Source organism: Salinicoccus sp. Bachu38, assembly GCF_038561955.2.
Lineage (GTDB): Bacteria > Bacillota > Bacilli > Staphylococcales > Salinicoccaceae > Salinicoccus > Salinicoccus bachuensis.
The window spans coordinates 517,802-575,472 of record NZ_CP138333.2 but is presented as its reverse complement, the minus strand read 5'-3'; the positions used below and the strand labels follow the sequence as shown (position 1 = coordinate 575,472).

General features: G+C 52.1%; 49 protein-coding genes and 1 other annotated feature (2 of these 50 running past the window's edge). Of the genes, 10 read left to right on the top strand and 39 right to left on the bottom strand.

Annotated features, from left to right (window positions below):
- The 6 genes from RQP18_RS02950 to spxA all read right to left on the bottom strand — a co-directional run.
- Window positions 1-257, bottom strand: partial view of a cytochrome c oxidase subunit II gene (locus RQP18_RS02950; RefSeq protein ID WP_342388668.1) — the 5' portion only. It extends 214 nt beyond the left edge of the window; the window shows 257 of its 471 coding nt (coding positions 1-257); the start codon lies at window positions 255-257; the stop codon falls past the left edge of the window.
- A gap of 16 nt (window positions 258-273) precedes the next feature.
- The gene (locus tag RQP18_RS02945) at window positions 274-438 is read right to left on the bottom strand and encodes a hypothetical protein (protein ID WP_342388667.1); all 165 of its coding nucleotides are present in this window, start codon (window positions 436-438) and stop codon (window positions 274-276) included.
- 577 nt (window positions 439-1,015) lie between these two features.
- Complete coding sequence (gene pepF / locus RQP18_RS02940; RefSeq protein WP_342388666.1) at window positions 1,016-2,815, bottom strand: oligoendopeptidase F; 1,800 nt, start codon at window positions 2,813-2,815, stop codon at window positions 1,016-1,018.
- A gap of 68 nt (window positions 2,816-2,883) precedes the next feature.
- Entirely contained in the window at window positions 2,884-3,840 is a 957-nt protein-coding gene (locus tag RQP18_RS02935) for a competence protein CoiA (protein ID WP_342388665.1), read from the bottom strand.
- A gap of 66 nt (window positions 3,841-3,906) precedes the next feature.
- A complete protein-coding gene (locus RQP18_RS02930) occupies window positions 3,907-4,557 on the bottom strand; it encodes an adaptor protein MecA (protein WP_342388664.1) in 651 nt (216 codons plus the stop codon).
- A gap of 176 nt (window positions 4,558-4,733) precedes the next feature.
- Entirely contained in the window at window positions 4,734-5,132 is a 399-nt protein-coding gene (spxA, locus tag RQP18_RS02925) for a transcriptional regulator SpxA (protein ID WP_031547789.1), read from the bottom strand.
- Between the two features lie 287 nt (window positions 5,133-5,419).
- Between spxA and trpS the strand changes: the two genes are divergently transcribed.
- On the top strand, window positions 5,420-6,418 hold the full coding sequence (gene trpS / locus RQP18_RS02920) for a tryptophan--tRNA ligase (protein ID WP_342388663.1): 999 nt from the start codon (window positions 5,420-5,422) through the stop codon (window positions 6,416-6,418).
- Window positions 6,419-6,664: 246 nt separating this feature from the next.
- Here trpS and fabF read toward each other — a convergent pair whose 3' ends face one another.
- From fabF to RQP18_RS02885, 7 genes are all read right to left on the bottom strand, one after another.
- A complete protein-coding gene (gene fabF, locus RQP18_RS02915; RefSeq protein WP_342388662.1) occupies window positions 6,665-7,906 on the bottom strand; it encodes a beta-ketoacyl-ACP synthase II in 1,242 nt (413 codons plus the stop codon).
- Window positions 7,899-8,861 carry a beta-ketoacyl-ACP synthase III gene (locus tag RQP18_RS02910; protein ID WP_342388661.1) on the bottom strand — a complete coding sequence of 321 codons (963 nt, stop codon included), beginning with the start codon at window positions 8,859-8,861 and terminating at the stop codon, window positions 7,899-7,901. Before RQP18_RS02910 ends, fabF begins: the two co-directional genes overlap by 8 nt.
- Before the next feature lie 113 nt (window positions 8,862-8,974).
- Complete coding sequence (locus RQP18_RS02905; protein ID WP_342388660.1) at window positions 8,975-10,843, bottom strand: oligopeptide ABC transporter substrate-binding protein; 1,869 nt, start codon at window positions 10,841-10,843, stop codon at window positions 8,975-8,977.
- Window positions 10,844-11,139: 296 nt separating this feature from the next.
- Window positions 11,140-12,264 (bottom strand): ABC transporter permease, encoded by a 1,125-nt coding sequence (locus RQP18_RS02900; protein WP_342388659.1) that lies wholly within the window; start codon window positions 12,262-12,264, stop codon window positions 11,140-11,142.
- 15 nt (window positions 12,265-12,279) lie between these two features.
- Window positions 12,280-13,242, bottom strand: a complete 963-nt coding sequence (locus RQP18_RS02895; protein WP_342388658.1) for an ABC transporter permease — start codon at window positions 13,240-13,242, stop codon at window positions 12,280-12,282.
- Between the two features lie 7 nt (window positions 13,243-13,249).
- Window positions 13,250-14,179 (bottom strand): ATP-binding cassette domain-containing protein, encoded by a 930-nt coding sequence (locus RQP18_RS02890; protein WP_342388657.1) that lies wholly within the window; start codon window positions 14,177-14,179, stop codon window positions 13,250-13,252.
- Window positions 14,176-15,225: an ABC transporter ATP-binding protein gene (locus RQP18_RS02885; protein ID WP_342388656.1), complete on the bottom strand. Its 1,050-nt coding sequence runs from the start codon at window positions 15,223-15,225 to the stop codon at window positions 14,176-14,178. The genes RQP18_RS02890 and RQP18_RS02885 overlap by 4 nt, the downstream gene beginning before the upstream one ends.
- A 498-nt stretch (window positions 15,226-15,723) precedes the next feature.
- On the opposite strand from RQP18_RS02885, the gene RQP18_RS02880 reads away from it, so the two are divergent.
- Window positions 15,724-15,921 (top strand): YjzD family protein, encoded by a 198-nt coding sequence (locus RQP18_RS02880; RefSeq protein ID WP_342388655.1) that lies wholly within the window; start codon window positions 15,724-15,726, stop codon window positions 15,919-15,921.
- 126 nt (window positions 15,922-16,047) lie between these two features.
- On the opposite strand, the gene RQP18_RS02875 is transcribed toward RQP18_RS02880, so the two are convergent.
- Entirely contained in the window at window positions 16,048-17,136 is a 1,089-nt protein-coding gene (locus RQP18_RS02875; protein WP_342388654.1) for an NAD(P)H-dependent flavin oxidoreductase, read from the bottom strand.
- Window positions 17,137-17,337: 201 nt separating this feature from the next.
- Between RQP18_RS02875 and RQP18_RS02870 the strand changes: the two genes are divergently transcribed.
- From RQP18_RS02870 to RQP18_RS02855, 4 genes are all read left to right on the top strand, one after another.
- Window positions 17,338-17,889, top strand: coding sequence for a glycerol-3-phosphate responsive antiterminator (locus RQP18_RS02870; RefSeq protein ID WP_373446111.1), 552 nt, complete (start codon window positions 17,338-17,340; stop codon window positions 17,887-17,889).
- Window positions 17,890-18,050: 161 nt separating this feature from the next.
- Window positions 18,051-18,869 (top strand): MIP/aquaporin family protein, encoded by an 819-nt coding sequence (locus RQP18_RS02865; protein WP_342388653.1) that lies wholly within the window; start codon window positions 18,051-18,053, stop codon window positions 18,867-18,869.
- Window positions 18,870-18,916: 47 nt separating this feature from the next.
- Window positions 18,917-20,440: a glycerol kinase GlpK gene (gene glpK / locus RQP18_RS02860; RefSeq protein ID WP_342388652.1), complete on the top strand. Its 1,524-nt coding sequence runs from the start codon at window positions 18,917-18,919 to the stop codon at window positions 20,438-20,440.
- A 51-nt stretch (window positions 20,441-20,491) separates the two neighbouring features.
- Entirely contained in the window at window positions 20,492-22,165 is a 1,674-nt protein-coding gene (locus tag RQP18_RS02855) for a glycerol-3-phosphate dehydrogenase/oxidase (RefSeq protein WP_342388651.1), read from the top strand.
- Window positions 22,166-22,351: 186 nt separating this feature from the next.
- Here RQP18_RS02855 and RQP18_RS02850 read toward each other — a convergent pair whose 3' ends face one another.
- From RQP18_RS02850 to clpB, 5 genes are all read right to left on the bottom strand, one after another.
- Window positions 22,352-23,131 carry an amino acid ABC transporter ATP-binding protein gene (locus RQP18_RS02850; RefSeq protein WP_342389360.1) on the bottom strand — a complete coding sequence of 260 codons (780 nt, stop codon included), beginning with the start codon at window positions 23,129-23,131 and terminating at the stop codon, window positions 22,352-22,354.
- Window positions 23,128-23,835, bottom strand: a complete 708-nt coding sequence (ehuD, locus tag RQP18_RS02845; protein WP_342388650.1) for an ectoine/hydroxyectoine ABC transporter permease subunit EhuD — start codon at window positions 23,833-23,835, stop codon at window positions 23,128-23,130. Before ehuD ends, RQP18_RS02850 begins: the two co-directional genes overlap by 4 nt.
- A complete protein-coding gene (ehuC, locus tag RQP18_RS02840; protein WP_342388649.1) occupies window positions 23,835-24,497 on the bottom strand; it encodes an ectoine/hydroxyectoine ABC transporter permease subunit EhuC in 663 nt (220 codons plus the stop codon). The genes ehuD and ehuC overlap by 1 nt, the downstream gene beginning before the upstream one ends.
- 68 nt (window positions 24,498-24,565) lie before the next feature.
- The gene (gene ehuB / locus RQP18_RS02835; RefSeq protein WP_342388648.1) at window positions 24,566-25,501 is read right to left on the bottom strand and encodes an ectoine/hydroxyectoine ABC transporter substrate-binding protein EhuB; all 936 of its coding nucleotides are present in this window, start codon (window positions 25,499-25,501) and stop codon (window positions 24,566-24,568) included.
- A 304-nt stretch (window positions 25,502-25,805) separates the two neighbouring features.
- Window positions 25,806-28,394 carry an ATP-dependent chaperone ClpB gene (gene clpB, locus RQP18_RS02830; RefSeq protein WP_342388647.1) on the bottom strand — a complete coding sequence of 863 codons (2,589 nt, stop codon included), beginning with the start codon at window positions 28,392-28,394 and terminating at the stop codon, window positions 25,806-25,808.
- A 182-nt stretch (window positions 28,395-28,576) separates the two neighbouring features.
- Between clpB and RQP18_RS02825 the strand changes: the two genes are divergently transcribed.
- A complete protein-coding gene (locus RQP18_RS02825) occupies window positions 28,577-29,401 on the top strand; it encodes an undecaprenyl-diphosphate phosphatase (protein ID WP_342388646.1) in 825 nt (274 codons plus the stop codon).
- Window positions 29,402-29,523: 122 nt separating this feature from the next.
- On the opposite strand, the gene RQP18_RS02820 is transcribed toward RQP18_RS02825, so the two are convergent.
- Complete coding sequence (locus RQP18_RS02820; RefSeq protein ID WP_031547756.1) at window positions 29,524-29,832, bottom strand: metal-sulfur cluster assembly factor; 309 nt, start codon at window positions 29,830-29,832, stop codon at window positions 29,524-29,526.
- A 119-nt stretch (window positions 29,833-29,951) separates the two neighbouring features.
- Here RQP18_RS02820 and RQP18_RS02815 point away from each other — a divergent pair, with 119 nt between their 5' ends.
- The 3 genes from RQP18_RS02815 to RQP18_RS02805 are packed head-to-tail and all read left to right on the top strand — an operon-like array spanning window position 29,952 to window position 32,972.
- A complete protein-coding gene (locus RQP18_RS02815; RefSeq protein ID WP_342388645.1) occupies window positions 29,952-30,764 on the top strand; it encodes a Cof-type HAD-IIB family hydrolase in 813 nt (270 codons plus the stop codon).
- A 19-nt stretch (window positions 30,765-30,783) separates the two neighbouring features.
- Window positions 30,784-31,626 (top strand): DegV family protein, encoded by an 843-nt coding sequence (locus RQP18_RS02810; RefSeq protein WP_342388644.1) that lies wholly within the window; start codon window positions 30,784-30,786, stop codon window positions 31,624-31,626.
- A 2-nt stretch (window positions 31,627-31,628) separates the two neighbouring features.
- The gene (locus tag RQP18_RS02805; protein WP_342388643.1) at window positions 31,629-32,972 is read left to right on the top strand and encodes a CoA-disulfide reductase; all 1,344 of its coding nucleotides are present in this window, start codon (window positions 31,629-31,631) and stop codon (window positions 32,970-32,972) included.
- 43 nt (window positions 32,973-33,015) lie between these two features.
- Here the strand turns inward: RQP18_RS02805 and RQP18_RS02800 are convergent, their stop codons facing one another.
- The 19 genes from RQP18_RS02800 to RQP18_RS02710 form a co-directional block, all read right to left on the bottom strand.
- Entirely contained in the window at window positions 33,016-34,521 is a 1,506-nt protein-coding gene (locus tag RQP18_RS02800; RefSeq protein WP_342388642.1) for an alanine/glycine:cation symporter family protein, read from the bottom strand.
- Between the two features lie 279 nt (window positions 34,522-34,800).
- Window positions 34,801-36,282 (bottom strand): alanine/glycine:cation symporter family protein, encoded by a 1,482-nt coding sequence (locus tag RQP18_RS02795; RefSeq protein WP_342388641.1) that lies wholly within the window; start codon window positions 36,280-36,282, stop codon window positions 34,801-34,803.
- A gap of 116 nt (window positions 36,283-36,398) precedes the next feature.
- Window positions 36,399-37,085, bottom strand: coding sequence for an SDR family oxidoreductase (locus RQP18_RS02790; RefSeq protein ID WP_342388640.1), 687 nt, complete (start codon window positions 37,083-37,085; stop codon window positions 36,399-36,401).
- 249 nt (window positions 37,086-37,334) lie between these two features.
- A complete protein-coding gene (locus RQP18_RS02785) occupies window positions 37,335-38,747 on the bottom strand; it encodes an alpha-amylase family glycosyl hydrolase (protein WP_342388639.1) in 1,413 nt (470 codons plus the stop codon).
- Between the two features lie 131 nt (window positions 38,748-38,878).
- On the bottom strand, window positions 38,879-39,253 hold the full coding sequence (locus RQP18_RS02780) for a YisL family protein (RefSeq protein WP_031547342.1): 375 nt from the start codon (window positions 39,251-39,253) through the stop codon (window positions 38,879-38,881).
- Window positions 39,254-39,307: 54 nt separating this feature from the next.
- Window positions 39,308-40,210: a fumarylacetoacetate hydrolase family protein gene (locus tag RQP18_RS02775; protein ID WP_342388638.1), complete on the bottom strand. Its 903-nt coding sequence runs from the start codon at window positions 40,208-40,210 to the stop codon at window positions 39,308-39,310.
- A 48-nt stretch (window positions 40,211-40,258) separates the two neighbouring features.
- Window positions 40,259-41,368, bottom strand: coding sequence for a DUF418 domain-containing protein (locus RQP18_RS02770; protein WP_342388637.1), 1,110 nt, complete (start codon window positions 41,366-41,368; stop codon window positions 40,259-40,261).
- Window positions 41,358-44,801: a helicase-exonuclease AddAB subunit AddA gene (addA, locus tag RQP18_RS02765; RefSeq protein WP_342388636.1), complete on the bottom strand. Its 3,444-nt coding sequence runs from the start codon at window positions 44,799-44,801 to the stop codon at window positions 41,358-41,360. The genes RQP18_RS02770 and addA overlap by 11 nt, the downstream gene beginning before the upstream one ends.
- Entirely contained in the window at window positions 44,782-48,291 is a 3,510-nt protein-coding gene (locus RQP18_RS02760) for a PD-(D/E)XK nuclease family protein (protein WP_342388635.1), read from the bottom strand. The genes addA and RQP18_RS02760 overlap by 20 nt, the downstream gene beginning before the upstream one ends.
- Before the next feature lie 51 nt (window positions 48,292-48,342).
- Window positions 48,343-48,876, bottom strand: coding sequence for a signal peptidase I (gene lepB / locus RQP18_RS02755; RefSeq protein WP_342388634.1), 534 nt, complete (start codon window positions 48,874-48,876; stop codon window positions 48,343-48,345).
- Window positions 48,877-48,882: 6 nt separating this feature from the next.
- Window positions 48,883-49,500 (bottom strand): TVP38/TMEM64 family protein, encoded by a 618-nt coding sequence (locus tag RQP18_RS02750; protein ID WP_342388633.1) that lies wholly within the window; start codon window positions 49,498-49,500, stop codon window positions 48,883-48,885.
- 69 nt (window positions 49,501-49,569) lie between these two features.
- Window positions 49,570-50,892: a glucose-6-phosphate isomerase gene (locus tag RQP18_RS02745; protein WP_342388632.1), complete on the bottom strand. Its 1,323-nt coding sequence runs from the start codon at window positions 50,890-50,892 to the stop codon at window positions 49,570-49,572.
- Between the two features lie 63 nt (window positions 50,893-50,955).
- Entirely contained in the window at window positions 50,956-51,753 is a 798-nt protein-coding gene (gene trpA, locus RQP18_RS02740) for a tryptophan synthase subunit alpha (protein ID WP_342388631.1), read from the bottom strand.
- The gene (gene trpB / locus RQP18_RS02735) at window positions 51,750-52,955 is read right to left on the bottom strand and encodes a tryptophan synthase subunit beta (RefSeq protein WP_342388630.1); all 1,206 of its coding nucleotides are present in this window, start codon (window positions 52,953-52,955) and stop codon (window positions 51,750-51,752) included. The genes trpA and trpB overlap by 4 nt, the downstream gene beginning before the upstream one ends.
- Complete coding sequence (locus RQP18_RS02730) at window positions 52,927-53,562, bottom strand: phosphoribosylanthranilate isomerase (RefSeq protein ID WP_342388629.1); 636 nt, start codon at window positions 53,560-53,562, stop codon at window positions 52,927-52,929. The genes trpB and RQP18_RS02730 overlap by 29 nt, the downstream gene beginning before the upstream one ends.
- Window positions 53,559-54,326, bottom strand: a complete 768-nt coding sequence (gene trpC / locus RQP18_RS02725; RefSeq protein WP_342388628.1) for an indole-3-glycerol phosphate synthase TrpC — start codon at window positions 54,324-54,326, stop codon at window positions 53,559-53,561. Before trpC ends, RQP18_RS02730 begins: the two co-directional genes overlap by 4 nt.
- 2 nt (window positions 54,327-54,328) lie before the next feature.
- Window positions 54,329-55,348 (bottom strand): anthranilate phosphoribosyltransferase, encoded by a 1,020-nt coding sequence (trpD, locus tag RQP18_RS02720; RefSeq protein ID WP_342389359.1) that lies wholly within the window; start codon window positions 55,346-55,348, stop codon window positions 54,329-54,331.
- A 315-nt stretch (window positions 55,349-55,663) separates the two neighbouring features.
- Window positions 55,664-55,901: a binding site (T-box leader), on the bottom strand.
- Between the two features lie 102 nt (window positions 55,902-56,003).
- Window positions 56,004-57,197, bottom strand: a complete 1,194-nt coding sequence (locus RQP18_RS02715; RefSeq protein ID WP_342388627.1) for a MalY/PatB family protein — start codon at window positions 57,195-57,197, stop codon at window positions 56,004-56,006.
- A 98-nt stretch (window positions 57,198-57,295) separates the two neighbouring features.
- Window positions 57,296-57,671 carry the 3' portion of a TetR/AcrR family transcriptional regulator gene (locus RQP18_RS02710; RefSeq protein ID WP_342388626.1) on the bottom strand. 212 nt of this gene lie beyond the right edge of the window, so only the last 376 of its 588 coding nucleotides appear in the window; its start codon lies off the right edge, out of view; the stop codon is at window positions 57,296-57,298.

Below are 57,671 nucleotides of genomic sequence, written 5' to 3'. Positions count from 1 at the left end.
GGGACGGTGATTTCACTGGGCTCAAAGCTGAACGCCTGAAGCGCCATCACCACTTCATATTCATTCTCCCCGGTCTGGTAGACTCCCGGGTTGTCGAACGGTGCCGTGTTTTCCACCTGGGTCGGGTCGATCGTCTCCTTGTGGCTTGGAGGCCCCATTCCCTGCGCAAATGCCTGGTATCCTGTAATCGCCATCGAAATGACCAGGACAGCCACTCCAAATATGAGCCATATCTCTTCAAATCTGTGCATTTTCATTTCTTGTCTCTCCCATCTAGAATCTCATCATGTAGAACATCAATAGCAACAGTACGAATAAAATGATCGTTCCGCCTACAAAGACGACTGTGGAAAACAGAGTTCCCTTCAGGGAGTCCAATTCCTCCTGTGAAGGTTCATATACTGTAGTGTAGGGCGGTTTCGTATATTTCCGTTTCATGCCGCTCTCCCCTTTCTCCTTTATCGGTTGATCCCGTAAATTTATCTTGATTTAATTATATATTTTAAATACATCTTTTAACGTGATGCATATCACGGTTGGTCAAGTCGAATTTGTGACAATGGGGTATTTGAAGAGGAGATTAATATTCTGGAGGAATTTGGGGACATCATATGTTCCATGTGTCTGGTGGAAAGTACAGTTGGGTTCCACTGCACAAAAAAAGCGCGGGAATCCAATGAGGATCACCGCGCCATAAATGTATGCAGATTAAACTAATGCAAATAAAAAAGCAGCACACCTTCTATAGTGTGCTGCTCAAACAAAGGGGATGGGAGAAATTTTTCACTGTTTTAACAAAGGGGTATGTTTCAGTGATAAAAATTTCATGTCTAAAATATACCATGGTTTAAGGCTCTAGACAACATTTTGAATGGCTTTTCACAATATGGACATAATGAAAACGCATTCACTGTATAACTTGTATGTAAAAATAGTACATGTATAGTTTATTGCTCAAACTAAAAAACACCCCGACCATCGAAAAAGATCAAAGGTCGGGAGTTTCTTCCAATTTCTATACTTCTTCGAGCAATGCCTCGAACTGGTCGAGCTGTGATTCGAATACCTTCATGGCGTTCTCGATCGGTTCTGATGTCGTCATGTCGACACCGGCATTTTTCAGTACGTTGATCGGGTAGTCGGACGATCCCTTTTTCAGGAATTCATTGATGTAGCGCTCCGCCGTCGCATCGCCTTCCTCGAGCACCTGTTTGGACAGGCTCGCGGCCGCCGCGTAGCCGGTGGAGTACTGATATACATAATAGTTCATATAGAAGTGCGGGATGCGTGCCCACTCGACTTCGATATGGTCATCATAGTCGACCGCGTCACCGAAGTACTTGCGGTTGAGCTCCCCGTACACTTCATTCAGCCTGCCGGCTGTGAGCGGTTCCCCCGCCTCCTTCATGGAGTGGATCTTGTGCTCGAATTCGGCGAACATCGTCTGCCTGAAGACGGAGCCCCTGAATCCTTCGAGCTGTTCATTCAGCAGATAGAGCTTCTTCTTCGTATCTTCAAGATTTTTGAACATGTAGTCTGCAAGCAGTGCTTCGTTGAAGTTGCTGGCGACCTCGGCGACGAAGATGGAGTAGCCGGAGGTGTTGGAAGGCTGGTTCTGCCTGCTGTAGTAGCTGTGGACACTGTGTCCGAATTCATGTGTCAGCGTAAAGAGATTGTTTACGTTATCCTGCCAGTTCATGAGGATGAACGGATTCGTGCCGTATGTGCCGGAGGAATAGGCGCCGCTCCGCTTCCCTTTATTCTCATACACATCGACCCAGCGGCTCTCGAGGCCTTCCTTGATGATGTTCACATACGTCTCACCCATCGGCTCGAGTGATGCGAGCATCCAGTCCTTCGCTTCCTCATAGCTCATCTCGAAATCGACATCCTTGACCATCGGTGTATAGACATCATACATTTTGAGCTTGTCGAGGCCGAGCATCTGCCTGCGGAGCTCCGTATAGCGGTGCATCAGGTGCAGGTGATCATTCACCGTCTTCACAAGGTTGTCGTAGACTTCTTCCGGAATGAAGTTGTTGGACAGCGCCTGATGCCTTGCGGAATCATAGCCGCGTGCCTGGGCCTGGAATACATGTGTGCTGACGACACCCTGGAGCGTCTGGCTGAGCGTATTCCTGTAGGCGCCGTATGTCCTGTACAGGTTTTCATAGGCCGATTTTCTCAATTCACGGTCGCTTGATTTGAGCAGATCGATGTACGTGCCCTGTGTCAGCGCATGTGTGTTGCCTTCGGAATCGACCGCATCCGGGAATTCGAGATCAGCATTGTTGAACATGCCGAATGTGGAAGTCGGATTCGACATGACTTCCCCTGCCTGTGCCAGAAGCTTCTCCTCCTTGTCGCTGAGTACGTATGCGCGCTTCCTGTTGAGCTTCTCAAGGTCGAAGGAAAACTCGCTGAGGCGCGGGTCATTGCGCCACTCTTCCAGCGTCTCCTCATCGACCTTCATGATCTCCGGTACGAGGAAACTCCAGGCGGTATTGAACTTGACGACGAGCGTACGTGCCTTTGATTCCAGCGCACTGTATGTGTCGTCGGATGTATCCTGGTCATGCTTCAAGTGTGCATAGACGAACAGCCTGCCGATCTCTTCACTCAGCTCCCGCTCCGTCTCCAGCGCGTCGGCGAGTGTATCCAGTGAATCGATTTGGCCCTTGAACCGTTCCTCTTCCCCCAGGCGGCCTTCCAATTCTTTATATTTCTCTTCGAATGCTGCATCGGATTCGAAGATGGTTTCAAGATTCCAAGTATTTTTTTCTTCCTGTTCCTGACGTGTAATGACTTTTGACATAATTACCCCTCCATTTGTCTGATGATATAATTTTCTCAATATTCATCAGAAATTTCAAGTACCGAAGTTTATTGTGAAATATATAACATTTTATAGGCGGCCAGGAGTGCCCTCAGCACCTCCTCTTTCGGAGGCGCAGCCTGTATTTCACGCATATGGATGAAGCGGCTGAACTGTTGCCAGTCGAATGTCCCCTTCTCCAGACCATACATGATATACAGCTTCCATTCCAGCGGCGGGTTCAGTATCCAGCGCTCCGGCTCGACACTCATGCACAGGTGTGGTGGCAGACTCCGGGAATCCAGGGAGAGCTGATAGAGGAATGTAAGTGTCGGATTCAGGCGATTCTTCTGCTGGCGTTCCCGCTGGATCATGCGTCTGATGTCCCCCTGTTTGAGCGCAAGCGGCCGGACAGGTTCCCTGGGGTGGAGGCCGAGCAGGTCATGCGGAGCGATTTCTGAAGCATGGAAAGTCCAGCGATTGCCTCCCCTGTGATGCCTGAGCCCCCATTTCATCAGCCGCTTATGATGGTTCGAATAGGTGAAGAGTGAAGTATTATAGAGCGTGGACAGCTGGAAGTGCGTGGGAATGATGCAGCCGTCCGCCTTTTTGATGGCCGCCTCATCAAGGAGCCAGATGACATCCATGCCGAGGGAATGGTATCCTTTCGACCGCTCGGTGATGAGTTCCGGGGAAATGGCGGAATACTGGATTTCAAGCGCCCTTTTGCCGACCAGCAGATCGGGAATCTGTTCGATTTCGGGAAGATAGTACTCCATCGAGACCCTGTGCTGACTGTCCAATGCCTGATATAGATCGTGCTTCGCTTCAAGATGCTGGAGCGACTCCTTTTTGTAAAGGTAGCGGGTGCAGTCGACGATCCTGTGATGGGAAAAGTGGGCCGTCTTGATATTGCCCGCCTTGAAAGTGACGGGTGCTTCGCATACCGGGCAGAAATATCCCGCCCCTTTTTGTGCCTCGTTCGCTGTAATTCTTGTACCATTGCTGTCGTTTGCTATGAACATAAAAAAACCTCCTCTTCTATATATGGTAGAAAAGGGGGTTTTTGATTTATTTTCGATTCAAGTAAATTATTTTTCTTTAAAAAATCTTCTTACTCGAGCTCTCACGTTGATGCTCATGATGATTTCACCGTACTCCTCGACCACCATGCTGGATACTTCTGCAGGAGAACTGTATTCGAGAAGCTTCGCTTCAATACGCTCCATGTCCATGTAGTCCATGCGATAGTCGAAGAAAATCTGATAGTAGTAGCTGCCTTCGTGTACGATGAGCAGGTCTTCATACTGCGTTTCATCGACTTCAACTTCGTGTGCATACTTGATAAGGTCCTCAAAGTCATTGAATTTCACCATGACCGGCTCTTTCGTCACTGGTGCAATTTCTTCCTTGTCTCCGGAAATGCTTTCAAGGAACTGTTCAACATCATTATTATTTATATCCATAGGCGTCTGCTCCGTTGAGAATGGTTTATCATCCTGAGATTTGGAAACCACCACTTCAATCCCCTTGTCATAGGCATGCACTTGGATCCATAGCGGCCCTTCCATTGAGAAATCTTCTTCATGCTCGTGGTTCACTTCGTCCATTATGGACCAGAAGAACTCTTCGCCACGTTTACGGTTCATCCATAGGTCTTCTCTATCAAATCCGCGATTCTCGATGTCCTGGTAGGTAATGAAAAATTTGATCGTCGAGTCATCAATTCTTTCAATCCTCATACTTCTCACTCCTCTCCTTCAAGTATGATTCTTATTTATATTATACCTTATTCTTATGAGGTAAAACCACTTTTGGAATTGTCATGTCATTATACGCCAAAATACCCACAGATATCAAGTAATCTGCGGGCATCTCAAACGTAAGTATTATATCAGTTGTTGGGGGGGAAATATGCTTATAGTTCAGCGAGACGCTTGGCTTCCATCAAGTGGAAAGTTCTCACTGTACGGGGCAGGAAACGGCGGATTTCGTCTTCGTTGTAACCAACCTGAAGACGCTTTTCATCCATGATGATCGGTCTTCTGAGAAGGCCTGGATTCTCCATGATCAATGTGTAAAGTTCCTGCATTGGCAAGCTGTCGATATCTACATTAAGTTTTTGGAAAGTCTTGGATCTTGTAGAAATAATTTCATCTGTGCCATCTTCAGTCATTCTGAGAATGGACTTCACTTCGTCCAATGTAAGTGGTTCAGAGAATATATTTCTTTCATTATAAGGAATTTCATGTTCTTGTAACCATGCTTTCGCTTTACGGCATGATGTGCAGCTTGGAGAAGTAAAAAGTGTTACCATACAACTCACACTCCAATTTTAAAAAGATTTGTAACAATAGTCTATACCCGGTTCATCTGTATTATAAACATGATTCATATAACTTGGATGGATTGATGTATAAACTTTATTTACACTTTGTACTATACAGCGTGAACATTAAAATAAAATGAGAATTATGTAATAATCTCACAAATTTTTAGAAAAATTATGGTTATATTAAATATCAGCATCGGTGTGTCCATATTGCAAGCAGGCCGGAAGTTTATTATCATATATATAATGACTAACTTAAAGGTGATTACGACATGAAAACATTATTCTCAGGAGTACAACCCAGCGGCATCCCCACTATCGGAAATTATATCGGGGCCTACAAGCAGTTTGTGGAAATGCAGGAGGAATACGATTCCTATTTCTGCATTGTGGACCAGCATGCGATAACCGTCCCCCAGGACCGGCTCAAACTCAGGGACAATACGAAGAAGCTCGCAGCCATCTATCTTGCCTCCGGCCTCGATCCGGAAAAGATCACCCTCTTCATCCAGAGTGAGGTGGCGGCACATGCCAAAGCTGCATGGATGATGCAGTGCGTGGGCTATATCGGGGAGCTCGAGCGCATGACCCAATATAAGGACAAGGCACGCAAACAGAACCAGCGCGACGGCATCAGTGTCGGGCTGCTGACATACCCGTCCCTGATGGCAGCGGATATTCTGATCTACGGCACCGATGTGGTACCTGTAGGCGAAGACCAGGGACAGCACCTCGAATTGACACGCGACCTGGCAGAGCGTTTCAACACCAAGTACAACAATATTCTGACGGTGCCTGAAGTCAAGCATCCCGAAGTCGGGGGACGCATCATGAGTCTGAATGATCCGACGAAGAAGATGTCGAAGAGTGACGACAATCAGAAGGGCTTCATTTCCCTCCTGGATGATCCGAAAGCTGCTGCCAAGAAAATCCGCAGTGCGGTGACGGACTCCGGCAGCGAAATCAGGTACGACAAGGAAGAGAAGCCCGGTATATCGAATCTGCTGACAATCTACTCCTCCCTGACTTCAAAAAGCATCGATGACCTCGAAACGGAATATGAAGACAGCAGCTACGGCACATTCAAGTCCGACCTCGGGGAAGTCGTGGAGAACTTCCTCGTCGACTTCCAAAATAAAGTGAACCACTACCTCGAGAGTGGCGAGCTGGATGACATTTTGGATGAAGGTGCCATGAAAGCATCGCGCAAGGCCGACAAAATGGTCGAAAAGATGGAGCGTGCGATGGGACTTGGCAGAAAACGCAGGTAGATTTCATATTGAGGCGAGCAGGGCTACCCTTGCTCGCATTTTTGTTGCATGAAAAGAATTTGTGACATCCAATTCACAGCGGCAGACGCTACGACTGCAAGTTAGGCCTCCAATTCGCAGTGGCAGGCGTTGCGACTGCAAGTTAGGCCCCCAATTCGCAGTGGCAGGCGCTACGACTGCAAGAGGGATGCACAAGGGTGCAAAAAAGCCTGTTTTCCACACTGGAAAACAGGCTTCATCTATATATTATGCTTCGTATTTTTTGAATACCAGGCTCGCATTGTGCCCACCGAAACCGAAGCTGTTGGAAATCGCGTAGCGGAGATCCGCTTCCACTGCACCTTCTGTTACATAATTCAAGTCGAGTTCCGGGTCCGGATTGTCCAGATTGATCGTCGGGTGCACCTTGCCGTCCCTCAGACTGAGTACGGTGATGATGGCTTCCATTCCGCCGGTACCACCGAGCAGGTGCCCTGTCATTGATTTTGTGGAGTTGACGAGCAGATTGTAGGCATGGTCCTTGAATACATTGCGGATGGCCATCGTTTCGAACAGGTCATTGTACTGTGTACTTGTACCGTGTCCGTTGATGTAGCCGATCTCATCAGGATTGATGCCAGCATCCTTCATCGCTTCAATCATTGCACGGGCACCGCCTTCACCTTCTTCAGCCGGAGCCGTGATATGGTGTGCATCGCCTGTTGTGCCATAGCCGACCACTTCACCATATATTTTTGCACCGCGTGCTTTCGCATGCTCGAGTTCTTCCAGCATGACGATTCCTGCGCCTTCACCAATGACGAATCCATCCCTGTCCTCGGAGTATGGACGGGAGGCCTTGTTTGGATCCTCTGCAGTCGTCAGGGCTTTGTTGGCCTGGAAACCTGCCAGCCCCATCCGGGTGATTGGCGCTTCGGTTCCTCCTGTTACCATGGCATCCGCCTGGCCGCGTTCGATGAATTTGAATGCTTCACCGATGGAGTTTGTACCTGTGGCGCAGGCAGTAACTGTGGCACCATTCGGGCCCTTCAGTCCGTGCTTGATGGAAACCTGGCCGCTTGCCATGTCCGGAATCATCATCGGTACGAAGAATGGACTCACTCTGCGTGGTCCACGCTCATGCATTACTCTGAACCCTTCTTCGAGCGCCTGAAGGCCACCGATGCCGGAACCGATCCATACACCGATGCGCTCGCGGTTGTCATCCGTGATTTCAAGACCGCTGTCCTTGACCGCCTCGTCGGATGCTACCATCGCATATTGGGTAAAGCGGTCCATGCGGCGCGCTTCCTTCTTCTCCATATAGTCTTCAATATTGAAATCCTTAAGCTCCCCCGCAACGTGAACGTTATATTCACTGTTGTCGATGCGGGTAATCTTATCGATACCATTTACTCCCTTGAGGGCATTCTCCCAGGTTTCAGGCGCAGAATTGCCGATTGGCGTCAACGCACCGATACCTGTAATTACTACTCTTCTCTTATCCATGAGTTTCCTCCTTATTGTCTCCCCATGTCAGGCAAATTGCCCCCCATGTCAGTCCGCCACCAAAGCCGACCAGAACGAGGGTGTCTCCTGACTTTATTCTACCATTTTTAACTTCATGATGGATACTTAACGGTATTGACGCAGCCGAAGTATTTCCATATCTGTCAACGGTTATACTCATGCGGTCCTCGGGCAGGCCCATGCGTTCGCGTGCTGCATTCATGATCCGGATGTTCGCCTGGTGCGGCACCAGCATATCGATGTCTTCTTTGGACAGGCCCGCCTTCTCCGTCACATTGACGCTGGACTCCCCCATCTGCCTGACGGCAAACTTATAGACTTCCCGGCCGTTCATCCTGATGTTGCCATTCTCTTCATCGTCGTACAGGTACGGACCGCCATGCCCGTTGCTACCGAGTTCGAAGGAATGCATGCCGTAGCCCTCCGCCACTTCGCCCATGACGACAGCGCCGGCGCCATCACCGAACAGGACTGCTGTGGAACGGTCATTGAAGTCGGTGATTTTGGACAGCTTGTCCGCCCCGATCACCAGCACATGATCATATGTCCCCGTCTGGATGAACTGCTGGGCTGTGACCATCGCGTAGATGAAGCCTGTGCAGGCTGCCAGCTGGTCCATTGACGGTACCGGCCTCAATCCAAGCCGCTTCTGCAGCGTAGTCGCAACGGTCGGAAACTGGTGGTCCCCTGTCGAAGTCGCAACGATGACCAGATCGATTTCTTCAGCCTTGACGCCTGAATTCTCTATCGCTTCCTTGGCCGCTTCATAGGCCATGTCGCTTGTATCCAAATCTTCGGCATAACGGCGTTCTTTGATTCCTGTCATTTCTGTTATCCATTCGTCGGACGTATCAAGTATCTTTTCAAAGTCATGGTTGGTAAATACCTTTTCCGGTACATAGTTTCCCAGACCCAAAACTCCTACATTTTTCATTTGACCACACCTTATAATCTCATATTATCACTAGGTACTAATTTATCACATTTAAGAATTGCATACAACAAAAAAAGCACCCATGCCAAGCATGAGTGCTTCAGTGCTGCAATTTATTCCGTTTCCGTTACACCCCAGTTGTAAGGTGCATTTTCTTCATTGAAGCCGAGCTCGATGCTGTAGTTGACGACTCTGTCGTTTACAGGGACCATGAATGCTCTGTAAAGCGTCGGTATTACAGGCATTTCCTCAACCATCAGCGCCTGCCACTCGTTGTAGATTTCCTGTCTTGTCTCTACATCGAATGCTTCCGGAGAGTTGCCCTCTTCCATCAGCTGTGTGCTCTCTTCAGTTGCATAGCGTGGGTAGTTGAATGGTACATCCGGACCATAGAGGCCATAAGGATCCACATCGGAACCGACACCCCATGCGCCCTGATAGATGTCCACTTCAGGATCGTCATTTTCGACCATGTCATAGAATGTGTTGAATTCGATCAGACGGCCGTTTGTCAATTGTACATTCAGGCCGATATCCTTCCAGGACTGGATGTAGTAGTTTGCAAGCGGTTCTGCAGTGTCGCCACCGGACATTGAAGCAAAGTTGATTTCAAGCGGTTCGCCATCCGGAGTTTCACGGAAGCCGTCGCCGTCCGTATCTTCATATCCTGCTTCGTCAAGGATCTGGTTCGCCTGTTCAGGGTCGTACTCAGGAACCTCGATGCTGTCATCATGCCAGTTCGCATGGTATGGCGTAATCAGGGTCGTCGCCTTCCAGCGGAGACCATTGTAGAAACGCTCACCTACAGCAGTGTTGTCCATCGCGTGCCACATCGCACGACGGAGTTCAGGATCGCCCATCTTCATTTCTTCAGGCTTGTAGTCTACACGTCCTTCTTCCTCATTCCACTCACCGAGTTTGAAGCCGATGTAAGTGTACGCACCTTCAATATTCGCCAACCATTCCACGCCTTCCATTTCTGAAACATCCGGGAACTGGTCAGTCGGGAAGTTGATCGCAAGATCGATCTCGCCTGTTTCCATCGCATTCGCCACAGAAGATGGAGATACGACGCTGAGTTCTATACCGTCAAGGTTCGGTTCACCTCTCCAGTAGTCTTCGAATTTGGACATTACAACCGCTTCCCCCGGAGTGATGGAGTCGACTTTGTATGGTCCGATACCGAGCGGGTTTTCACGTGTCTGTGGCGCTTCGGCCATGTCTGCAATCTCGACACCTTCATAATGGTGTTCAGGCATCAGATAGTACCAGAAGCCACCAGCTGTCAGGGATGGTGCAAGCTCAGTGTAAGTGAATACTGCTGTTTGCTCATCGATGACTTCGATGCCGGAGATTTCATCCGCCTCTCCTGCTTTGTATTCGTTATACCCCTCGAGCAGAGTGAAGCCGTCCGTCGCCCCACGGATGCCCGGGTAGTCCGGGTGCCCGATGACTTCATAGGCGTAGACATAATCCTCGATTGTGGCCGGTTCACCGTCGTGCCATGTCACATCTTCATTGAGAGTGAACGTTACAGTGTTATCATCTTCATTGACTTCGAAAGTCATTGCTCCATCGTTCGTGAACTGGAAGTCCTCGTCCATTGTCAGCAATGGTTCATCGAAAAGGCTGATGACTTCAAAGTCAGGGTTCCCCTGGTAGAGGTTGAAGTTGAGTGTACCTTCGAACGGTGTATCCGATGTCAGACCCACGTTGAGGGTGCCTCCCCCTGTCGCTTCACCGTCATTGGATGCTGTCTTGTTGAAGTCCTCATAATTATATACGTCACCTGAAGCGGAATCACCGGAACCTTCTTCCGTCTCCTCTTCAGAACCTTCTTCTGTAGATTCATCAGAACCTGTGTCACCCGATCCTTCTTCTTCAGATGTTTCCTCTGATGAGCCCCCGCCACATGCAGCCAACGCCAATACCATGATCAGCATCGTAAGAAACATCAGTTTGGACCACGAATATTTCCCCATCTTATTTCCTCCCTGTAATAAAAATATAAACTGATATATATACTCAAGTTCAGTTTAAGGCTGAAACTTAGTACCAAAATATGGTAATACACTTGATTCCTTTTAAGCCGTATGTAGCTCTGTCTATACATAATGTTATCACAATTGTCTGAAATATCAATATCGCGTTAAGCATTTTTTTCAATTTATGTGTATTATAACACTCAATTGTTAATTTTTTGAAAATAACTAATTTCATTGAAAGCGTTTACATTTCATTTCATTTATAAGGTTCCATTTCACTGGAACCCTATAAATTATGCCTGACGCTGCCTGGCATCCCCAGCGCGTCTCATCGCTTCGCCAATGTTGCGTACACACAGCATGAGGACAAGGATCATGATTGCCGCCGGCACCCATATCCACGGTCTGTGCTGCAGTGTCTGCGAATTCGTCGCATAGGCCATCAGTGTACCGAGGGAAGGATAGTCTTCCGGGAAACCGAAGCCGATGAATGACAGCCCCGATTCGATACCGATATTCGCCGCAAGCGACAATGTGCCGTTGACGATGATGATTCCGACCAGGTTCGGCATGAGCTGGGTGAACACGATCTTGCCATGCGAGCTGCCCAGTGTCTTCGATGCACTGATATAGTCGAGCTCACGCTCCTGGATGGCAAGTGACCGCACCAGCCGTGCGGTGCCTGTCCACAGGAAGGCCGCCATCATGAATGAGAAGGTGAAGATGTCATAGGAAGGTGAGATTGTAACAAATACGATGACGATCATCAGGAATGGCAGAACCATGAAGAAGTCGACGATACGCATCATAATATTGTCTATCTGGCCACCGAAATATCCGGACACCACACCATAGACGACGCCGAAACCGACACTCATGAGTGTGACGAGTATGCCGATCGCAAGGGAGTTCCTCGTACCGATGATCAGCTGGCCGAAGATGTCACGGCCGCCATAGTCCGTACCGAGCCTGAATGTCTCGTCAGGCGGCTGATTGATGGCAAACAGGTCCACCATGACGATTTCCTCCCTGTCGAGGAACATCGTCAGTCCGAATACGTAGGCTGTAATGATCGTGAAAATGATCAGCGAGAACAGTGCGAGCTTGTCTGCAATCACCTCCCGGATGATGATCTTCCAACCGGGTGTACTGCGGGGCAGGTTCTTCGAATCAAGGGCGCCATGACCCGATGCCCCGTGGGGCAGGTCTGCTTTCACGCTCATGTCCATGTCGCCCTTTTCATAAGTATGGTCATCATCCGTATGTGATTCGAATGGATCTCCATTTCTCGGCCTGTCATCACTTTCCGTACTGCGCCGATCCAGTTCCTGCTGGCGGAGACGCGCTTTGTCCTTATTTGCATCTTCTTCCCGGCGCCCGGCGCCGGAATTCTGATTGAAATCATTTCTATTGCTCACTTTATACGCTCCCTCCTATTTGATGCGGATCCTTGGATCTACGATACTCAGAATGATGTCGGATATCAGTGCACCGAGGATGGCCAGGAATCCATAGAACAGGATGAGCACATTCGCAACACTGAAATCGCGTGTTGAAATGGAGTCCAGGAACAGGCGCCCCATGCCAGGGTAGCTGTAGATCATTTCTATGAAAATGGAACCCCCAAGCAGTGCAGTGATCTCATAGCCGAAGAATGCTGCAATCGGCAGTATGGAGTTCCTGAAGACGTGCCTGTTGTAGACGGCGGACTCCTTGACCCCTTTCGCACGTGCCAGGATGACGAAGTCCTTCTGCTTCGTCTCGATGATGCCGCTTCTCAAGTACTGCACCGTGCCGACCAGCCCGATCAGCGCGATTGCGAAACTTGGCAGGACAAGGTGATTTATTTTGCTCAGTATATAATCGATACTGCCCGGTTCAAGACCTGGTGCCACGGAGCCCCCTGTCGGGAACCAGCCCAGGTTATAGCCGAAGACCCATAGTATGACGAGACCGAAAATGAACTGCGGCGTTGCAAAACCGAGATATGTATATCCAGTAATTGCATTGTCGAGCAGGGAGTCGTTGTAACGGCCGGATACAAGTCCGAGCGGCAGTCCGAGCAGGTAGATCAGCACTGTGGAGAACAGTGACAGCCATACCGTGTTCATCAGACGGTCGCCGATCACATCCATCACCGGACGCTGGTGGAAGATCGAAGTTCCGAAATCACCCTGGAACATCGCGAACAGCCAGTCCCTGTACTGGATGTACCATGGATTGTCGAGACCGAGTGCTTCCCTTCTTGCCTGAATCGCTTCAGCCGGGATCGTCGGATCGATCAGCCCGGACAGTGCGTCACCGGGCATGAGGGAGCCCATTATGAATACAAGGACACTCAGAACGACAAGCTGCGGAAATGTAATCAACAGTCTTCGAATCGTAAATTTCAGCATATGTTCATCAACCTTTCACCGGCAACGCCACTTTGTGCGTCTCCGTAATGGATTGCAGTGGGAAAGCTCTGCCCTCTTCATCAAGGTGATCGGCAAAATTCCGATCATATTCTTCCTTGACCATCTGTCTGAATGCGAGATTGTTTTCGATTTCATCCACATCCGTATCCGGAATCGCTGCAATCAGCCGCTTCGTATAGATGTGCTGCGGATTTTTGAAAATCTCTTCGGTCCTGCCCTCTTCCACGAGACGGCCCTGATACATGATGCCGATATGCCGGCACATGTGACGGACAACCCCGAGGTCGTGGGCGATGAACATCATCGTCAGATTCATATCCTGCTGGATGTCCTGCATGAAGTTGAGCACCTGCGCCTGCACCGACACGTCGAGTGCCGATACCGGTTCGTCTGCGATGATCAGCTTCGGATTCAGGGCGATCGCCCTTGCCACCCCGATCCTCTGGCGCTGTCCGCCCGAGAATTCATGCGGATACTTGTAGAGGGAACCTGGCGGCAGACCCACACGCTGGAGCAGTCCCAGTACTTCCGGAACCAGGTCGCTCCTCGATTTCTTATGGTAGTTCCTGATCGGTTCGGCGACGATGTCGAATACGCGCTTCCGCGGATTGAGCGAAGAATAGGGATCCTGGAAGATCATCTGGATATCATCCCTGACATCCACCTTCTTGCCCTTGCTGTTGAGCTTCTGGCCATCGAAAAAGATTTCCCCACTGGTCACATGGTTGAGACCCATGACAGCCTTTCCTGTCGTCGTCTTCCCCGAACCGGATTCTCCGACAAGGCCATAGGTCGTCCCTTCGGGAATGCTGATGCTGACGCCATCCACTGCCTTGACATGGTCTTTGACCGTATTGAAGAAGCCGCCCTTAATCGGATAGTGGACTTTAAGATCTTTTATTTCCAATAGATTCATCGTACGCTTCCTCCCCGGGCACCTGTTTCGAGCTGGTATTCCTCTGCATCGATGTTTTGGGGAGCTTCGCTACCTAGAGAAAAGTTCTTGTAGCAGGTGCAGCGCACATAATGATCATCTGCAATTTCCCTGAGCTTTGGATTCTTCTCATGTGTAAAAGCGGGTACCCACGGAATACGTGGAGCGAAGCGGCACCCTGTACGGTCCATCTTGTTCAGTGCCGGCACCACGCCCTGGATGACATGCAGCTTGCTGCCCAGCATGGCTTCTGTCGGCAATGAATTCAGAAGTGAGCGTGTATATGGATGCTGTGGGTTCTTGAAGAGCTCCCGGACCGGTGCCACTTCGACGATCTGGCCGGCATACATGACCGCTACACGGTCCGCCATTTCGGCCACGACGCCAAGATCGTGCGTAATCAGGAGGACGCCTGAGTTCAGGTCATCCTGCAGTTCGCGGATCAGGTCGAGAATCTGGGCCTGGATTGTTACATCGAGCGCCGTCGTGGGCTCGTCAGCGATGAGCAGCTTCGGACGGTTGGCGATCGCGATTGCGATGACGACACGCTGGCGCATGCCGCCCGACAGTTCATGCGGGTATGCCTCGGCCACCCGATCCGGACGCGGAATGCCAACGCGATCCAGCAGTTCGACAGCATAGGATTCCCTCTCGTTTTTCGCTTTCGTGTTATGTATCTTGAGTGTTTCGATAATCTGCTGCTTTATCTTCATCAGTGGATTGAGCGCCGTCATCGGATCCTGAAAGATCATCGCCAGGTCGCCCCCACGTATCTTGTTCATCTTGCCTTCGTTCAGTTTCAGAAGGTTCTGCCCCTGGAAATTAACCTCCCCTTCGATGCGGGTTTTCCTATGCAGTCCCATCAATGAGAATGCTGTGGCACTTTTTCCCGAGCCTGACTCGCCTACGAGTGCAAGCACTTCATTCGGCTGGATGCTGAGTGAGACATCATCCACCGCCGGGAAGTACTCACTGCCGATTTTGAAGGAAGTCTTCAGGTTATTCACTTCTAAAAGCTTTTCAGTCATTTATTTTCACCTATTCTTTCCCCTCGTTCTTGATCGATTGTGCCTTGTCTTGTGTGATATGCTCTGCACCATTGCAGTCGACGCCTGGAATATGCATGGATGAATGAAGGAATCGTCGTCCCATGCCCTGAAAATGAAATAGTATTCAGAACAATTTTGATGCGCCGAACCTTTACACCCAGTATATTCCAATGTTTTCGTCTCCATATATTGTACGTGCCTGAAAAAAATTTTGCAATATCCGTTTTTTGAATTGCAACAATATTTGAGCATTTACAGAAATTAAATATACACCAATGAATAGTGGTTTTCAACTTATTTTCCATTTATTTACGTTTATATATGAAAGCGGTTACAATAAATTTGTGTTCATGACCGTCTTCGGGACTTATTATGTGAAAAGGTTATTTTTGTTCCTCAAGCTCGAGATTAGCACTATACATCGAAAACGTTTTAAGTTATCATTAGCTTATATAAATATGTAGTGGAGGCAGGACCATGAAGTATATCATCAGTTTCATCTGGGCACTCATGCTGACTCAAATGGTCAACTTCGTTTTGAACAGCCTTGGCGGCGGCGGACCACTCAATATCTGGAGCGGCGTACTGCTTGCAGTACTTGTCACATTGACGATCATCGTTCTGGATTTCATGCTCAAGCCGGACGAGACGAACGAAGCACAGCATAATCATTAATCATAGCAAAAGACTCACCCGTCGCGGTGAGTCTTTTTGTGGTTGAAGCAGATGGGACTATGCGCTTCATCTATTTAAATGGATTGTACTTCAAGCCATTCCGCATCTCTTCAAAACCCATCATGCCTATACCTCCACGCCAAACTCCTTCGCCTCCAGCACGAGCTGCCGCACAAGTTCGCCGGCTGACATGGTCCGCGCCATGCTCTTTCCCTGCCCGGCGAGGAGCATGGCATATTCTGTACTGTTCCTCTCTTTGGAGGCATCCTGTATCGGCTGGGTCAGCCGCCGTTGGACAGGATAGTCGACCATGCTTTTCGTATGTTCGGCCATATCCCTGATGAATGTGTTTTTGATTGCCCGGGCAGCGCGCCCGGTGAAGACACGGGTCAATACGGACGGGATATGCCGATTTTCCGACAGCGCATTCTTATGTACCAGATGCGCTCCACTTTCTTCTGTGGAGATGAAAGCCGTACCCAGCTGGACCCCTGCTGCACCGAGTATCCTCGCGGCCGCGACACCGCGTCCATCCATGATGCCGCCGGCTGCGATGACCGGAATGGAGAGTTGGTCTGCCGCTTCCGGAATCAGACTCATCAGGCCCACCAGACTGTCATCGACCGGGCTGAGAAATGTCCCCCGGTGCCCGCCTGCTTCAGCCCCTTGCAGAACGACAGCATCGAAACCGGCACGCTCGATGGCTTCAGCTTCCTCGACCGTGGTTGCAGTGCCGATCAGGATCGTACCCGCCTCTTTCAGGCGCTCGATGTGATGGCTCTCCGGAATCCCGAAAATGAAAGAGCATACAGGCACCTTCTCTTCTACGATGACATCAATCTGTGCGTTGAACTTCATTTTGACATCTTCCAAGTCCGGCGGCGTGAAAGATTCCTGCTCCAGACCAAAGAGCTCATACAGGGGCCTGAGTGCTTCATAGGCCTCGGCAACATTTTCTTCAGTGACTTTGAAGTCCCATGGTACAAACAGGTTGGCACCGAATGACCCTTCATGCTTCCTTTTCAATGCATGGATCATATCGCGCAGTGCACCTGTATCCATTCCTCCTGCGCCGATCATGCCGAGCCCGCCGGCTTCGGAGACGGCACCCACCAGTTTTTCGGTCGTGATGCCCCCTGCCATCGGTGCTTGTATTATCGCATGCTCCACCCCGAGCAGCTCTTTGAGCATCCCGTTATTGCGTGATATATTCACTTGCCCCTACCCCCTCTGTTCCTGTATCCTTCAGACGTATTTCTACTATAATATAGAGAAGTGGTCTGTCCACTAAAAAACTTCTTCATCACAATGGCCCACATTGTGATTATCTATACCCGAATTTCCAAATACTATACAATTTTACATATCTATTCTATGATAAATGAAATAATAATTTTGAAATGAAGGTGCAACGGTGTGAAAATCCTGCCTGCAATCCGTTCCATGAAAGATTTTGAAAAGCTGATCGACAGTCCCTATCGGTCATGTGTAATCCTCGACATCCATATCGGACATCTGGACAGTCACATCACCACCATCAAAAAGCATGGGTTCGATGTCTACCTCCATCTGGACCTGATCAAGGGGCTCGCGGTGGACACCGCTTCACTCGAGTACATTCATCAGAAATACAAACCGACAGGGATCGTAACCACGCGTGGAAGAATCATCAGAAAGGCCAACCAGCTCGGCATGGAGACTGTCCTGCGCATTTTCGTCATCGACTCTTCCGCCCTTGAAAAAAGCATCGAACTCATCAGGCAGACGGAACCCAAACTGATTGAAATCCTGCCGGGTGTCGTACCGAAGGTGATTCACCTGCTCAAGTCTGAAGTGGAGGCCGATGTCATTGCCGGCGGATTGATCGAGACACAGGGTGAAGTCGATGACGCCATCGCCGCCGGAGCCAAGTATGTGACGACGAGCAAGACGGATCTCTGGTTCAACCCGGCAAATCATGCCCCCTGAAGGATATAAAAATTGACAGCGCTACCATTATAGGATATATTATAAAGTAAGTTAATAGGACACGGAGAGACAGAGCCCACATTTGTAGCTTTTACATAGCTACCAGTGTGGGTTTTTTTATGTTTTATTAGCGGATCAATCAAACAAAGGAGTGGTTTGCAATGAATGAACTCGTTGCAGAATTTGTTGGTACGGCAATACTCATCCTGTTCGGGGCAGGCGTCGTTGCCAACGTCAATTTGAAAGGATCCCTGGCAAAAGGATCCGATTGGGTAGTCATCGCATTCGGATGGGGCTTTGCGGTGGCTTTTGCCGTCTATGCGGTCGGCCAGTTCTCGGGGGCCCACATCAACCCCGCCGTTACACTCGGTTTCGCGTTTGCTGGTGAGTTCGAATGGGCAAAAGTGATTCCCTACATCATCGCCCAGGTACTCGGCGCGATGGCCGGTGCATTTCTCGTCTGGCTGCACTTCATGCCGCACTTCAAGGCGGAGGAGGATGACGGGACGAAACTCGGCGTATTCGCCACCGGTCCCGCCTTCCCCAACTATGTCGCCAACTTCACAAGTGAGATCATCGGCACATTCATCCTCGTCATGGGGCTCCTGTTCATCGGTGCCAATGAATTCACCGAAGGCCTGAATCCACTCATCGTCGGCTTCCTCATTACAGCAATAGGCCTCAGCCTCGGTGGTACGACCGGATATGCCATCAATCCGGCCCGTGACTTCGGTCCGAGACTCGCCCACTTCCTCATGCCGATTCCGGGCAAAGGGAAGTCGAATTTCGTATACGCCATCGTACCGATACTCGGTCCCCTGTCCGGCGGTGCACTCGGTGCAGCGGTCTACAATGCGGTATTCCTTAGCTCGCCGGACCTGTTCCTTGCCATTGCAATCGTCTTCACTGTTTTGGTTCTTGCGTTAGGGGTATTTCTTAATAAAAGCCTACTTAAAGGAGAGGCCTCAGAATTGATGTAGGATCCGGCCTTTTTGAACAACACATAAAAAGTAAAGGGGAATAAAAAATGGAAAAATATATCATGTCGATCGATCAGGGCACCACAAGTTCACGTGCCATTCTATTCAACAAGGAAAGTGATATCATCGGGACCAGCCAGAAGGAGTTCAAACAGTACTTCCCTGAATCCGGCTGGGTGGAGCATAATGCCAACGAAATCTGGAGTTCCGTCCTCTCCGTTGTCGCAGGCGTCATGTCTGAAAATGACATCAAAGCCGAGCAGGTCGAAGGCATCGGCATCACGAACCAGCGCGAGACGACCGTCGTATGGGATAAGAATACCGGCCGGCCCGTCTACAACGCCATCGTGTGGCAGTCCCGCCAGACCGCAGATATCTGTGACGAGCTGAAGTCCCAGGACCACGAAGATACATTCCGCAAGAAGACCGGCCTGCTCCTTGACCCGTATTTCTCGGGCACGAAGGTCAAATGGATCCTCGATAATGTGGATGGTGCACGGGAAAAGGCGGAGAACGGCGACCTGCTTTTCGGTACCATCGATACATGGCTCATCTGGCGCTTCACTGAAGGGGCCACCCATGTTACGGACTACACCAATGCCAGCCGTACACTGATGTACAACATCCATGAGCTGAAATGGGATACGGAGCTGCTCGACATACTGGGGGTTCCGGAATCCATGCTGCCTGAAGTGAAGTCATCCAGTGAAGTCTATGGAGAAACGACGAAATCCCACTTCTTCGGCCGCAACGTTCCAATCGCGGGTGTTGCCGGAGACCAGCAGGCGGCACTGTTCGGACAGACCTGCTTCAAGGAGGGGGACGCAAAGAACACATATGGCACCGGCTGCTTCCTGCTCATGAATACGGGCACGGAGGCCATCCAGAGTGAAAATGGACTGCTGACGACGATCGCCTACGGCATCGACGGCAAGGTGAAGTATGCACTCGAAGGCTCCATCTTCGTTGCCGGATCCGCCATCCAGTGGCTGAGGGACGGGCTGCGCATGTTCAATGACTCACCACAGTCGGAATCATACGCAAACCGCATCGAATCCACAGAAGGCGTGTATATGGTCCCGGCATTCACCGGGCTCGGCGCCCCCTACTGGGATTCCGAGGCCCGCGGGGCCATCTTCGGACTGAGCCGGGGCACCGAGAAGGAGCATTTCGTTCGTGCCACGCTTGAATCCCTCGCCTACCAGACGAAGGATGTTCTGGATGCGATGCAGAAGGATTCAAACATAGAACTTGAAACGCTGCGTGTGGACGGCGGAGCTGCAGCCAATGATTTCCTCATGCAGTTCCAGGCGGACATTCTAGATACAACCGTAGAACGCCCAGAAGTGCTTGAAACGACGGCCGTCGGGGCAGCCTATCTTGCCGGCCTCGCAGTCGGTTTCTGGAAATCCACCGACGAACTGAAATCCGTCAGCGAGACGGACAGCGTATTCGAAGCTAAGATGGAGCAGGATCAGCGCGATGCCCTCTATGATGGTTGGCAGCATGCGGTACGTGCGACACAGGCATTCAAGCCGAAACACAGTTTCAAAGAAACAGATTCACAATAAGGACCCGGGTACGCCCGGTCTTTATTTGCTATAAAACTAGGAGGTAGAACAATGCTGAACACATTGACCAGAAAAGACCAATTACAGCATATGGAGAAAGTCGATTACGATATCGTTGTCGTTGGTGGTGGAATCACTGGAGCGGGGATTGCCCTCGATGCGGCGAAGCGCGGCATGAAGGTTGCGCTTGTCGAGATGCAGGATTTTGCTGAAGGGACGAGCAGCCGGAGCACGAAACTCGTCCATGGTGGACTGCGGTATCTGAAGCAGTTCCAGGTGGGCGTCGTACGTGAAACCGGAATCGAACGCGCCATCGTATATGAAAACGGCCCGCATGTAACGACCCCTGAATGGATGCTCCTCCCCTTCCACAAAGGCGGCACATTCGGCCAGTTTACGACGAGCATCGGCCTGCGGGTCTATGATATGCTCGCCGAAGTCAAAAGGAGCGAGCAGCGCAAGATGCTGAGCGTGGATGATGTGCTGGAGAAGGAGCCACTCGTCAAACGGGACGGACTGCTTGGCGGCGGCTACTATGTAGAGTACAGGACGGATGACGCCCGCATGACGATCGAAGTCATGAAGAAGGCGGCAGAGTTCGGCGCAGACCCGATCAACCATGTCAAAGCCGTCGGCTTCGTCTATGATGAAGGCAAAATCGTCGGCATACACGCTGAAGACCAGCTCGGCGGGGAGACATACCAGATTCTCGGCCGCCGCGTCATCAATGCAACCGGACCATGGGTGGATGATGTCCGTTCCCATGACGAGGAAGCCAAGAAGGGCAAGAAGCAGCTATTCCTTTCAAAAGGTGTACACCTCGTCTTCGACGAGAAGGATTTCCCGCTCCATCAGGCGGTCTATTTCGATGCCAAATCAGATGGCCGCATGATCTTCGCGATTCCGAGGGACGGCAAGACATATGTCGGAACTACGGATACGCACTATGAGGGTGACAAGCAGAATCCCGTCACAACGACCGAAGACCGCCAGTACCTTCTTGATACGGCGAACGACATGTTCCCGGGTCTCAGCCTCGGCGAGGAGCATATAGAGTCCACATGGGCAGGCATCAGGCCCCTTATCCATGAAGAAGGCAAGGATCCTTCCGAAATTTCCAGAAAGGATGAGATCTGGGAGTCCAAAACCAACCTCATCACCATTGCCGGCGGCAAACTGACAGGCTACCGTCACATGGCCGAGGAAATCGTCGACCTCGTCGCCAAACGCCTGTCCAAGGACTACGGTCTCAAATTCAGGAAGAGCGATACCGAACACCAGCCGATTTCAGGCGGTGACGTCGGGGGCAGCGAGGGCTTCAATGATTTCGTGAGACATATGGGAGACCGCGCCCCATCATACGGCCTCTCCATCACAAATGGCCAGAAACTTGCATCACATTACGGCAGCAATGTCGAACGGATATACGAAATCATCGGCGGACTTGGTGAGGCTTCAGAGCACTATGGACTGACGAAGGATGTTCATGCGAAAGTCATCTACAGCATTCAGCACGAAATGGCTGCAAATCCACGCGACTACTTCGTCAGACGCACAGGTGAACTTTACTTCGACATCGCCAATGTAGAAAAATACAAAGAGGGCGTCATCCAATTGATGGGCGACATCCTCGAATGGGATGACGCCACACGTCAGACCTATAAGGACGAACTTGAAATCGCCTCCCGCCAGGCAAAAGGCGCTACCGCCATGGAACACGCATAAGTAATGGACACCTGCCCCGCTTCGGGGCGGGTTTTTTTGTCGATTTTAATAAAGTGATGGGCAATGGAATGACCAACTTGCCATTGTAACGTCTACGATGATGAATTAATGGTCCAACTCATCCCCGTCCTCCGAACAAACCAAAAAAGCGCCGGTTGCAGTTCACTGCAGCCGGCGCTTCCATCTTTACACTTCTTCTTTTCTGAACCTTCTCAGGAAATCCTGAAGTCTCGGGTTGTCGGATTTGTTGATGACTTCGTCAGCTGTTCCTGATTCGGCGATGACACCGTCATCGAGGAAGAGGACGCGGTCTGCGATTTCCAGAGCGAAATCCATCTCATGGGTGACGAGAACCATGGCCATATCGTCCTGTTCTGCAAGGTCGCGGATGACTTCGAGCACTTCCCCCACGAGTTCCGGGTCGAGTGCTGAGGTGACTTCGTCGAAAAGCATGATCTTCGGCTTCATGACCAGTGCACGTGCCATGGCGACACGCTGTTTCTGGCCGCCCGAAAGGTTGGAAGGATATGCTTCGTATTTGTCTCCAAGCCCCACGCGATCAAGCATCTGCTTGGACAGTTCCACCGCTTCCGACTTCTTCATCTTCTTAACCTGGACAAGCGGCGTGACGCAGTTGTCCAGTATCGTCTTGTGCGGGAAGAGGTTGAAGTGCTGGAAGACCATGCCGATATTCTTTCTTACTGCACGCAGGTGCTTTTCGCTCGCCGTCTTCATCTTTCCGCCCACTTCCATCTTCCAGAGGTTTTCGCCGGCGACGATGATGTCCCCATCGGTCGGCTCCTCCAGTGTCATCAGCAGACGGATGATTGTCGTCTTCCCTGAGCCACTTGGTCCGATGATCGCAATCTTTTCAGTCGGGTAGATATCGAGATTGATGCCCTTCAGGACATGTGTATCACCGAATGACTTATGAACATCCTTATATTGTACGATTGGTTCCATTATTCGGCCACCTTCACTTTCTTTGGCTTTTTGTCGAATCGACGATTCATTTTATTTTCAAGCCTTCTGATCAACAGTGCAGAAGGATAGCTGAGCAGGAGGAACAGGATGGCGACGATGGTCAGCGGTTCGATATAGGACCATGTCTGCGCGCCGTAGCTCCGTGCGATACTCAGTATGCCGACCACCCCGATTGTTGCTGCAAGCGGCACTTCCTTGAACAGGATGATCAGGTAGTTCCCGAGCATCGGTATCGTTGGTGGCAGTGCCTGTGGCAGGACGATTTTAGACCATTTGTCCCTTGTTGAAAAGTTGAGTGCCGTTGATGCCTCCCATTGCCCCTTGTCCACACTTTCTATACCGGAACGGTACACTTCGCTGATGTAGGTCGAGAAGTGGATGCCCAGAGCCAGCATGGCAGCGACGAATGGTGTGAACGATGTTCCGATATACGGAACCATCGGCCACGCAAAGTACAGGAAGAAAATCTGTACGATCGGTGGCGTGGACCGTATGAATTCCTTGATCCAGTAGACGATGAAATTGAACGGCTTGACCGGTGTGGACTCGAGTATCAGCCAGATGAATCCAGCCACCATTGCCAGCAGATAGCTCGCAATGGTGAGACCCAGCGTGATTTTGAGTCCTTCCAGTATGATCGGAAATGCATCGACGAATGTTTCCCAACTCCAATATGTTGCTGACATCAGCTCGCCACCCCTCTCCTGGACATTTTCTCACCTTGTTTGGAAAGCCAGATGAGCGGCAATGCAATGATGAAGTACATGACGAGCACCATCAGATATGCCAGCGGGCCTTCGGAAAGATTGGAAGAACGGTATATGTCCCCATAATAGAGGATGTCCGTCAGGCCGATCAGTGAAACAAGTGCAGTCCCTTTAAGTATCTGAATTGAATAGTTGCCGAACTCAGGCAGCATCAGCCTGAGCGCCTGAGGCAGTATGATATGTCTCATGCGCTGGAATCTCGAAAGATTCAGTGCGATACTCGCTTCCGTCTGCCCTTTGTCGATGGAAAGAATGGAACTTCTGACCACTTCCGACATATAGGCCCCGTAGTTCAGTGCAATCGCAACGACCCCTACCCACCAGTTGCTTCCAAGATCGATATTGAACAGCATCGGCACGGCATAATAGAGCCAGAAAAGCTGGACTATCAGCGATGTCCCCCGGAAGATTTCAACATATACTGTAGTAAATCCACGAATCAATGGATTTTTCGCCAGCCGTGAGAGGCCGGCAATGAAAGCCATCACAAAGGAAAAGAATGTGGCTGTCAGAAATATGCTGATGGTCGTCCATGCACCCTGGGACAGGTAGGTCAGTATGTTCACCCCGGTATCAAACATTTTCCTCACTCCTTATCTGCCAATAAAAAGGCCCAGTGTTTCCCAAGGAATGACTGGACCTGAAAAGATTATTCGGCTTCACATAGTTGCGCAGTTGTCATTTCTCCGACTTCCACCCGGTTGTTTTCAGCAGTAAAGCCTTGGGACTCATCAAGAATCTCGTCGATTGTCCCCTCTTCCTTCAACGTTTCGAGCGCATCGTTATATGCATTGCGCAACTCTTCGTCCTCAAGGTTGAAGGCTGCTGCTCCATAACTTGGAATTCCATCGATATCCGGTTGTTCAAAATCTTCGACGATTTCCACATCCTCACTATCCAGTGATTCATATGCCGCCCTCAATGTTGCTTCGGTTGCTGCTGTAACATCTGCATTGCCGGACTGTACCGCTGAAAGCTGTGCAGGGATGTCTCCGACTGACATGATCTGGCTTGGATCCACGCCTTCCTGATCCAGGAAGTCGAACTGTGTTGTTCCTTCCATCAGTGCCACTGTCACGTCAGGATTTTCTGCGATATCTGCATAGCTGTGAATATCATGCGGGTTGCCTGCTTCGACGACGAGACCTTCACCGTACTGCATTTCCGGTTCTGCGAACAATGCGTTTTCACATCTGTCCGGCAGGATTGCCATACCGGCGGTGATCGCATCATACTGTCCAGCCTGTACGCCTGGAATCAGCTCTCCCCAGTCGGTCAGGTGACCTTCTACATTGTCGATGCCCATTTCCTGGAACACCGCTGTCGCAATGTCGATTGCCGCGCCTTCAAGTTCTCCACTTTCGGAATCTTCATATGCGTACGGCGGTTCATTCGCAAACCCGACACTTACTGTGCCACTTTCCTGAAGTTCAGCCAGCTTGCCGGATTCAGCTCCAGAATCTCCACTGGATTCCCCTTCTGCGGAGTCTCCCCCTTCAGAGCCTCCCCCTTCAGAGCCTCCATTGCCGCAGGCTGCCAGTACGAGAATAAGACCGAGCATAAGTAACAGTGTGTAATTCTTCAAATAAATCTCCTCCTAGTAAGTTGGTTATCTTTCCCTACTCAAGAACAAGTACATGGTTAGTATACAAGAGTGACGTGTTATGTCAAATTCAGGATGTAATGGAGAAAAAGGGGAGAAATGATGTACCGTACCCATCTGCAAAAATCTGATGGGACTTGAATCAATTTTATTATAAAATTACAGATAATTCAAATTTTTCTTTGAATTTTAAGTTGTAAAATGATACTTTCTCTTCGTATAAAGAGTTGCCGGACTGCACAAAAAAACCGTACCCCGCCTGGGATACGGCCTGCTTGCCTCTGTACTACATATCGAATTGAAGTGCGCCATCCTGATAGTCGATCTTTACATTGATGCCTTCAGACAGATCCGCTTCAATGAGCTTCCTCGCAAGCGGCGTCTCGATGTGGCGCTGGATGAAGCGTTTGAGGGGTCTTGCACCGAACTGCGGTTCATAGGCCTCTTCTGATATCCAGTCCTTGACCGCGTCCGTGACTTCTACGGTCATATGCTGATCGGTAAGCCGCCTGTTCAGGTCGTTGATCAGCTTGTCCGTAATGAGCTTCATGTTCTCCCTGGACAGCGGGCTGAAGATGACGATGTCGTCCATGCGGTTGATGATCTCAGGTTTGAAATACTGGTGGACTTCCTTCATGACGATGTCTTTCGTGCCCTCGGATATCTCCCCATCTTCCATCACCGTATCGAGCAGATGGTTCGAACCGATATTCGATGTCATGATGATGATCGTATTCCTGAAGTCGACGGCGCGTCCTTTCGAATCCGTCAGGCGGCCTTCATCAAGCAGCTGAAGCAGGATGTTGAAGACATCCGTGTGTGCCTTCTCCACTTCATCGAGCAGGATGACGGAATACGGCTGACGGCGGATGGCTTCTGTCAGCTGGCCGCCCTCCTCATGTCCGACATATCCAGGCGGTGCACCGATGAGCCTTGATACGGCATGCTTCTCCATATACTCGCTCATGTCGATCCGGATCATGTGCTTCTCGGAATCGAACATCGTCGCCGCCAGTGTCTTGGCAAGTTCCGTCTTGCCGACACCGGTCGGACCGAGGAAGAGGAAGCTGCCGGTCGGACGGTTCGGATCCTTGATGCCTGCCCGCGCCCGTATGACGGCGTCAGCAACGAGATCGACCGCTTCATCCTGGCCGACTACGCGTTCATGCAGGATGTCGGAGAGCTTCAGCAACTTGTCCTTTTCCGTCTCGACGAGTTTGGAGACCGGGATGCCCGTCCACTGGCTGACGATATAGCCGATTTCATCCTCCGTCACCACTTCACGGATGATGCGGTTCTCCCCGGCGCTCTCCTCCTGCAGTGCCGCTTCAAGCTCGGCGAGTTCGCGCTCGAGCTGCGGCAGTCTGCCATGGCGGAGTTCAGCCGCCTTTTCAAGCTCATAGTTGTTCTCGGCATCATCCAGCTCCTGGCGTGTACGGTCAAGCTCCTCGCGCTTATCATTGACCTTCTGGATCTGACCTTTCTCCCGCTCCACGCGCTGGGCGAGCGACTGCTGGGCTTCACGTGCTTCGGACAGCTCCTTCTGGAGCTCTTCAAGCCGTGCTTTTGATACGGAATCGTCCTCCGACTTCAGTGCCTGCTCCTCAATTTCGAGCTGCATGACACGGCGGTTGATCTGGTCGAGCTCGGTCGGGTTGGAGCCCATCTCCGTGCGGATTGTGGCACTCGCCTGGTCCATCAGGTCGATCGCTTTGTCCGGCAGGAAGCGGTCGGTGATATAGCGGTCGGACAGTTCAGCCGCTGCAACGAGGGCACGGTCGGTGATCCTCACCCCGTGGTGCACCTCATAGCGCTCCTTCAGTCCGCGGAGGATGGAAATCGTATCCTCGACATCCGGTTCCGGTATCTGGACCTTCTGGAAACGGCGTTCCAGGGCAGAGTCCTTTTCGATATACTCGCGGTATTCATTCAGTGTGGTCGCACCGATGCAGTGGAGTTCACCGCGGGCAAGCATCGGCTTCAGCATATTGCCGGCATCCATGGCGCCTTCGGTCTTGCCGGCGCCGACCAGCATATGGATTTCATCTATGAAGAGCAGGATGCGCCCTTCGGATTCCTTCACTTCCTTGAGGACCGCCTTCAGGCGCTCCTCGAACTCACCGCGGTACTTGGCACCGGCGACAAGTGCGGACAGGTCGAGTTCGAAGATGGTCTTATCGAGCAGGCTGTCCGGTACATCCTTGCGTACGATGCGCTGGGCGAGCCCTTCCACGATGGCCGTCTTGCCGACCCCCGGCTCACCGATCAGCACCGGGTTGTTCTTGCGCTTGCGGCTCAGTATGCGGATCGAATTGCGGATTTCCTCATCGCGTCCGATCACCGGATCCACATTGCCGCTCCGGACTTCCTCGACAAGGTCGCGCCCATATTTTTCAAGCACTTCATATTGCACTTCCGGATTTTGTGTTGTCACATGGTTTCCCCCTCTGACTTTGTTGATGATTTCCCTGATCACTTCATTCTTGTTCCCGACAGTATCCTTCAGGATCGGTTCCGTCTCGATGCCGGCCATCAGCATATGCTCGACAGATACATATTCATCCTTCATCTCGGCCATGATCTTCTCGGCCCGGTTCACAAGCTGCGTGAATCCGTTCGACATATACTGGCCATACTGGACATTGTCGCCTTTGACCACGTTGTACTTCGACAGCTTTTCATCATATTTTGCGAGCAGTGCGTCCACATCGATGTTCGCCCGTTCCAGTACATCCCGCGCCATGCTTTCGTCGACAGTCAGTAGTCCCTTCATGACGGCCTCCACTTCTATCGACTGGAGCTTCAGGTCCACGGAGATCGACTGTGCCCGTTCGATGATGGACTGCACGGTGTACGTCATTCTGTTGATATCCATATTCATCACCTCTTCTGCGAAAATAAAGGGCTGTTTTTCTCAAAATTCATGGGAATAATGTTTGACCTTTTTTGACCTTTAACTATATTATACACTCTCGACATGAATTTTCAAGTAATTGATGGCTTTTATACGGCATTTATTTTATATTAATATTCTAGGGTTTCATAGGAGGTTGAATCATGGACATCATGGAAATTATCCGTTACATATTTTTAGGGCTGCTGCAGGGGTTCACTGAACCCATACCCGTTTCATCCAGCGGCCATCTCGTCATCGCCCGGGAAATATTCGGAATCGAGGCGCGGGGGCTGTCATTCGAAATACTGCTGAACACCGCTTCGCTCGTCGCAATCCTGTTCATCTACCGGATGGACATTACGGCAATTGTCATCAATCTGAGCCGGTTTCTTTTCAAAGGGGCACGGGATGAGGAGGCGACAGAAGACTTCCGCTATACCATCTATCTCGTCATCGCCACCATTCCGGTCGGCGTCCTCGGCATCCTGCTCAAGGACATCATCGGGGACAACGTCTCCATGCTGACGGTCGGCCTGATGCTGTTCGTCACCGGCATTGCACTCTGGTTCATCAAGAACAAACGGGGTGTAAAGCGGGATGGGGACCTGAACGTCAAGGATGCCATCATCGTCGGACTGGCCCAGTGCGTCGCACTGATGCCTGGTGTGAGTCGCAGCGGTGCGGCACTCGTCGGTTCGATGGCTGTCGGCATGAACCAGAAGAACGCCCTCCGGTTCGTCTTCCTGCTCTACATTCCGGTGTCGCTCGGCACAGCGCTGATCTCCGTCGGGGACCTTGTAAACGACCCCGAGATCATGTCGCTCGCCGTTCCTTACGCACTTGCCTTCATCGCCAGCATCATCGCCACATACTTCGGTCTGAAGTGGCTGCAGGGTGTGATGGAGCGGGGGAATCTCGCAATATTCACCTACTACTGTTTTGCGCTGGGTTCATTCGCCATCCTGTATCATATATTCTTCCTGTAGACTGCCCCTCATTATTGAGGGGCTTTATTCATTCTGCATCCTCCATACCCGTATAAGGGGGATTGGACACAAAAAAATCCCGCAACCTCCAGGCTGCGGGATTTTCCTATATGCTGACCAGCTTATGTTACACCGAGTGCAATCTTGGCGTAACGGCTCATTTTATCTTTATCCCATGGCGGATTCCATACGATGTTGACTTCCGTCTCTTTGACTTCGGGAAGTTCCGAGAGTGCAGTTTTGACCTGGTCCACAATCTGTGGTCCCATCGGGCAGCCCATGGATGTAAGTGTCATTTCAACACCTGCATTGCCATCTTCATCAAGATGGACACCATAGACGAGGCCAAGGTTGACGATATCGATGCCGAGTTCCGGGTCGATGACGTTCTCAAGGGCACCCATCATGCTTTCTTCCATTGCTTTATCCATTTATCTCACTCCTTTTAGAGTATATACTAATAATATATCAAAAAAATTACACTATATAAACATAAATGATATGATAGTTATGATAGTTTTATGAATGTTGGACAAGGAGATTTGCCGTAATGGAAAAGCATCTTATATGTTTGGACCTGGATGGGACGCTGCTGACAGACGAAAAGACAGTCAGCCCATTCACCAAAAAAGTACTATTTGAACTGAAGACCCGCGGCCACGAAATCATGATTTCAACCGGCCGCCCCTATAGAGCAAGCGAACCCTACTACAGGGAGCTGGGCATGGACACACCAATCGTCAATTTCAACGGTGCCTTCGTGCACCATCCCCAGGATCTCTATTTCAAGACCGTACACGAGGAACTCGATCTCGAAGTCGCCCAGGAGATCGTCAAGCGTGTACCGGACCTGAATATACAGAACATCATTGCCGAAGTGAAGGACAATGTATATATCCACTATCATGACGAGGTATTGTTCGAAGCCTTCAGTATGGGAAATCCGCAGGTCAAGATCGGGGATCTGACACAGAACATCGAATCCGGTCCGACGACCATACTGATCCAGGCCGAAGAGCCGGAAGTACCGGCGATCAGGCAGGCGCTGGACGACCTGTTCGCCGAGACGATCGAGCACCGCCGCTGGGGTGCGCCCTACCCGGTCATTGAAATCGTCAAGAAGGGCATCAACAAGGCGGTCGGCGTCGACTACTGCCGGGGCTACCTCGGCATCGACCAAAAGCATACGATTGCTTTCGGCGATGAGGACAATGATACGGAGATGCTCCGCTATGTCGAGCATGGTGTGGCGATGGGCAATGCCATCGATGAAATCAGGACGGTGGCGGACTACATGACGGATACCAACAATAATGAGGGTATCGGCCAATTCCTGAATGACTTTTTCAAATTGAAACTATAAAAAGAAGGGAGCAGATGATATGCAATTGATTGTAGACAGCTGTTCAGACATTTCCATAGACGAATTGAACAGGATGGATGTTGAAATGATCCCCTTGAAGATCACGATTGACGACGAGGATTATCTGGACCAGTATGAAATTTCGAGCACGGAGGTGCTTGACGCCATCTCGGATGGCAAACGGCCGCTGACGAGCCAGGCGAACCCTGAAGACTTCACGAAAGTCTTCAGGAAATACGTGGACCAGGATGAACCCACACTCTACATGGCGCTCTCGAGCGAACTCTCGGGTACTTACCAGAGCGCAGTGATCGCCCGGGATACGATTCTCGATGATCATCCGGATGCAGACATCACCATCATCGATACGAAGGCGGCAAGCTACGGCCTCGGCCTCATCGTGGAGCGTGCCCACGGCTATGTGAAGGAAGGCCTGGCCAAAGAGGAAGTGGTTGCCAAAGTGGAAAAGGACGTCAAGGCGATCCGCCACTTCTTCACCGTCGATGACCTCGACTATCTGGCAAAAGGCGGTCGTCTCTCCAAAGGGCAGGCATTCCTCGGCGGCCTGCTCAACATCAAGCCGCTGCTCCATGTCGAAGAGGGAAAACTCGTGCCGCTTGAGAAGCACCGCGGCATCAAGAAGGTCCACAGCAGCATGGTCAAGCACCTGATTGCAGACAATGTGTCCCGTGAGGTTCACATCACCCAGGCCAATGCAGAATCCCAGGCGGAACAGCTGAAGCAGAAGATATTGGACGGGACGGATATCACTGATGTCAAAATCAGTACAATCGGACCGACGATCAGCAGCCACACCGGTAATGGCACGGTAGCGATGTTCTATTTCAACGAAGGAGTGTAAGCATGGCAAAAGTTATTATTGTGGGCGGTGTGGCCGGAGGGGCGACGACAGCCGCCCAGCTCAGGCGGATCGATCCGGAAATTGACATCACCATCTATGAAAAGGGCCGTGATATCAGCTACGGCAACTGCGGACTCCCCTACCATATCGGCGGTGAAGTCGAGGAACGCGACCAGCTGGTCGCAGCGACGCCCGAAAGTTTCGGGAAGCGCAATGTCACCGTCAAAACCCATCACCAGGTGACTGGTGTCGATACGGAGAACAGGACGGTCCAGGTGAAGGATATCAGGAATGGCCGCACTTTCGATGCGGAATATGATTATCTTGTGCTCTCCCCCGGCAGTTCCCCCCGCCTTGTCCCTGCACTGATCGATGTACCACAGGCCTTCGTCCTCCACTCACTGGAGGACCTTGATGCCATCATGGCCCATATCGAGCGGAAGAATGTCACTCGCGCGGTCGTCGTAGGTGCAGGTTACATCGGCCTTGAAATGACCGAGAACCTTGTGCATCGTGGCATCGAGGTGACGCTGGTACACCGGGAGACAGAAATCTACCGCCCACTCGAGCCGGACATGAGCGATTTCTTCATGGAGGAGCTGAAGTCCCGCGGTGTCGGCGTGAAACTTGATACGGAAATTGTTGAAGTCGACGGGGATACTGCGACCCTCTCGAACGGCGAGGAGATCGAAGCGCCGATCATCATCGCGGGCATCGGCATTACACCGCGCACCGATTTCCTCGAGGGCTCGGGCATAACATTGAATGAAGATGGCTATATCTGCACCGATAAGCACGGCAGTACCAACAGGGAAAATGTGTATGCTGTCGGGGATGCGATCGAAACGAACTACCACCATGTCGACCGTCCGGTCCATGTTGCGCTTGCGTGGGGCGCCCATAGGATGGCATATGTCATCAGCAACCAGATCAGCGGAGACAGCTCGGTCTGCTTCGAAGGGCTGCTCGGCACCAACATCATGCGCTTCTTCGACTATGATATCGCCACCCTCGGACTGACGGTGCCGGAGCTTTTGGACTATCCGCACTTCATTGTCGATCATAGGCAGAAGAACAAGGCCGGATACATGTCGGACAGCGTACCGATCCATGTCCGCGCCTATGTCGGCAAAGCGGATGGCAAGATACTGCGTGCCGTCGTCGTCGGCACCGAAGGCGTCGACAAGCGTATCGACATCCTGTCGGCCCACATCCGTCTCGGAGGAACTGCCATGGACCTCGCCAACATTGAAGTCGCCTATTCCCCACCATACTCCAGCCCGAAAAGCGTGCTCAACATGGTGGGATACAAGTCGATAGAGAAAATGAAAAAGCTGCATGAATAGAATGAAAAGCCCCTCCGAGCGGAGGGGCTTTTCATTCTGTCTGTCAGTAGCCATTCTTCGGCATGCCATATTTCGCTTTGCCGTCCGATTTGGGAACGGTATATACCTTTTCCTCTTCCTCCTCTTTTTCATAAGTCTTCTTTTCCCAGAAATCGGCATTTTCAATGCCCAGTTCCACCGGGTCGAAGACCGGGTCCCGGCCTGCTTTCTTCTGGGCCTTATAGTCCGAAAGTGTCCTGAGGGCCACTTTGGACAGCAGGGTGATGCCGATGATATTCAGGTATGCCATGCTCCCGAGGCCAATATCCCCGAGCGTCCAGGCCGCTTCGGCGGAAACGATGCTGCCGACCAGGGCAAAGACGAGGATGCCCAGTTTGAGCACGTTCAGTGTCCACGGCATGTCCTTTATGGAATTCAGGTACATCAGGCTGGTCTCAGCCTTATAATAGTATGAAAGCATCGTCGTAAAGCAGAAGAACAGGAGAGCGATGGCCAGGAAGGCGCTGCCCCATCCCTGGAAGACGCTGTCTATGGCGAACTGGACGTTGGCCGGTCCCGCCGTCACATCCGGGATGTTGCTCACCCCTGCCGCTTCCACATTGAACATTCCAGTAATAAGTATCACAAAACCGGTCATCGAACAGATGATCCAAGTATCCATATAGACCGCAAAGCTCTGCACAAGCCCCTGCTTCGCCGGGTGGGAGACTTCCGCCGCCGCCCCTTCGAACGTTTCGCCGCCGGAGCCTGCAGCGTTCGAGAAGAACCCGCGCTGCACACCCCAGGCGATGGCGGAGCCCACCAGACCGCCGAATGTGGCTTCTGCACCAAATGCACTGGATACCACGAGCGTGAATACATCGGGAATCAGGGAGAAATTGACCGTAATGATGATGGCACACAGCAGAAGGTAGCCGACGACCATGAAGGGGATGATCGTTTCTGCTGTTTTGGCAATCCGTTTGACCCCGCCGAATACGACCAGGCCAAGCGCAGCGACAAGGAACACTCCGATGAACGCCCGATGGATGCCGAATGCCTCTTCAAAGCCGAGCGCGGCCGTGTTGGATTGTATATTCATCATCATGAACCCCTTTGCGATGATCGCCACGATGGCATATGTGACCGCAAATTTCCTGAATCCGAGGCCCTTGTCGATATAGAATGGGGCGCCGCCCCTGTAGCTGCCATTCTGCTTATTCTTATAAATCTGGGCGAGGGTCACCTCGATGAATGATGTGGCCGCTCCAAAAAATGCCATGACCCACATCCAGAACAGCGCCCCCGGCCCTCCCAGAGTGATTGCCGTCGCAACCCCAGCGATATTTCCTGTGCCCACCCGGCTTCCGAGTGACAGTGTAATCGCCTGAAAGGAGGATATCCCGCTTTTCGATTCATTCCTCTTGAATGTCAATTTTGCCATATCCTTCAGTTGGGTCACCTGGACGAACCCGGTGGCGATGGTGAATCCCAACCCGATGATCAGAAATGCATATATGAAATACTGGTTCCATATCATACCACTCAACCAGCTTAAAAACGCCTCCATGCTTTGCCTCCTATAGCTTCTTGTCTGTTCCAGTCTTCCGGCCTATACGCGATGCACAGACCCTGTGCTGTTTGCAATTCGTATGAAGAAGACCAATTTGTACTCACCTCTATATCCATTTTGTGAATGAAATAAACGCATCATGTATAATTATCCTGACCGTGTAAATCCATACCCCGCAAGGCCTTGCGGCTCCTCCGATTTGAGGGGATGGACGTTCTGCTGCTCTTCGCTCGGCGCAAAAAAGCCCTGTACCCACCATGGGATACAGGGCTGAACCTATTCACTTCGATTTTCATCGCTTCTGGAATTTTTATTTCCATCCTCTTTCTTGTCGATATAAGGATTTTGGTGCTCCCAGAAGTCTGCGTTCCTGATGCCGAGCTTTACCGGATCGAAGACGGGATCGAGGCCCGCCTTCTTCTGCTCATCGTAATCCTTCAGCGCTTTCAGTGACACTCTTGCCAGAAGGACGATGGCGATGACGTTCAGGTAGCCCATACTGCCAAGGCCGATGTCTCCGATTGTCCATGCGTTTTCAGCGGAAACGATGCTGCCTATCAGTGCAAAGACGATGATGCCGAATTTGAGCAGGCTGTCCATCAGAGGAATCCTTTTGATGGAGTTCAGATACATCAGGCTTGTCTCTGCCTTATAGTAGTATGAAAGCATCGTCGTGAAACAGAAGAACAGGAGGGCAATGGCCAGGAAGGCGCTGCCGAATCCTGTAAAGACGCTGTCTATCGCAAGCTGGACATTGGCAGGTCCTGCGACCACACCGGGCACATTGCTGACGCCTGCTTCCTCGACATTGTACATGCCGGTGATCAGTATCACGAAGGCCGTCATCGTACAGATGACCCAGGTGTCCATGTAGACTGCGAAGCTCTGCACAAGCCCCTGCTTCGCCGGGTGGGAGACTTCCGCTGCCGCCCCTTCGAATGTCTCACCACCGGAGCCTGCCGCATTGGAGAAGAAGCCGCGCTGGACGCCCCAGGCGATGGCGGATCCGACCATCCCGCCGAATGTCGCCTGGGCTCCGAAGGCGCTGGAGAATATCAGCGTGAACACTTCTGGAATCTGTCCGAAGTTCGCTATGATGATAACCAGGCAGAGCACGAGATAGCCGACGACCATGAAAGGCACGATGGCTTCTGCCGTCCGGGCAATCCTTTTGACCCCACCGTACACTACCAGTATCAGCACACCGACAAGGAACAGGCCGACGAATATCCTGTTGATGCCGAAGGCCTCCTCGAATCCGAGAGCGACGGTATTGGACTGGATGTTCATCAGCATCAGGCCTTTGGCGATGATCGCCACAATGGCGTATGTAACCGCAAATTTCCTGAATCCCAGGCCCTTGTCGATATAGTAGGGCGCACCGCCCCTGTACTTGCCATTCTGTTCGCTTTTGAATATTTGGGCGAGTGTGACCTCGATGAAGGATGTCGCTGCACCGAAGAAAGCCATCAGCCACATCCAGAAGACCGCCCCCGGGCCCCCAAGTGCGATGGCGGTTGCCACCCCGGCGATGTTTCCGGTACCCACTCGGCTTCCGAGTGAGAGGGAGATTGCCTGGAACGAGGATATCCCGCTTTCCGAGCTGTCCCTGCTGAATGTCAGGCGCACCATATCCCTGAGATGGGTCACCTGCACAAATTTCGTCGCGATTGTAAATCCAAGGCCTATCAGCAGAAATCCATAAATGAAGTACTGGTTCCATACCAGTCCACTCAGATAACTTAAAAAGTCCGACATACGTATTCCCCCATGTTTTTGATATCTTCATTTCACTGCGCTGTTACGTCATGTGCTTTTGCGGAACATGATGCCTCCCCTTCAGATGTCTTCTGTTCCGCACTTCATGCACCGTTCTAGCGGTTCAATATTGTAATGTCACTGACCGAAAGGTTCCTTCGTATCTTCAGATTCTCCACTATGACCTCTGCAACATCCTCCGGACACATATAGTCATCCTGTTCTGCAGGATGATCGTCCTGCCACAGATCCGTCTGCATGTTGCCCATATAGACGGAGAAAAGCTTGACATCATGACTTTTCAGCTCCTCCGACAGCGCTTCAGCGAAGCCGCGGACACCGAACTTGCTGGCACTATAGACACTTTCATACTCCTTCGCCACTTTTCCTGAAGCGGAGACGATATTGACGATCGATCCCGAGTTCCGCTGCTTCATCGTGGGGAGCACCGCCTGGGTGCAATGTATGGTCCCCTTAAGGTTCGTATCGATCATCCGGTCGACGGACTGCCCATCCAGTTCTTCCGCCAGCCTGAATATGCCGACGCCGGCATTATTCACCAGATGGTCGATGGGGCCATATGTCTCCCCGATTGCATCCATCACTTCCTTGACATTCCCTTTTGAAGCGATGTCCACTTCGTGGATCGAATGGCTGCCAGACAGCCCTTCAGCCGTACGTTCAAGCTTTTTGCGTGTTCTTCCGAGCAGGCATACGTGAGACCCCTCTTCTGAATATCTCCCTGCAAGCGCGGCACCAAGGCCGCTTCCTGCTCCTGTGATGACGGCAATCTGTGCGTCCATCGGTTGTCCTCCTCATGCATGAATTATTTTACTGCAAATGTTAATAAAATATCATATTTCTCATTATAACCCATATTTCTGAATAGTCTAATTATATCGATGTAAAACTACTCAAAACATTACACTGTATCAATATAATTCGAAGCCTCATTAATGACCCGGAAGATGATGGATTACCGTCCCCGTTCCATGAACAGGAAAACGGCCGGGATGGATATCCCGGCCGTCTGCCATTCTGCCACTATTCAACTATTCTTGTCCCGGTCTTCTTTTCCTCGCAACGAGCCAGATGAAGATGCCGAACCCGCCGAAGATGATGAGGCCGGCATAGATATAGCCGTTATTGAAGCCTCTTTCCTCGATTACTGCATACAGTTCCGCCTCTTCGCGGTCCAGTACCGCCAGGAAAGCATCCCCTTCCATGTCTCCACTGCGAAGCAGGTCACCGATCAGGAGACCGCTGAGCATCTTCCCTTCATCCTGTGATTCGATGGGGATCTCGACATTTTCCGTGACGGAAGTGTCATTCAGATTCAAAATGAAGTCGACATCGGAAGTACGGTATCTCTGTACATAGTGTCCCCCTTCATTCTTCAGGATATCCATCTCACCCTCGAACATGTTTGGATGCTGGGAAATCACACCATGGAGTGATTCAATGTAATCCACGACTTCCTGATCGGTCCATAGGTCCATCTGCCGGTGCACATGGGGAATATCGTCACCGTTCAGGGCGACTTCCGTACCATACTGGAAGGCGATCGGTCCCGGATATGCATACAGATAGGCGGTGAGCTGGCTGATGCGTGTGCCCGGGAACATGTTCTCTTCGACCGCATGCTTCGTGAAGCGGTCTGTGAACCAGTGGTCGGCAAGCAGCAGCGTGCCGTCCGTCGGATGTGCAGGAATCTCCCTGTCTGTCGTACTGAAGGATTCCGCCAATGCGTCCGTCATGGACGGATCACTCATGTGGCTGAACCCTTCTGCAGAGAGTGACGCGTCAGGAATGATGCCGTAGGTCGTTACACCTTCCGGCATGAAAGTGCCGGCGTCGATGCCATCCTGGACGACGGTCATGCTGAGCCCATCGACATCATATTCATCGACGAATGTCTGGGCCATCTGCTGGTATCGTGCCTGATTGTCCGCGTTGTTCAGGTCGATGAATTCGGCGTCTATCATATCGTAGTAGCTCTGCTGAAGATCGTTCAGCACCGGGTTTGCGAGTGTCGCGTAGCCCTCAGTTGAGGTGACCGGCATATCGACGACTACTTCCATATCCCTCTCATGTGCAGCGTCGATCAGGTTCTGGAATGCTTCTGCGCCACCGAATGCCGCTTCGATCTCCCCGTAGCTTTCAACATCGTAGCCGAGGTAATCGTCATCCGCCCTGTCAAATACCGGAGAAAGCATCAGCGTATCGAAGCCCATGCCCTGTATGTAGTCCAGGTTGTTCTGGATGCCCTCGAAGTCCCCACCGAATGGCAGTGGCGCATCTTCATCATCCGTGACATTGATGTCATTGCCGGAATTTCCATTCAGGAAGCGGTCGACGACAATCGTATAGATCCGTGCCTCATCTGCCTCCTGGGCCGCTGCTTCGCCGTTCGACACGGACATGCCCATGAGCAGAACCGCCATATATATCATTATTCTCTTCATTGCTATCCTACCTTCTATTTTTATACTGCCAGTATACTAGATAAAATTTGAAAAAAGCATCATTTCAATAAACGTTCACAAATTTGCATGAAAAAAGGCACCCTGTAAAAGAGTGCCTGGCCCCATTCCGATTATGCGAACAATGCGCTCAACGGGCCTGCCGGTAAATAGATTCCAAGTGCAATCGTCACGACCAGGAAAATGACCAGCGCGATGACGAGGTTGCGCCCTGTACCTTTTTTACGCTGTTTGATCAATGCCATCTCCATCAGGCCGATTGTAATGAGACCTGCAAGGAATTTGAGTCCATACATCATCTGGTCGCCACTGCTGAAGTCCAGGAACAGCATGAGACCAGTGAACAGGATGATCAGATAGATCAGTCTCAGGACCATATGCAATGCTTTTGAATACTTGGATTCGCCATCCGGACGATCGATCGAATTATACGTGATGATGAATAGGATGATCGCAAGGACGAGCGATGTCAGATGCAAGTGTATCATTTAATCTTCCTTTCAAATATGAATCAAGAATATCTTATCATATTTCAGGAGAGATTACTTATCAATATATGTCGTCAATGTGCCGATGCCATTGATGGATACGCGGACTTCATCCCCGGGCTTCAGGAACTGCGGCGGGTTCATGCCGGCACCGACGCCGCTTGGTGTACCTGTGGCGATGATGTCGCCCGGCTCGAGCGTGACATATTTGGAGATTTCAGCGATCAGTTCATCGAGTTTCAACACCATCTCGCGGGTGCTGCCATCCTGTCGGATATCGCCGTTGACCTTGGTCACGATGGCCGTCTGCTCAGGGTTCGGCAACTCATCCTTCGTGACGATGAAAGGTCCCATCGGGCATCCGCCCTTCAGGCTCTTGGAAAGGAAGGCCTGATGGTGCTCCTTCTGCAGGTCGCGGGCAGTGATATCGTTGATGATCGTGTAGCCGTATATATAATCCAGCGCCATGGAACTCTGGATCTTTTCTGCGCGCTTTCCGATGACGACACCGAGCTCCCCTTCGTAATCCAGCTCGCTGGTGATATCCTGATGGTTCGGAATCGTCGCCTCATCACCGACCAGGCTGGTCGCCGCCTTCGTGAATACATACAGGCTCTGCACTTCATTGTTCAGCTCTTCAGCGTGCTTTTTGTAGTTCCTGCCAAAGGCGATCACATTGTTCGGCGGCGTCACCGGCGCACGGAATGTAATATCGTTGAAAGGCGCCTTGTACTTGTCGGCGTCCCCTGAATTCTGTGCTTTTTCCACTAATTTTCGGACATGTTCCTGGAAATCCAGCGTGTGGTATCTGGAAATGCCTTCAAGCAGGGTTTTAGGATAATCCGCTTCGTCCCCGAACGCTTCAAACAGTTTCGGAAGAATCCAGACACTTTCCTCACGCTTCACTTTGACGCCGTAATACGTATGATTCCCATAATCGAATGTTAAAAATTTCATGGAATACGCTCCTTATGTGTGTATTTACTTCATTATAACAGACAATGTCTATCTGTTGATTCCATTTTCAGAATTATTCGTAAATAAATCCTCGATGCTTCTGATCCGGTACCGGTGCATGACCGTGGCGAGCACCACCACGAAAACATGGACGACGAGTGCCGTCCAAATCATGGTGGAAATTTCCATTTCCCCATACAGACCGGCGCCAATTCCATAGAATATCAGCATGAACACGATGTTGGACAGGATATACAGGGTCAGTGCATATCTGCCCGTGCGCCTGAACACTTCCAGGATGGCAGGCGGTACGGCGACCGTAAGGTACATCAGCAGCAGGAAATAACCGAGGGCGAGTACGGGCCCGCCGAAGTTTTCTGCCAGAAGGCGGCCGCTGTAGCTGCCGAGTGTCAGCACCTGGATCATCTTGACCGCCATTCCGCCGCCGGCGAGCACGACGAAGAGGATGATGTGCATCACCGGATTCGACCGGATGAAGCGGACAATATTGAGCTGTCCGAGGCTGATGCCCACAAGCAGCCATGGCAGCACGGTGAAGAGGAGCCCGTACATTTCACTGATCACATTTCTTGAGAACAGTTCGATGTTCAGTGCAATGATTGCGAAGTAATCCGTACTCCTGAAGACACTCGTGAACTCCTGGACATCCTGCAGGGCCGTATAGATGATGTCGGTCGGCGAGCCGATGCTTGCAAAGAAGCCGACAAGGACGTTGGCAGTCAGATGGAAGAGGAACAGCAGCATCGCCGAAATGAGGGATACCGCCCAGTGCGCCTTCAGGAAGAGCAGCGCAACCAGTGCCATCAGCGCCAGACCGGGCAGGAAGTCGAAGGCGAAGATGAAGAAAGTCTGGACGATGCCGAGTGCCAGCACGAAAGCCGCCACTTTGGCAAGGTTGCCGATGCCGTAATGCCTGAAGGCATGGATGAGATAGCCTGTGGACAGGGCCACAAGCGGCACGATGGCTCCGCCGATGAAGATATCCAGCACCTGGAAGGTGCTCAGATTGCTGCCGCTCAAGTATTCATAAGGGTTCAACGCTTCATAGGGCATCATGAAATAGAGGCCGTTCATCAGCAGTACACCGAAGAACAGGATGCCGAGGATAATGCTTGAACGTGTGCTGTCAGTTATCAAATTTAATCGCTCCATAGTCAAAGAAATATAGATATACCGTAACATCTTTCCTGAGCGCCTGCATTATTGAGCGCCTGTATATATCCATCTGCGTACGGTACTTTTCCACGAGGTCGGCTTCATTCAGACCGGTGTGCGCCACCCGGTCCGTCTTATAGTCGATGATGACGAAATCATCGTCCATCTCGAGGAGCGCATCGACGATCCCCTGCACCATCTGCCGGTCGAAACCGGAATAGCCGATGGCCTTCTGGTTCATGATGAACGGGATTTCCGTATGGATCGACTGCTGATCCCTGAGCAGCTGCCGCATCGTGTCATCCGCCAGGAACTGGTGGATGTTCCGGATCATCTGCTTCTGGTGCGCCGGGGTGATCAGCGGGTCGTCCGCCGTCTGTTCGAAGATCATCCGTTCGATGAATGCCGCCTGTTCTTCCTCATCCAGCGTGCGCAGGGCATCGTAGCGGTTGAGCAGATGCATCATCATCTGGTGCATCATCGTCCCGAAAACCGGTGCATCGAGCGATTCGTTGCGGAAGTTCGGTGCACGGAAGTTCGGCGTACGATCATGCCTGATGACGGCACTGTCATCAGGCGGCGTTTCGTTGCGGCGCTTGATTTCCGTCACGGACTCCTTGTATACCGTCTCGGTCGCCTCCCTGTGCGGATACCGGTGGAGGATGCGTTCCTTCAGCAGCTGGTTCCCGCTGATCTTCAAGTCCTCCAGCTCTTCAAGGGAAGTGTATTCTACGGCCTGTGGTTCTGCCTCCACTTCCTCGATATTATGCACCTCGAGTGCATCCATCTGCGTATTGACGAGCACCGGTGCCAGAAGATCCTGGATGCTGCGGATGGAGAGCCTGTCGTCTGCATGGACCTTGCCGCCTTCGTAGGTGAATTTCTCCTTCATCTCCCCCTTGTAGACGAGCGGGATGATCAGCTGGTCGATGGCCCGCGTCAATGCCACATAGACCAGACGCATCTCCTCACTGATGCGTTCCTGCTGGATCATCTGTTTGACGACCTGGGCATGGATGCTCGGCAGGAGCACCTGGTGCTCCGGTATGAAGCGTTTGAAGGCGATGCCCCCACCCGGATGGATCGTCACCTTCTTCATGACATCCATCATGTTCAGCTGCCTGTGCAGACCGGCATAGATGACGTAGTTGAATTCGAGTCCCTTGGATGCATGGATCGTCATTACGCGGAGCGTATCCGCATCATCGGAGACCGTGTTCTCCTCCCCGAAATCCTGACCATCCTGGATCATGCGGTCGATGTAGGTGATGAATTCATACAGGGAAAGGTGGGACATCTTCTCGAAATCCATCGCCTTCTCCACAAAGCCGTTCAGATTGGCACGCCGTGTGAGGCCGCCCTTGAGGCCTGCGAAATACTCCAGGATGTTGAGCTCCAGATAGATTTCATCGATCAACTCCGGCACACTCATGTATCTTGCATAGTCCTGCAGCGTCCGGAGCGTGGCCAGGAACTCTTCTATCTTCTTCATCACGAGGGCCGGCCCCCCGTAGCTGACGAGGGCTTCGTACATGTATTCCCGGTCGGACGCGGCCCGGATGAGTGCGATATCATTCTCCGAGAAGTTGAACATCGGCAGGCGCATGACACCGACCAGGTGATCATCCTGGAGCGGATTGTCGACGATGGACAGGAGGCTGATCATCGTACGGATTTCCAGAGTGTCGAGATAGCCGGAGCGGTTGTTGACGAACACCGGCAGTTCCGCTTCGGAGAGCAGCTTGCGGTATGCTTCGTTATCCCTGGTATTCCGTGTCAGTATCACGATGTCCCGGTAGTCCGCCCCCGATTTCCTGAGGTGCTTCACCACCTGGACGATATGGAGGATTTCCGCATCCTCCCCCTTGCCCTCGGCATCCTCGATGATGTGGCATTCCGAGGCGAGTGGTGCCGTATCCAGGTAGTTTCCCTGGACGAGGCGGTGTGTCTCATCGTACTCCACCTCTCCGACTTCCCTGTCCATGATGCGTTCAAATACTGTATTCGTCAGGTCGATCACTTCCCCCCGGGAGCGGAAGTTGTGGTTCAGGCTGATGACCCTGCCGCTGCCGGGCTCACGGAAGCGTTCGGATTTTTCGATGAACAGGGATGGGTCCGCCTGCCTGAATTTGTAGATGGACTGTTTGACATCCCCCACCATGAACAGGTTGCCCGTCGCTTCATCCCCGCTTTTCAGGGACTGGATGATGGCTTCCTGGACACGGTTGATGTCCTGGTATTCATCGATCATGATCTCCTTGAACTGCTGCTGGTACATCGAACGGACCGCCCCATCAGCCGCATTGAGGATGGCCAGTGCATAATGTTCATAGTCGGAGAAGTCCATTTCATTGCGCGAGAGCTTCTGTTTGCGGAATCGCGTGATGACTTCTGCGACGATATCGATCAGGGTATTGCTGTAGCCGTTCAGAGGGGCGAGTTCATCACTTACACGCTGGAGCGTATAGGCGGGAGTTTCCCTGATTTCCGCGTACCGCTTCTTCACCCGGTTCTGGATTGCGAGCAGCTGCGCTTTGGCATCCGGGTCTTCAATGTTCCTGATGAATGCAGAGCGGCCATCCTTGAGACCGAACGGCGGCAGTTCAACCGGCCGCCCGCCCCGGTTCTCCTCCATCGCCCGCATGACGGTGCGGCCGAGTCCCTCGAGGGCATCGAAGGCATCCCGGACCTGCGTTTCCTTGATCGATTCATGCGTCACCACATGATAGTGGTCGCGCAGCTGGTCGATATCGGCCATCAGGGCTTCGAGCTTCAGTTTTATGTTGTGGTTGTGCGCATCCAGAATATCCTGCAGGTGATCTTCATTCAGATACTGGTCGATGTTCCCCTCCAGGTAGCCTTCCGGATCGGGGCTTGCCACGGCCGTATAGTACAGGTCGCGGATCGTATTCAGCAGCCCGTCATTGTTCTTGTCGGTCGACAGCATCATCGAAAGCGTGTTGAAATCCTCCGTCCCTTCCGCATAGTAGGATTCGAGCACATTGGATATCACCTGGTCCAGGCGGATCTTCATCTCGACATCCCCGAGCGTCCGCATGTCCGGGGACAGGCCGACCGTATTGTAGTGCATCTGTATGAGGTGCAGGCAGAAGCTGTGGAGTGTGGAGATATGCGCCTCCTTCAGCTTGAGCATCTCGGTGTAGATGGCCGGATCCCGCTTCTCCCCATACGCCTTGCGCAATGCCTTTTCGATCTTGTCCTTCATGTCCCGCGCGCTCATGTTGGTGAAGGTGGCGACGAATACTTCGTCGATGCTGTAGCGGCCCATGAGGATCTTGCGGATGATGCGTTCAACCAGGACCGTCGTCTTTCCGCTGCCCGCTGCTGCGGCTACCAGCACATCCGATCCTTCATATTCAATGGCTTCAAGCTGTTTATCTGTCCACTGGACCATCGATGGACACCTCACTTTCAAATAGGCTGACTGCTTCCTCGTCCAATTCATTCTTCCGTATATCCTGGCGGTTCATCAGCGCATCGATGTGGCATGCAGACTTGAAGTCGCACATTTCACATGCCAGCCGGGTGTTTCCGGCGTCCGTCGCCATCGGCGACGCGAGGACCTCACCGCCATAAATCTCATCCGTTGCATTCCTGTACATGTCCATGATGCGGTCGGCATAATGCCGGAACAGCTCCGGACTGAAGTATTTGCTCTTTGTCCGTGCATTGATCTTTCCGTTCTTCGATACGGAAATCGGCAGATACCTGTTGTATGCCTTGAAATCATCCAGGTCCGCAAGCATTCCCTGGATTCCGATGGATGTTTCATCAAGTTGGCTGTCGTATGCTTCATGTTCATTGATGAATACGCCATCTGGCCGCATGCGCTTCTTGTGTTCGGATTCTGCAACCTCGAGGGCGGCTTCGTCGTCGAGTGAGAGCAGCGGATCCCTGACCGGGAAGAAGAGCATGCTGTTCGGCATGATCTTCTCCTTGCCGAAGTGTCCCCTCCCCTGGTCCATCAGCACATGCATGTAGGTCATCATCTGCAGCTCCAGTCCGTTCAGGACGCCTTCCCGCGAGATGCTGCGGGTGCTCGATTTATAGTCGATCAGGTTGACATAGGCCCCGTCCTTCGTCTCGTACATGTCGACGCGGTCGATCTTCCCGCGCAGGTGGATCCGGTAGCCGTCATTGCTCGTCAGCGTGACCTCCTCCATCGGACTGTCCCTGAAACCGAATGACAGCTCGACATCGGCGATCCTGTAGTGCCCGAGCGCCTCGATGTCCTTCATGAACATGAGCAGTTTGATGATGGCGTCGCGGGCTCTCGATTTTAGGGATTTATAGTATCCGGTATGCTCGAATATGCCGAACTGGATGGCCTGCGAAAATCGCTCGATGGATTCGGCCACCTGTTCGCGGATCCGTGCGTCCGGGTGGAGCAGCGTATAGTCGAGTGACTTGACGACATCATAGAGCACCTCATGATACAGGTTGCCGAGTTCGAGCGGGGCCACCTGATACGGTTTACGCACCTTGAGCTTCAGGCCATATCGGCTGAAATGCTGGAATGGACATCTGAAGAACGATTCGAACCTCGAGACGCTGGCATTCATTTCGGCGGTATAGAGTGCCTCTGCCGCTTCGCGCGTCAGCGGATCTGCCCGGTTGTCATAGGTCAGGTTGCGCTTGAGGCGCGGATACACATCGTGCCAGCGCTCCTTCATCAGTACATGGTAGGCTTCGATCCACCCCCTGTACTCCGGCAGTTCAAGGAATTCTTCCGGCCTCCTGACGGGGGCGGTCATCATCTCCCGCACTTTCAGGTGCAGAAGCGGCTCCATGCTTTCTATGGATGTGATCAGACGGGACGGGTTGAAGCGGTCGTATTCTGCCGTCCGTCTGTATTCGTAGTGCTTCACCCGCGCCTCACCGGGCATCAGCTCCTCAAGGAATGGGCTGACCTTCGTGGCTTCACCGGATGGCAGAGTGCCCGACCAGCTGAGGTAGAGCCCCTCCGTCGCCCGGGTCACCCCGAGATAGAAGACGAAGCGCTCATCCTGCGCAAGGGTCCTGGAGCTTGGAGAGAGCTCGATGTCTGCATGTTCAAACACCGTCTTCTCCTCATCCGAGATGATTTCCGTATTGCGGCTCTCCCGCGGCATAACGTCCCGGTTCAGACCGATGATGAAGATGTATTTTTTGTTCTCCACCTTAGACAGGTCGAGGGAGCCGACCATCACCTGGTCGATCGTCGATGGCAGCAGGCTGAACTCCGCATTCTTCAGGCCATCGATGAAAGTTTCATAGAAAAGCGCGAATGGCACCTTTTCATCATCGAACACCGTATAGGCATCATCAAGCAGACGGACGAACATGTTGTAGGCCTGCTCGGTCTCATCCCGCGTCTGTATCGCATTCCTTTCATCGAGTGCCTTCATCTCTTCAGCAAGCACCTCGATGATGCCCTCGTCCACGATGAAGTCATAGATGACGTTGATGTAGTCGCGCACCGTGCCGTCCTTCCTGAATTCCCTGAAGATCTTTTCGAGTTTTCCGAGCACTTCATTCTTGAAGGCGATCATACCGGCATAGGCTTCACTTTTGTCCACCCGCCTGATGCCTTCATCCGTCACCTCGGTATGGTAGCGGAACTGTTCGTCATCAAACAGCGCGGACCCGCTCAGCCCGCGCTCCAGCGCGAAGTTCTCAAGCTGATCGATGTAGTGGCGTTCGGACGCTTCGCACAGGTAGCCCGTCTTCAGGACATTCATGAATGCGCCGAATTCATAGTTCCTCATGTAGCACTCCAGGATGCTCATAATGAACTGGATGAACGGGTGAGAATGCATGGGCACTTTCTGGTCAATGTGATAGGAGATGCCATACCGGCGGAAGACCGACTGGAGCACCGGCTCATAGTTGGCGTCCCGGTAGAGTACACCGATATCCGTATAGTAGGCCTTGCCGTCGAAGACGAGCGACTCGATCTCCCGGGCCACGTCATTGACCTCCTCGAGGACGTTCGGTGCCTCGGTGAAGATGACGCCATCATAGTCGTAGATGTCTTCGCTACGGTCGAAGTACCGTTCGACCTGGATGAGTCCATTCCTCTCAGAGCGCCTGAATTCCTCCCCGAAATGCTCGAAGGAGAGCCTGTGATCGCCCATATGGTAGCGCATGCGTTCGATGACGGAATCCGTCTTTCTGAACAGCTGCTTGTTCGTCCCCTGGTGGGTCAGCAGCAGGTTGATTTCCCTGACCCGCGTCTCAAGCGCCTGAATCAGTGCGAATTCGCTTTCCGTGAAGTTGTGGAAACCGTCGATATAGATGACGGCATCCTCAAGCGAACGGATCGGTGTATCCGAATACAGCAGGTCGATGAACTGGTCCGCCAAGTTGATGTCCTCGATCTGGAGTTGCGTGATTCGCTGCTCCCAATTGCGGTAGATGAGTTCGAGGTCATGCATCTTGTCGCGGATTCGTCCGGACGGTGTCTCGATGCGGCCGAAATCATCCGGCGACACACGGTAGGCGCGGAATTCGCTCAGCATATCCAGCACCTTCCCCGAGAATTTTATGTACTGTGCACTGTCCCGGTAGAAATCGAACTCCGATTTCATCTCGTTCATCATCTTATGGAGCAGCATGATATGGCCGCTCTCCGACAGTGCATCCCGTGTGGAATGGCCCGTCTCATTGAAGACATGCCACATCAGACGTGCAAAACTGAAGACCGCGGTACGCAGGCTTCCGACACTCGGGTTCTGTCCTGTCGGGTTGGTGATGATGTTCTCATACCTCAATGTGTTCTGCGTGGGGGTAATGATATAGATGCTCGAGCCGAGCGGCGCCTCACTGGTGATGGCGTCTATCTCATCGAACATGCGCTGCGTCTTTCCGGTGCCACTGATTCCCGTCCAAATATTGATTCCCATGTATTTCACTCCTTATGAGTAGACAAAAGACACCCCGGCGGGGTGCCTTTTTTATTCAAAATTTACTGCAATCCTGTTGAATGGCCAGAATCTGAGCTGTACTTCCCCGACAATCTGGGATTCATCGACCACCCCGAAGTCGCGGCTGTCGCGGCTCAGCGGCCTGTTGTCCCCAAGCACGAGATACTGCCCTTCCGGTATGGTATCCCCCTCGACCCCAAGGTCCTGGAGCGTAAAGTTATCCATGTACGAATCTGTTCTGTGCACCACGTAATCCTCTTCCAGCGGCTCTCCATTCACATAGACCTGCTTGTCCTCCATCGTCACCGTATCCCCAGGCGTACCGATGATGCGCTTGACATAGGCGGGTCCCGCTTCCGAATGGAAGACGATGACATCGCCCGTTTCATATTCGCCAAAATTGTCCACAAGCTTGTTTACAACCACCCGGTCCTCGTCTTCAAAGGTCGGGTCCATGCTGAGCCCGTCCACTGTATAGGAGACGAAAAGAAATGACCGGATCAGGACGATGAGCACGACAGCAATCAGGATCGCAACCAGCCATTCGCCTATTTCCTTCTTCATTCAACTTCACCCCTGTTTCTCTAGTTTACGGTTTATATATTTCTGGTACCATTTCGAGAAGAAATAGAGTACCACAAGGAAGACGACTGACAGCGTCAACTGCAGCGGTGAAGTGAAAAATGATGTGATGTCATATCCGACGATTGACATCAGCAGAATCATAATCGCTTTTGCTACAATCAATATAGATAAGTATACGGTTTTTTTCATATTGGATAAAGCCGCAATCACATTGATGATTGAACTTGGCGTAAACGGCAGGGACAGCAGAATCAGCAGGAACGAGAAGCCCTTCAGGTCGATGAAGTCCAGCATCTTCCTGAGCCGCTCATGCTTCAGTATATACCTCTGCGCCGGTTTTCTGAAGAAATACCTGACGGTGAGGAATACCAGATAGCTTCCGAGTACAGTGGCCGAGTAGCTCGACAGGAAGCCCAATATGAAGCCATACGAATTGATGTTGATGATGACAATGGCAAATAGCGGAAGGAAGGGGAGGAAGGCCTCGCCCAGTGCAAGCAGGAAGCCCACGATGATGCCGAGTGCTTCCACCTCTTCGAACAGTGACTCCAACCCTTCCTGGGTCGTCAATTTTTCCAACAGTGTTTCCAGTTCCACACACATAACCTCGCACATTTAATAAGGCTATATTACAGTGTAATATAGCCTGAGTATCTTCCAATTATATAATTTTTATTTGAGTCTGTCATTCAATTGTTTTCGCAGGTCCTCAAATCCTGATTTTTCGAGGAGTGCAAACATGTTCTGCTTGTATGCTTCAACGCCCGGCTGGTTGAACGGATTGACACCGAGCAGGTACCCGCTCATCGCACAGGCGGTTTCAAAGAAATAGACCATGTAGCCGAATGTATATGCATCAAACTTCGGCACATTCACAATCATGTTCGGCACGCCACCATCCACGTGGGCGAGTATCGTCCCCCTCATGGCCTGATGGTTCACTTCGTCCACCGTCATGCCTTCGAGGTAGTTCAGGCCGTCCAGATCCTGTTCTTCCGCTTCGATCGTCACATCGCTCTCGGGCGTCTCCACATTGATGACCGTCTCCATCAGCATGCGCCTGCCCTCCTGGATATACTGGCCGAGTGAGTGGAGGTCCGTCGTAAAGTTGGCACTGTGCGGCAGGATGCCCTTGTTGTCCTTGCCTTCACTTTCGCCGAAGAGCTGCTTCCACCATTCTCCAAAGTAGGAGAGGCGCGCATCATAGTTGATCAGCATCTCCACATCGTAACCCTTGTTGTAGAGGGCATTGCGGACCACCGCATACTGGTATGCCGGGTTCTTTTCGAGCGATTCCTCCGCGAGGTCGCCCATTGCGCCCTGTGCACCTTCCATCATCTTTTCGATGTCGATGCCTGCGGCCGCAATCGGCAGCAGTCCCACTGCCGTCAGCACCGAATATCTGCCGCCGACATCATCCGGTACGACGAACATTTCATATCCCTTTTCACGTCCGAGCGTATTGAGCGCGCCCTTCTCCTTGTCAGTCGTCACATAGATGCGTTCTGCCGGACTGTCGTATCTCTCCTCGAGCAATTTTTTGAAGACGCGGAACGCAATGGCAGGTTCGGTCGTCGTGCCGGACTTGCTGATGACATTGATCGAAAAGTCCTTGTCCTTCAGATAGGCCTTGAGTTCATTCATATAATGGCTCGAGAGATGATGTCCCGCGAATATGATTTCGGGCCCATCCTGGCCGAATGTCGGCGTCAGCATTTCAACTGCCGCCTTCGCCCCGAGGTAGGAACCGCCGATACCGATGACAACCAGCACATCGGAGTCCGAGCGGATCTTTTCTGCAGACTGGCGGATGCGGGAGAATTCTTCCCTGTCGTAGTTTTCGGGAAGGTCCACCCAGCCGAGGAAATCACTGCCGGCGCCTGTGCCTTTGTGGATCATATCATGTGCGCTTGAAACGAAAGGTGCGAGTCCTGACAGCTCCTCTTCACTCATGAATGATGTTGCATTTGAATAATCGAATTTAATATGTGTCATAGGTATCCTCCAAAAAGTTTATCCCTCATTCACATTGTAGATAAAAACAGGAACCCATTTCAATTATTTTGACGCATTTGCCGCAACATCCCTATTTCCCGGGATGAGCGACTTTATTTCTTCCGCCCGTCCCGCGTTCAGCAGGTTGACGATGCGGCTGCCGACGATGACACCATCGCAGTGTGCACCGATCTTCTCGGCCTGCTGGGCATCATTGATGCCGAAACCTGCACACACCGGCACATCACTTGCACGGCTGATCTTCTCGAGGTGGTCGTAGAGGGAGTCTTCGAATCCGTCCCTCACGCCGGTCGTACCATTGACCGTCACTGCATAGATGAAGCCTTCAGCGCCTTCGATGACTTCCTTGATGCGCGCTTCCGAGCTGGTCAGTGTGATGAAGCGGATCATCGCGATGTCATACTTCGCAAGGGGCGCTCCAAATTCCTTCTCTTCCTCGAGGGGCACATCCGGGATGATGACGCCTGAAACGCCCGCCTCATGTGCCAGTGTCGCGAAACGGTCGGCACCAAGGCGCAGCACCGGATTGGCATAGGTCATGATTACGACCGGGATGGAGACCTCCTGACGGATCCGTGCAAGTTCTGCCAGTACCTTCTCGAGCGTGACGCCCTGTGCCAGTGCGCGCTGGCCGGCCGCCTGTATGGCCGGGCCATCTGCAACGGGGTCTGAAAATGGGATGCCGAGCTCCACGATCGATACTCCGGCTGCTTCAAGCGACTGTATCTGGCCCTTCAGATTCTGGAGACCGCCGTCGCCCGCCATGATGTATGCGATGAACGCCTTCTCGTCCTGTGCCTTTAGTGTGCCGAATGCCTTTTCCAATTCCATTCTGCTCATAGTTCCCTTCCTTCCTCTCGTGCCTTGATCTGTGCCACGTCCTTGTCTCCGCGTCCCGACAGGCAGATGACCAGTATTTCATCCGGTGACATCCCTGCCGCCATCTTCATTGCGTGCGATACCGCATGGGCACTCTCCAGTGCCGGGATGATGCCTTCGGTATGCGACAGGAGTTTGAAGGCTTCGAGCGCCTCCTCGTCCGTCACATGTTCATATTCCGCCCGTTCGATATCCTTCAGGTGACTGTGCTCCGGTCCGATGCCCGGGTAGTCCAGGCCGGCTGAAATGGAGTAGGCCTCCTGCACCTGGCCCGCCTCATCCTGCAGCAGGTGCATCTTGGCGCCGTGAAGGATGCCGACATGCCCCTCGTTCAAGGAAGCCGCATGCTCTCCGGATGGTATGCCATGGCCGGATGCCTCGACGCCGACAAGACGGACATCACTGTCATCGATGAATGGGTGGAACATGCCGATGGCATTGCTCCCCCCGCCGATGCACGCTACGACCGCATCAGGCAGCCTGCCTTCCTTGTCGAGCATCTGCTGCTTCGTCTCCTTGCCGATGACCGACTGCAGGTCCCTGACGATCTGCGGGAACGGATGCGGTCCCATCGCCGAACCGAGGATGTAGTGCGTATCCTCGACATTCGCGACCCAGTAGCGCAGCGCTTCGTTGACGGCGTCCTTGAGCGTGCCCCTGCCCTGGTCGACGCTGACGACTTTGGCGCCGAGCAGCTCCATCCGGAAGACGTTCAGCTCCTGGCGCTTCACATCCTCCTTGCCCATGAAGACCACGCATTCCAGATCCAGCAGAGCACATACCGTCGCTGTCGCCACCCCGTGCTGGCCGGCGCCCGTTTCGGCAACGACCTTCTTCTTGCCCATCCGTTTCGTGAGCAGCGCCTGGCCGATCGTATTGTTGATTTTATGTGCCCCCGTATGGTTCAGGTCTTCGCGCTTGAGGTAGATTTTGGCGCCGCCCGCCTTCTTCGACAGATGCGCTGCATGATAGAGCGGGGATTCCCTGCCGACATAGTCCTTCAGGTAGTGGTTGAGCTCCTGCTGGAATGCTTCATCGTACTGGGCAGATTTATATTCCACCTCCAGTTCCTTGATGGCACCCATCAGTGTTTCCGGGACATATCTGCCGCCGTATTCTCCATAGTGGCCGTTTTCATTCGGCTGAGTGTAGATCTGTTTCATTTATATGCACACCTTTCATCTGTTCGGTCAATTCGAATATTTTCTTCCTGTCTTTCACACCATCTGTCTCCACGCCGCTTGAGATGTCGACATATGCCGGTGATACGGCTTCATATGCCTGCCGTATATTGCCGCTGTTGATGCCGCCCGCCAGAATGAGGCGGCTTTGGTCCACGTCCGGATGATCAAGCGCCGACCAGTCGAAGGTGTGGCCGGTACCGCCCCGGTACTTGCCCGGCGGACTGTCGACCAGTATATAGTCTGCACTGTAGCGGAACATCTCCCGGATATCCGTCTGACGGATGGAGAAGGCTTTAATTGTGGGAATATCCAGCGCTTCAACGTATGTCCGTGGTTCGTCCCCGTGCAGCTGGACGTAATCCAGGCCGACCGTCTCATATATCCTCTTCACTTCATCGATTGGTGCATTGACAAAGACACCGGTACTTTCTATGTCACCCCCGACGGCACGGACGATTTCACGCGCCTGCTGGACATCAATCTTCCGGCGGCTGTCGGCGAACATCAGACCGATCATGTCCACACCTGCTTCCACTGCCCACCGGGCCGCTTCCACCGACTGGATGCCGCAGATTTTAATCTTCATCTGCGCGGCACCTTGAGTGACCGGATGGTCGCGTCCGGCTGCGCAGCACGCATCAGTGTCTCGCCCACAAGCAGTGCACTTGCACCTGCATCCCGCATGCGTTCGGCATCCGCTTCAGTTTTTATGCCGCTCTCTGCAATGAAGTGCGTGGAGGCATCTCCATATTTTGCGAGCAGCCGTTCGGTATTTGCGACATCCACTTCGAATGTCTTGAGGTCCCGGTTATTGACGCCGATGAGCTCGGGGCCTATCGCGAGCGCCCGCTCCATCTCTGCTTCTGTGTGGACTTCGACGATCGATTCCAGGCCATAGGTCCCGGCGTAATCGTACAGGCGCTTGAGCGCAGCATCGTCGAGGGCTGCCACGATGAGCAGGATGACATCGGCGCCATACAGGTACGCCCGGTCGATCTGCCGCTCGTCGATGATGAAGTCCTTATTCAATACCGGCACGCCGACGGCGCATTTCACCGCCTCAAGGTCCCTCATGGATCCTTTGAAGTAGTTCTTGTCCGTCAGTACGGAAATCGCGTCCACGCCGCCGGACACATACTTTGCCGCCTGCCCTTCCGGCTTGATGTTGATGTTGATGTCCCCTCTTGAAGGCGACGCCCGCTTCACCTCTCCGATGACGGCCATCGTGTCTGAGGCTTCAAGCCGCTCCCTGAAGGAGACCGGCTTCCGGTTCCGGATGATCTGCTGGGTATCCAGTGACTTTATTTCAATGCGTTTATGTGAAATGATCTCTTCGAGTATTGCCGCCATTTTTATATCCCGCCTTCTTGTGTATAGGTAATCAGATGATTTAGTTTTGCAAGTGCCCTGCCTGAATCGATGCTTTCCCGCGCCTTTTCGATGCCTTCCTCGATCGTCTGTGCCCGCTCGGCACTGAACAGTCCGAGCCCCGCATTCAGAAGGACCGTATCGCGCTGGGCCGGCGTGGCCCGGCCCGAAAGGACATTAAGGAGAATTTGTGCATTTTCCCCGCTGTCGCCGCCGGTGATCGCTTCCTTCGAATATGCCGGCAGGCCGACCGATTCCGGAGTGAACGTCACATTGGTGATCTCGCCGTCAGCAAGTATCGTCATGTGGTTTTCACCGAGCAGCGATGCCTCGTCCATCGAACCTGCTCCGTTGATGACTACAGCGCGCTTCCTGCCGAGACGCTTCAGCACCTGGGCCATCATCTCCACCTTGTCCCTGCGGTAGACACCGAGGAACTGGTAGTCCAGTGCCACCGGGTTGATCAGCGGTCCGATCAGGTTGAAGATGGTCGGCACCTTCAGGTCATGCCGCACTTTCATGATCTGCTTGATCTTTGGATGGGCATGGGGCGCAAAAAGGAATGCGATGTCGTTCTTGTCGAGCAGGGTATCGATATCTTCGGTGTCGAAGGTCAGCGATACACCGACCTCACCCAGTACATCCGAACTGCCCGTCTTGCTTGTGATGCTGCGGTTGCCGTGCTTGGCGACCTTCACGCCTGCCCCTGCCAGTACAAAGGCTGATGTCGTCGAGATGTTGAAGCTGTTGGAGCCATCACCACCCGTTCCGCAGTTGTCCATCACACCTTCGATATGGCGCCGGATCGGCATCGCATGCCTGCGCAGCACTTCGACGAGTGCCGCAATCTCCTCCACCGTCTCGCCTTTCGCCTTCAGTGCCATGAGGAGCGCTGCGATCTCACTGTCGCTGACTGCATCCAGCAGCAGGATCGATACCGCTTCCGACATCTCCTCGAAAGTCAGATCCTCACGTTCGGACAATTTCGCCAGATATGGTTTCATACTTCTTTTAACTGTTGGATTGACTGCTTCTGATTTCATCATTTTTCCCTCCCAGAATATAAAAAATCCTCCATGAACCAATATGGTCTATGGAGGACGATTTCACCGCGGTGCCACCTCGCATTGGGTCCATCGGGACCCCTGCTCTTGCCGCGTAACGTGCGGCGGACGGACGCATCCCGATCAGGCCCATTCACAGAACATGCATGCATCGGTTTCCAGCTTCCCCGACTCTCTGTGCCATGCGGTGCTCCACTACTTGTTCTGATATGCGTTCTATTCCATTTTCTATACAAAAAGGCTCCCCTGTCTCTGAAAAAGGACGGGGAGCCGTGGTGCCACCTTTATTGACCGGTCGTGACCGGCCCACTCGAGATACGGACGCATCTGCCTCCGCATCAACCATGTAACGTTGGAAAGACGCCGGTGCCTACATGATTTCGGCAGCCGGTTATACAGAAGTCCATTCACAATATCATTGCACCGGTTCGCACCATCCACCGGCTCTCTTCAGCATGGAGAAATTGCTACTTCTCTTCTTCAATCAAAGGCTATTCAATTGATTGAATATTATCATAATACAGTCACTTCACAATTACAACCCAAAATCGGAAAAAATTTTTCCCGGTTTCCACACTACACTCTGAAACAGGCCCTAATGCAGGTCGCGGAACTCATACGCGATGCGCTTCAGCGCCTCTTCGAGCACGGATCTTGGAGAAGGTACACAGATCCTCTGGAAGTCATTGCCTTCCTCGCCGAACATCTTTCCATCCTCAAGCAGCACGTTGGCCCTGTTGTAGATGCGGTCATGCACTTCCTCCTGCGGGATGCCGTAGCCCGAGAAATCCATCCACAGCACATATGTGCCCGCCGGACGTTCGACTTTGACCTTCGGCATTTCGCGCGACAGGAAGTCGATCACGAAGTCGATGTTGCCATCAATGTACTCCCTGACCTGACGGAGCCATTCGTCCCCTTCCGTGTAGGCGGCGATGAGTGCGGATACTGTAAATGGACTCGGCAGGCTCATGCCCTGCTCCTCCTGGAACTTCTTCCTCAATCCTTCATCTGTAATCACCACATTCGTACAGTGCAGGCCGGCAAGGTTGAACGTCTTGTTGATGGCCGTCAGCGTAACGATGTGATCCGTGTGGGCTGAGGCCTTGACGATCGGCGTGAACGTCTCCCCGATGCGGATGAGGTCCCCATGGATTTCATCCGCGATGATGGTGACGCCATTTTCATGGCAGATGTCGGCCAGGCGCGCAAGGTCTTCAGGCTGGAAGATGTTGCCCGTCGGATTGTGCGGGTTGCACATGATGAACATGGATGTATCGTCCTCTTTCGCAAGCTTCTCGAAATCCTCGAAATCGATGCGATAATGTCCCGATTCCTCCCGCTTCAGCCTATTGTTCTTCACTGTACGGCCGTTGCCTTCGACCGCCGACGTGAATGGCGGATATACCGGACGCTGGATGATGACGCCGTCGCCCTTTTCGGAGTATGCCTTTACCGCAATGTTCAGGGAATGCACCGTACCCGGGGCATAGATGATCTCCTCCTTGCCGATCTCCCAGCCGTACTTGTCCGAGAACCACTTCTGTATGGCTTCATAGTAGGCGGGCGGCGCAATCGTATAGCCGAAGATCTGGTGGTCCACCGTCTTCCTCAATGCCTCGACGACCGGTTCGGCCACCTGGAAGTCCATGTCTGCCGTGAACAGCGGAATCGTATCTTCGTCATAGCGCTCCGTCAGTCCAAATTCCTTGATCAGTTCTCCCCCATCCCATTTCATGGCATAGGTGTTCCTTCTGTTTATCGGTGTATCGAAATCATATTTCATCATAACCGCTCCTTGTCCAATATTCGCATATGGAACAATTATAGACCTGGAGGCGCCGTACTTGAAATGATTCAACTTGAAACCCCTACGGACGGATATAACTAGCGGTCGTTCAGCATGCTGTTGGTGATGTTCAATGTGCCGATATGCGCTACCCGGTCATACAGCGCACTCAGTTCACACTCCGAAATGTTCTGTCCATTTTCCACCCACAGCTGATACATGTTGATCATGCCGGATATATGGTATTCGATGATGTATTCGTATTCTGCGGCTTCCCTTATACCCAGTTCGTGCACGAAGTTCATGATGATGTTCCGCACCCGCGCCTTCATCTCATGCGGGAATTTGGGGTCCCCCTCGGGGCCCAGCAGGATGGCGATGCGGTCGCCATGCTCCTTCATATAGTCGGATACACCGTTCAGGGACTCCTTTATCTTCCCTCCGTTATCCCGTATCTCCTTCAAAGGGTCGAGA

Excerpts from the sequence above, each read along its gene's own strand:
- spxA (WP_031547789.1), bottom strand. The coding sequence starts at position 5,132 with ATGGTAACACTTTTTACTTCTCCAAGCTGCACATCATGCCGTAAAGCG.
- RQP18_RS02760 (WP_342388635.1), bottom strand. The coding sequence starts at position 48,291 with ATGGGAATCAATATTTGGACGGGAATCAGTGGCACCGGAAAGACGCAG.
- RQP18_RS02815 (WP_342388645.1), top strand. The coding sequence starts at position 29,952 with ATGGAAAAGCATCTTATATGTTTGGACCTGGATGGGACGCTGCTGACA.
- addA (WP_342388636.1), bottom strand. The coding sequence starts at position 44,801 with ATGGTCCAGTGGACAGATAAACAGCTTGAAGCCATTGAATATGAAGGA.
- lepB (WP_342388634.1), bottom strand. The coding sequence starts at position 48,876 with ATGAAGAAGGAAATAGGCGAATGGCTGGTTGCGATCCTGATTGCTGTC.
- RQP18_RS02775 (WP_342388638.1), bottom strand. The coding sequence starts at position 40,210 with ATGAAATTTTTAACATTCGATTATGGGAATCATACGTATTACGGCGTC.
- trpS (WP_342388663.1), top strand. The coding sequence starts at position 5,420 with ATGAAAACATTATTCTCAGGAGTACAACCCAGCGGCATCCCCACTATC.
- RQP18_RS02910 (WP_342388661.1), bottom strand. The coding sequence starts at position 8,861 with ATGAAAAATGTAGGAGTTTTGGGTCTGGGAAACTATGTACCGGAAAAG.
- RQP18_RS02935 (WP_342388665.1), bottom strand. The coding sequence starts at position 3,840 with ATGTTCATAGCAAACGACAGCAATGGTACAAGAATTACAGCGAACGAG.
- RQP18_RS02780 (WP_031547342.1), bottom strand. The coding sequence starts at position 39,253 with ATGATACACTTGCATCTGACATCGCTCGTCCTTGCGATCATCCTATTC.
- RQP18_RS02825 (WP_342388646.1), top strand. The coding sequence starts at position 28,577 with ATGGACATCATGGAAATTATCCGTTACATATTTTTAGGGCTGCTGCAG.
- RQP18_RS02745 (WP_342388632.1), bottom strand. The coding sequence starts at position 50,892 with ATGACACATATTAAATTCGATTATTCAAATGCAACATCATTCATGAGT.
- RQP18_RS02785 (WP_342388639.1), bottom strand. The coding sequence starts at position 38,747 with ATGAAGAGAATAATGATATATATGGCGGTTCTGCTCATGGGCATGTCC.
- glpK (WP_342388652.1), top strand. The coding sequence starts at position 18,917 with ATGGAAAAATATATCATGTCGATCGATCAGGGCACCACAAGTTCACGT.
- trpB (WP_342388630.1), bottom strand. The coding sequence starts at position 52,955 with ATGAAACAGATCTACACTCAGCCGAATGAAAACGGCCACTATGGAGAA.
- fabF (WP_342388662.1), bottom strand. The coding sequence starts at position 7,906 with ATGGATAAGAGAAGAGTAGTAATTACAGGTATCGGTGCGTTGACGCCA.
- RQP18_RS02945 (WP_342388667.1), bottom strand. The coding sequence starts at position 438 with ATGAAACGGAAATATACGAAACCGCCCTACACTACAGTATATGAACCT.
- RQP18_RS02895 (WP_342388658.1), bottom strand. The coding sequence starts at position 13,242 with ATGCTGAAATTTACGATTCGAAGACTGTTGATTACATTTCCGCAGCTT.
- RQP18_RS02805 (WP_342388643.1), top strand. The coding sequence starts at position 31,629 with ATGGCAAAAGTTATTATTGTGGGCGGTGTGGCCGGAGGGGCGACGACA.
- RQP18_RS02865 (WP_342388653.1), top strand. The coding sequence starts at position 18,051 with ATGAATGAACTCGTTGCAGAATTTGTTGGTACGGCAATACTCATCCTG.
- RQP18_RS02790 (WP_342388640.1), bottom strand. The coding sequence starts at position 37,085 with ATGGACGCACAGATTGCCGTCATCACAGGAGCAGGAAGCGGCCTTGGT.
- RQP18_RS02795 (WP_342388641.1), bottom strand. The coding sequence starts at position 36,282 with ATGTCGGACTTTTTAAGTTATCTGAGTGGACTGGTATGGAACCAGTAC.
- trpD (WP_342389359.1), bottom strand. The coding sequence starts at position 55,348 with ATGAAACCATATCTGGCGAAATTGTCCGAACGTGAGGATCTGACTTTC.
- RQP18_RS02890 (WP_342388657.1), bottom strand. The coding sequence starts at position 14,179 with ATGAATCTATTGGAAATAAAAGATCTTAAAGTCCACTATCCGATTAAG.
- RQP18_RS02905 (WP_342388660.1), bottom strand. The coding sequence starts at position 10,843 with ATGGGGAAATATTCGTGGTCCAAACTGATGTTTCTTACGATGCTGATC.
- RQP18_RS02750 (WP_342388633.1), bottom strand. The coding sequence starts at position 49,500 with ATGTGTGTGGAACTGGAAACACTGTTGGAAAAATTGACGACCCAGGAA.
- RQP18_RS02930 (WP_342388664.1), bottom strand. The coding sequence starts at position 4,557 with ATGAGGATTGAAAGAATTGATGACTCGACGATCAAATTTTTCATTACC.
- RQP18_RS02885 (WP_342388656.1), bottom strand. The coding sequence starts at position 15,225 with ATGACTGAAAAGCTTTTAGAAGTGAATAACCTGAAGACTTCCTTCAAA.
- RQP18_RS02730 (WP_342388629.1), bottom strand. The coding sequence starts at position 53,562 with ATGAAGATTAAAATCTGCGGCATCCAGTCGGTGGAAGCGGCCCGGTGG.
- RQP18_RS02715 (WP_342388627.1), bottom strand. The coding sequence starts at position 57,197 with ATGATGAAATATGATTTCGATACACCGATAAACAGAAGGAACACCTAT.
- clpB (WP_342388647.1), bottom strand. The coding sequence starts at position 28,394 with ATGGATATCAACAGAATGACGTACACCGTGCAGTCCATCATCGAACGG.
- RQP18_RS02820 (WP_031547756.1), bottom strand. The coding sequence starts at position 29,832 with ATGGATAAAGCAATGGAAGAAAGCATGATGGGTGCCCTTGAGAACGTC.
- trpC (WP_342388628.1), bottom strand. The coding sequence starts at position 54,326 with ATGGCGGCAATACTCGAAGAGATCATTTCACATAAACGCATTGAAATA.
- ehuD (WP_342388650.1), bottom strand. The coding sequence starts at position 23,835 with ATGTCAGCAACATATTGGAGTTGGGAAACATTCGTCGATGCATTTCCG.
- RQP18_RS02880 (WP_342388655.1), top strand. The coding sequence starts at position 15,724 with ATGAAGTATATCATCAGTTTCATCTGGGCACTCATGCTGACTCAAATG.
- RQP18_RS02855 (WP_342388651.1), top strand. The coding sequence starts at position 20,492 with ATGCTGAACACATTGACCAGAAAAGACCAATTACAGCATATGGAGAAA.
- trpA (WP_342388631.1), bottom strand. The coding sequence starts at position 51,753 with ATGAGCAGAATGGAATTGGAAAAGGCATTCGGCACACTAAAGGCACAG.
- RQP18_RS02800 (WP_342388642.1), bottom strand. The coding sequence starts at position 34,521 with ATGGAGGCGTTTTTAAGCTGGTTGAGTGGTATGATATGGAACCAGTAT.
- RQP18_RS02810 (WP_342388644.1), top strand. The coding sequence starts at position 30,784 with ATGCAATTGATTGTAGACAGCTGTTCAGACATTTCCATAGACGAATTG.
- ehuC (WP_342388649.1), bottom strand. The coding sequence starts at position 24,497 with ATGTTTGATACCGGGGTGAACATACTGACCTACCTGTCCCAGGGTGCA.
- pepF (WP_342388666.1), bottom strand. The coding sequence starts at position 2,815 with ATGTCAAAAGTCATTACACGTCAGGAACAGGAAGAAAAAAATACTTGG.